This is a genomic window from Virgibacillus ndiopensis (assembly GCF_900187325.1).
Lineage (GTDB): Bacteria > Bacillota > Bacilli > Bacillales > Amphibacillaceae > Virgibacillus_E > Virgibacillus_E ndiopensis.
Genome location: NZ_FZMZ01000003.1, coordinates 1 through 57671, shown reverse-complemented (window position 1 = coordinate 57671; position 57671 = coordinate 1). Strand labels below are relative to the sequence as shown.

The window sequence follows — 57671 nt, the reverse complement described above, 5'->3', positions numbered from 1 at the left end:
TGATAAGGAAAGTAATTTTCGTACAAATTTAGGACCATGGGGATGGGTAACGCTCATCTTGGGTGGTGCTTTAACTATTTTTCAACTCTATACTGCATATATGGGTGCGTATGTTTCGTTGATTCAAGGGGCTATTCATCTTGGTGCAGCACTTTGCTTGGTATATCTACTTTATCCAATCAAGTCATCGTTAACGAAAAAAAAGGGTGTACCCTGGTATGATGCGTTATTAGCTCTTGCGGCGTTATTTACCAACTTTTACATTATATATAGTTATGAGCGTTTAATTAACGAAGCAATCATATTTGGTTTTACAGCATTTGATCAAATTGTAGCAACAGCAGGTATATTGCTGTTATTAGAAGCAACAAGACGAGTTGTTGGCCTTCCAATTGTGGTAATTGCCATTGTGGCATTGCTTTATGGACTGTTTGGTCAATATATTCCAATTATTGGACACGCTGGGTATGATTGGCCATCACTAGCGACAGAAATGTTTTTTAGTTCAAGTTCTATATTTGGTATACCGATACAGATTTCATCAACGTATATCTATTTATTCTTATTTTTTGGCGTGATATTAGTAAAAACAAATATTGGCCAGTTTTTTAATGATATCGCCTTACGCTTAACAGGTAGATATACAGGTGGAACAGCTAAAGCTGCTGTAGCAGCGAGTGGTCTTCAAGGAATGGTAAGTGGCAGCTCTGTAGCGAACACTGTTGGCTCCGGTTCATTTACAATTCCAATGATGAAAAATGCAGGATTTAAACCTCACTTTGCTGCCGCAACGGAAGCATCTGCCTCAACTGGTGGACAAATTATGCCACCAATTATGGGAGCCGCAGCATTTATTATGGCGCAATATACAGGGATTCCATATAATGAAATCATTGTAATTGCAATTATTCCAGCCATTTTGTATTTTTCTGGTGTATTTTTAGGTACACATTTTGAAGCAAGGAAGCTAGGTATTTTAGGTTTGGCAGCTGACCAACTTCCTAAAATAAAAAATCTAGTAAAACGGTTAGATTTATTTCTTCCACTTGTGATCATCATTGGCTTCCTTCTTGCTGGTTACACCCCGACATTTGCAGCGTTATTTGCTATAGGTACAGCGTTTGTAATTAGTTTCTTTAGAAAAGATACGAGAATGTCACTAAAAGGAATTATTAAAATTCTAGAGGAAGGTGCAAGAACCGCATTGCCAGTAATTGCTGCCTGTGCGACTGCAGGTATTATCGCTGGTACGGTAACAACCACAGGACTAGGGCCGAAAATTGCTGGTGGAATTATCGATCTTGCACAAGGACAATTTTTCCTCGTTATGTTCTTTACGATGATTGCATGTATTATTTTAGGAATGGGTCTACCTACAACAGCAAACTATGTAGTTACAGCAACAATGGCAGCACCTGCATTATTAGCATTTGATGTTCCAGTTATTGCAGTTCATATGTTTGTATTTTATTTCGGTATTGTAGCTGATATTACGCCACCTGTTTGTTTAGCAGCTTATGCTGGCGCAGGGATCGCTAGAGCTAATCCGATGAAAGCAGGTGTAACTGCAGTTAAACTTGCTATCGCAGCGTTTATTATTCCGTATATGTTTGTTTCGAATCCAATTCTTCTATTACAAGGGGATGCTAACGTAGCAAACGTATCAATTGCTGTTATCACCGCATTACTTGGTATGGCAAGTATTAGTGCAAGTATGATCGGATACTTTATTAGCGAAGTAAGTTGGATAGAGCGATTTATCTTATTTGCAGGAGGGATATTACTTGTTTATCCTGATCCGATTTTCTCGGTAATTGGATTTGTACTTGCAGGTGCAATTGCAACAATTCAGTTTATACAAAATAAGTCAAACAAAGTTAAACAACAAGCTTCTTAATAAAGGGGACAGGTGAGAGAAAATTTTCTTATCTGTCTCTTTTTAATAAGACTCTTCGCATAGTTTTTACAGAACACGTACGTTGCATTTTTTATCAACTATGACATAAGCTTCACCATTTGAAAAAGCAACATTCTTCTAGAAATAGCCTTTTATAAAATAAAAAGACGACCCTTAGCAGGTCGTCAATATGTTATGCTTCTTGCTTTAAATTTTCGCCAAGTAGCTCAAGTCTATGCTGAATTTCTTCTTGTGATAAGTCATGTTCTTTTACGTACATGTTTCGTGGACTTACGCGACATTCATGTGTACATCCACGCATATATTTGTGTTCGTTCTCTTCAGAACATAGTATTTGTTTATTACATTCAGGGTTTGCACAATTTACATAGCGTTCACAAGGCTGACCATCAAAGTAGTCAACACCTACGATAACGTGTTCTTTGCGATTAACTGGAACAGAAATACGTTCATCAAATACATAACATTGGCCGTCCCATAGTTCCCCTTGAACCTCGGGATCCTTACCATAAGTTACAATTCCGCCGTGTAACTGTCCTACTTCTTCAAAGCCTTCTTTTACCAACCATCCAGAAAACTTCTCACAACGAATACCACCAGTACAGTAGGTTAGTACACGTTTACCTTCAATTAAATGTTTATTCTCCTCAACCCAATCAGGTAATTCCCGAAATGTTTCAATGTCAGGGCGGATTGCTCCACGAAAATGACCTAAATCGTATTCATAGTCATTACGAGCATCTAAAACAATGGTATCTTCATCCTGCATTGCTTCAAAAAACTCTTTTGGCGTCAGATAGTTTCCGGTCGTCTCATGTGGATCAATATCATCCTCTAGACGAAGGGTGACTAACTCTGGACGCGGACGAACATGCATTTTTTTAAATGCATGACCATCATGCTTGTCAATTTTAAATAACATTTCAGCAAAGCGTGGATCGTTATGCATCGCTTCCATATATTTTTCTGTTTGTTCAATGGTCCCGGAAACAGTTCCGTTGATACCTTCTTCCGCTACAAGGACTCTTCCTTTTAGCTCTAAATCCTTACAAAATTGCAGATGTTCTGCTGCAAATTCTTCAGGATCGTCAATGTGTACATAGTTATAGTACAATAACACCTGATAATCCGTCGTATTGTTCATAATGTTTACCACCTATCATTCATATTTGCAAGATATAAATGTTTGGTAGTCCATATTTTTTTATAATCTTGCAAGAAACTATTTTAACAATGTTTAACTATAATTTCAACTACAAAAACGCTCTGGGAATAGGATATGCATGTCCTTTTCAATTGAATGAATATTATGCAATTTTTATAGGTTAAATTGAGCATTTTATTAAATTCACTTGCTTTATTTAACTTAAAAGGGTAAACTTAAAGGTGCAAAAGGAAATTGGAGTTTGAATAATACTTTACGATCTCTTTATCAAAGTGGTGTAAAAGTATTTATGATTCAATTACTTTGCACGATATTTGTATAAGGAGGTCATTTTAATGACTGGTAAAGTAAAATGGTTTAATGCAGAAAAAGGCTTCGGTTTCATCGAGCGCGAAGACGGAGACGATGTATTCGTACATTTCTCAGCTATCCAAGCTGAAGGTTTCAAAACTCTTGAAGAAGGTCAAGATGTTGAATTTGAAATCGTTGAAGGTAACCGCGGACCACAAGCAGCTAACGTAACACGTCTATAATATATATATAATCCAAAAAGGTTTATCTCGTTCGGTGAGATAAGCCTTTTTTTTTGATGATAAAAACTATGTAAAGCTTTCCAACTATATAAAAATCCTCTATCATAAAAGTTAATAAGAGGGGTGACATAAATGACGAACTTTGACTGGCAAGAAGAGGCAAAGACACAGTGGAATAACCGAGCTGACTTTTGGAATAAAAGAAGCGTAAATATGTGGGATAACGGAAGCAGGAAAGATATTATTCCTTTCATAGAAAAACATATTACTAAAGGCAGTAAAATTTATGATATTGGTTGTGGTGATGGATATGGGTCATATAAATTACATCGATCAGGGTATGATGTCTTAGGGGTAGATCTTTCAGCTGAAATGATAACCCGTGCCAAGGAGCGTTTACATAGCGAAGAAATTATGTTTCTGCAAGGAGATATAAATCATTTGCCATTGGAGGATGCAAGCTGCGATGGGATTATGTCTGTGAATGTTCTAGAATGGACCGAGTCCCCGATTGATGCATTGAACGAGCTGAGGCGGATTTTGAAGAAAAACGGTTTTCTATGTGTTGGTATATTAGGTCCAACGGCAGGTCCACGTATAAATAGTTATCCGCGACTACATGGGGAAAAGGTGATTTGTAACACGATGATGCCGTGGGAATTTCAGCAATTAACAATTGAAAATAATTTTGAATATATAGATGGATTTGGCGTCTACAAAGATGGGGTAAACGAAAAGCACTATCTCGATCTTCCAATTGAATTAAAACAGGCTCTAACGTTTATGTGGGTGTATATGCTGCGAAAGGTTGGTGAATAACGATGGATAAAAAAGATGTAGAGAAACAAGTAATTGATAGCTACCAAAACGATGAAAAAATGATGATTCTTATTTATGCACAATGGTGTATTAATAACGATCTTGATCCAAGGGAAATATATGAAAAAGCTTACCCTGCCCAAATGAAAAATCCTGCCTTAAACGAGGCATTAGGATTGACGGTACCAAAGGAAGAATCCGATGAGATTCCAGATCAAACCGTGATAAATGTGCTACAGCTTTTTGGTAATGATGACTTAGCATTCCTTGTTCAAGCAGAAATTGATAAACGAGCAGGGTAAAAGCAAAAATGGGCTTGTTAAGTAATGAACAGCGGATAGATTTACTGAAAAAGCTTTATCAACGCTTGAGTACCGCTATCGTTTTCACCTTTTTCAGCCAGTTCTTTATATAAATTTAATGAAAGTGATAATCCGGGTGTTGATAATCCAAGTTCCTGAGCTGATTCAAGCGCAATCGTCATATCTTTTATAAAATGTTTAACAAAGAATCCTGGTGCATAATCCTCGTTAATCATCCTTGGTGCTAAATTCGATAGTGACCAACTTCCAGCTGCACCTGTCGTAATACTTTCAAGAACGCTTATAGGATCAAGTCCAGCTTTTTTAGCATAAACGATTGCCTCCGATACGCCAATCATATTTGATGCGATTGTAATTTGGTTACATAGCTTGGTATGTTGCCCCGCACCAGCATCTCCCTGTAAAATAATTTGTCCCCCCATAATCTCTAGGATTGGGAAAACCGCTTTAAATGCAGCCTCGTCGCCACCTACCATAATCGCAAGCGTTCCATTTTTTGCGCCAATATCGCCACCAGAAACAGGGGCATCTAATGCAATAATGTCTTTGGTGGCAGCTTGTTTATATATTTCTTCTGCTAACGATGGTTTTGAGGTCGTCATATCAATAACGTATGTTCCTGATTTTGCGTGTTCAAGTATGCCGCTTTCACCAAAATAAATCTCCTCAACATCGTTTGGATAGCCTACCATTGTTATGATTACCTGAGAGGCTTCCGCTAATTCCGCGATTGAACTTTTCCATTGAGCACCATTATCTAAGAGACCTTGTGCCTTTTCTTTTGTTCGTGTGTAAATGGCTAAGCTATATCCTGCCTTTTGTAAATTTGCTGCCATGCTTTTTCCCATTACTCCAGTTCCGACAAAGCCTATTGTACTATTCTTTGTTATCATGATATCGCTACTCCTTTTTTGTCAGTGATATTAATCATTTCGACAAAAACGAGCTAAAATCCTTTTCTAATATGATATAGTAGTAAAAAAGTAAAAGGATGGGTTGGTCTCATGCATTGGTATATTAAATCGTTTCAGGAATTTTCAGCTGAGGAATTGTATCAAATTATAAAAGTGCGTGTAGATGTTTTTGTTGTTGAACAAGCATGTGCCTATGATGAATTAGACAACTATGACCAGAGTTCAATTCATTACTATTTAAAAGTTGACAATGAGATTGCAGCTTATGTTCGAATTGTACCAAAAGGATCAAAATATCCAGAGGTATCAATCGGACGAGTATTGGTTACTGAAAAATTCCGTGGGCATGGCTTTGCAAAGCAAATTATGCAGCATGCAATTGATTACATTGTTGATGAATGGAATGAATATAAAATTAAAATTCAGGCACAAGAATATTTAAAGAAATTTTATGCTTCGTTTGGCTTTAAACAAATTAGTGAATCATATTTGGAGGACGATATACCTCATATTGACATGATTTGGGAGAAGAAATAAAGAATCAACTTACTGCTTTTACACATAGTATAATTAGCAATCCCTTTCTTATGAATGGAGGCTAGTTACAATGATTACAAACAATCAAATAAATAAATGTAAAGCGGCATTAGAGGAACGGCAGAATGAACTAATTGAACATGTACAGGATCACTTTGGTTTAAAATTTGAATTTGCGCAGGAATCGATTGGGGAGCTATCTAATTATGATAATCATCCTGCAGAGCATGGAACTGCACTTTATGATCGTGAAAAGGATGTAGCATTAAATGAGCATGCTGAGGAGGAGCTTGAAGAAATAAATGAAGCACTCCACGCGATAGATGAAGGTACGTATGGAATTTGTACAAAATGCGGCAGAGATATACCTTTTGAACGTTTAGAAGCAATACCAACTACGGATGTTTGTATTGAACATGCCTCGAACGATACATTTGAGCGAAATCGTCCAGTTGAAGAAGAAGTATTTAGTCCAAATATAAATCCTAATGATCCTGGTGATGAAGTTGAGACAGGATATGATGCAGAAGATGCATGGCAAGATGTAAGTCGCTACGGTACATCCAATACACCTTCAGATATATATGGTGATCAGGAAGACTATGATGAAATGTATGCAAACAGTGATGAAAATGTAGGAGCAGTAGAAGATGTGGAACAATTTTTGTCTGCTGATATTGATGGAAAGTTTACAGGTGTTACGCCCAATCATAATAAATACGAAAACGAGGACTAAAATGAACGCACAAGCCAATACCTGACTTGTGCGTTTTTTTCAGATTCTAGTTTGAAATATGAAGATCATTTTTCGGAAAATTGTTGAAACACGGAGACTCCTGCGAGAACTGTGATTAGAATAAGCCCTTGTAACGAGTCCGAATGAGGGGGATTGGGTAGTGGGAAGCGAATTGTAATTCAATTGCGGTAGCATTAGTAACCATATAAAAAAGTGAAACAAATGTAACAATTAGTTCGTAATACATCTAAAGGAGTGAAGAATAATGGAAGAATCTAAAGGATGTATTAAATGTGGAAGTACAGATGCTGACAAAAAAGAGGTTGCTATGACTGGGACAGGTCTATCTAAAATGTTTGATGTACAAAATAATCAGTTTATTGTAGTATACTGCAAGAACTGCGGATACTCTGAGTTTTACAACAAAAGAAGCTCATCAGGAAGTAATATTCTTGACTTTTTCTTTGGATAAACAAAAAAGGGGATGTCTCCCATCGGAATATCCCCTTTAATTTGTTAAATTGACTTAAAATCCGCCGAATAATCCGCCACCCATAAAATTACTAAGAATGTTCTGGATGAATGATTGAATGAAAAATCCAAGTACTAATAAGGATACAATATAAATTCCAATTAATGTATAAACTCGGTCAAATCCGTTAGCCGGTTGTTCGAGCAGGATTAGTGTTGGTGCAATTAGTAATGTACCTAATACACTTACTAAAATAATCAAGCCAGAAAATGAAGAAAGCCCAACTAATGCAAGTAAAAACCCAATTACATACAAAACTAGGAATGGTGTTAAATACCCACCATATTTTGCTAGAACATCTGTAAATGACAATGCTTGACCTGTTATTTTTACTCCACCAAATGTTAATGCTGCTGCAATAAGAAACATGATGATAAATTCAATAAATGGTAAAATAAAGCTATCAAAAAATGAAAAGGACGGTCCACCAAAAAATCCTGTTGACATAGAATTGAGTGATAGATGATACCCAAAAGCAATCAATAATGAAAAAATAACAATTGTAATGGATGCGGAGATAAGATCATTTCCGTTTGCTTTTTTTGCTTCGCTAGGATTTTTAAGAAGTGTTACAAAGAAATGACCGAAATTTGACCCTGCTGATTTCAATTTTTCAACCACTTCATTTGGCTGTTGTGCACTTCCCGTTTGTTCTTGTTGGTTTGTTGATTGGTGTACTTGTGGTACTGTGTTTACAGTTGGATCTGCAGTGGCAGCATATTCCTCATTTGGTAACTGTGCACCGCAGCTAGTACAAAATTTCCCTTCCTCTGTTTGTTGACCACAGGTTGGACAATGCATGCTACATCACTTCCTTTATAATATTTAGTAATAAGTTCATGGATATGTAGTATCCGACTCTTTACTATTACTTTCGACAGAGTTCTTAAAAATCCTTCTTTTCATAATAGGTTATCTAGTTAAGTATCGAAAGTAATACACTTTAAATTATATCGATAAGGTATAAAAAAAAGAAGGGATTTTTCCCTTCTTTTTCCTTTATTAAATTTTTTTAGCTTTCTTTTCGTTCTGATAAGGTTAGATCAACAGTTTGTTTTTTACCATCTCGATAGAACTCAATTTGAATTTTGTCACCAATAGAGGTTTTTGAGTACATATATTTTCTTAAATCTAAAAGGGATGTTATTTTTTGCCCGTTAATTTTTGTAATAACATCGAATTGTTTTAGTCCAGCTTCTTCTCCAGGTGAGCCAGCTTCAACAGCAGCTATCACCATGCCGCCGCCAACTTTTTCTGGGATTTGAATTCGATTCTGATATTGTCTTGGAACCTGATCTATTGCTGCTGTACTAATCCCAATAAATGGGCGTGCTATTTCACCGTCAGATTCTAATTGCTCCATAATTGGAAGTGCAGAATCAATTGGGATAGCCAGGCCAATACCTTCAACTGTTTCTTGAGCAATTTTCATGGAGTTTATTCCAATAACTTCACCATCGGAATTTACTAATGCACCACCGCTGTTACCAGGGTTAATGGCCGCATCTGTTTGAATTACTTCTGTTACCCAATCTGGTCTGTTATCTCCATTTGTATCGATATCAATGGAGCGTTCAAGCCCACTAATAATTCCTTTCGTAACAGAACCAGAAAACGTCATTCCTAAAGGATTACCAATTGCAATAACTGTTTCTCCAACTTTTAAATCACCTGATGAGCCGAGTTTAGCAACTGTTTTTATTTTACTACCATCGATTTCTAGAACAGCAAGGTCAGTTAGAGCATCCGAACCTAAAACTTTCGCTTTGATATGCTTTTCATTATTTAATACGACTTCTACTTCCTGTGCCCCTTCAACCACATGATTGTTAGTCACCACATACGCTTTTCCATTTTCTTTTTTGTAAATGATTCCTGATCCAGAACCAGCTTCTTGTCCTTGTTCCCAAATATTTTGTTGTTGTAAATTTAATACGGCAACGACCGCTTCAGATGCTTCATCAATATTGGTAGCGACATCAGCATTGTCAGAGGCAATCGTTTTTGTTATTTCTGGGTCTGTACCATTTTTTTCTGCTGAAGCAGTACCCGTATCAGTATCACTTCCATCTGAGTTGATTGGGATAATGTTGTTTGTAAATAAGAGAGCGACAATAACCGCTGAAATTAATCCGCCGATTATCCCACTTAAAAATGTGCGGGAACCAGAGCTAGATTTAGATTTTTTCCGCTTATTTTGTTTCACGGAACTTGCTAAGCCGTGATTTTTTTCTATTTGATTTTGTGTGTTTTCAGTAGAATAGTTTTCTTCTTGTTGATTTGGGATATTGTCTACTAATTGTTCGGATGAATTTTTATTCATTTGTTCTTGTTGATTTTCATCACGTTCCATCTAATCACCCTTCGTAATAGTTATTATATTTTTATTGTACGAAGAGCATTTGGGATGATTTTGGTAAAGATGTAGAAAAAGTGTGTAATTTGCTTTTCCGTGTGCACATTGAATAACTTGTGTACAATAGAACTAAGATTAATTGGAATGATAGGGGGCTAGATAAATGCAATACCACATAGGAGTTGTAGAAGATGATACAAATATCCAAAATATCGTAAATGCCTATTTGAAAAAAGAAGGCTTTGCCGTGAGTGTGCTAGGATCAGCAGAAGAAGGATGGGAATTATGGGAGAAACAGCCCCCAGATATGTGGATATTGGATATCATGCTTCCAGGTATGGATGGATATGATTTTTGTAAAAAAATAAGGCAGGAAAGTGACGTGCCGATAATTATTATTTCTGCAAAAGATGATGAGATTGATAAAATACTTGGCTTAGAACTTGGTGGAGATGATTATTTAACGAAGCCATTTAGTCCAAGAGAGTTAATAGCTAGGGTTAAAAGGCTATTTAAACGCTCCCGCCCTGCAAATGATCCTACTGATGCGCAGGATAAAGTGAAAGTTGACCATTTATTAATTTACAAAAGCGATCGTCGTATTTTCTGGGAGGGAATAGAGCAAGAGGTGACAACGAAGGAATTTGATATGCTTCTATTATTTGCAGAGAATGTTAACCGAGCGTTTTCCAGAGAAGAATTATTGCTTCAGGTGTGGGGAGAAGATTATTTTGGAAGTGATCGCGCGGTAGATGATCTAGTAAAACGTATACGTAAAAAACTGGACGGAATTCTGCTTGAAACGGTATGGGGCTATGGATACCGGTTTCGAAGTGAAGAGGAATAACGATGAAACTTCATTATCAACTGAATGCTGCATTTACAACATTACTGCTTGTGATTTTATCTGTAACAGGTTTTGTTATTTACTCTTTGATTCTTAATTTATTAGTTCAGGATGAGCAGCGACAATTGAAACAAAACGGAGAATTAATTGTTACGTTTTTGAACGAAGAATTTGGTACAATACAAAACTTTCAGCAGTTTAGTGATTTTATAGAGGAGCAAGATTTGCAGCTATTTGTATATGACAAACAATTAAATCGAATACTTGATTCAACGATGGCAAATAATGTGGAAAAAGGATTTTTTCTAAATAATGATTTTGCTGATGAAAATGAATCATTGTGGGAGTATGGCAATGATAAATACGTAACGTCTAGAATTTCTTTTTATCCCGAAAGCAGGGGGCTTCAGCTTATTTTGCTGACTCCGTTAAATGATCTCCAGGCAGTACAGCACAACTTTTTTGTTAGGATGTTAATTGTGTTTATTGTTGGAGCGGGCGCAGCTGTTTTGCTTAGTTATTTCTTAACAAACAAGTTAGTAACACCCCTTTCAAGACTAAAATCACAGCTGAAAAAGATTGAAAAGCGGCAATTTGATCAGATTGAACGAATCAATGCCACCGGTGAAATAAAAGAGGTTGAGCAAAGTGTTTTTGAAATGGCCGAAGAACTCCAACGATACATGAAATCGCAGCAGACTTTTTTTCAAAATGCAAGTCACGAGTTAAAAACCCCTTTAATGACTATTCAGGGTTATGCAGAGGGTATTCGGGATCACATTTTTGATCAGGAGGATGAAGAAAAAGGTCTAGAAGTAATGGTTACAGAAGTAAAACGGTTAAAAACAATTATTAATGAAATGATACTATTAGCTAAACTAGACAGTGAGCAAGCAGCGTATCAACCTAAAGAGATTGTTGTTTCCGAATTAGTCGATCAGGTTATTGATCGTGCATTACCATTAGTTAATGAGAAAGGAATCTCTTTAACTCATGATGTAGAGGGGGATTTAACATTACACGCTGATCAGGAAAAGCTACTGCGAGCATTGTTAAATATCACATTTAATGGTATTCGTCATGCCAGGTCTCATGTGAAAATAAAAGCCACAAAGATAAATCATATGGTTACAATTACAATAACTGATGATGGGGAAGGTGTTCCAGAGGATTTGGTTCAACATATCTTCCACCGTTTCGTAAAAGGTAAAAATGGGGAAACAGGTTTAGGACTAGCAATTGCCCGGGCTATTGTTGAACAATCAGGCGGAAAGATTTCCGTTGAACAAGCGGAACATGGTGGAGCTAAATTCGTACTAAGATTTTTCGGGGAGATTGACAAAAAGTGACACTGTTAATGTCACGTCAGACGCAACTCCTAGAAGCTACCGTCATAGCAACAATGAACACTTTAAGTAAAAAAGTTCATTGTGCTTTAGAATTTCTTGCTGATGCGCCTGCTTCTGAATTGTGCCCTACGTTTTAATGTTTAAGTTTACGTTTTTATACAAAAAATATAATGTAATGTCGATTTATATGATATAATAGTATAGTTTGAGTTATTCGTAACTAAAGAGGAGCGTACTTATATGCAATTAAGAGAAGATATTCGAAATATCGCGATTATCGCCCACGTTGACCATGGGAAAACAACACTTGTGGATCAACTGTTAAAGTATTCAGGGACTTTTCGTGACAATGAGCATGTTGATGAACGTGCAATGGATTCAAATGATATTGAACGTGAACGCGGAATTACGATTCTTGCGAAAAACACGGCAATTAAATATAACGATACAACAATCAACATTTTAGATACGCCTGGCCACGCTGACTTCGGTGGTGAGGTAGAACGTATCATGAAAATGGTTGACGGTGTACTTTTAGTTGTGGACGCATATGAAGGCTGTATGCCACAGACACGTTTTGTGTTAAAAAAAGCATTAGAACAAAAACTGACACCAGCAGTTGTTTTAAATAAAATTGACCGTCCTGGTGCACGTCCAAATGAAGTTATCGATGAAGTATTAGACTTATTTATCGAACTTGGTGCTGATGATGAACAATTAGAATTTCCTGTTGTATATGCATCTGCCTTAAATGGTACATCTGGAGAGGAGCCTGAAGATCAGCAAGAAACAATGGACCCTATTTTTAAAACAATTATGGATCATATTCCAGCACCAGTTGATTCTGCTGATGAGCCGTTACAATTTCAAGTAACATTACTTGATTATAATGATTATGTCGGAAGAATTGGTATTGGCCGTGTATTCCGTGGAAAAATTAGTGTAGGTCAACAAGTTGTTGTGATGAAGAAAGATGGTTCTCAAAAATCATTCCGTATTACAAAACTATTTGGTTTTATCGGTTTGAAGCGGATTGAAATTGAGGAAGCAAAGGCCGGAGATATTGTAGCAATTGCCGGGATGGAAGACATTAATATTGGGGAAACAATTTGCCCAATAGACCACCCTGATGCATTACCAATGCTTCGTATCGATGAACCGACGCTACAAATGACGTTTCTTGTAAACAATAGTCCGTTTGCCGGTAAAGAAGGTAAGTATATAACATCAAGAAGAATTGAAGAACGGTTAATGAAGCAGCTTGAAACAGATGTTAGTCTTCGTGTAGATCCAACTGAATCACCAGATGCATGGATAGTTTCTGGTCGTGGTGAGCTGCACTTGTCCATTTTAATTGAAAATATGCGAAGAGAAGGCTATGAGTTACAGCTTTCTAAGCCACAAGTTATCATTAAAGAAATCGATGGTCAACAATGTGAGCCGTATGAACGTGTTCAAGTTGATGTCCCTGAAGAGTATACTGGTGGTGTTATGGAATCACTTGGTGCTCGTAAAGGGGAAATGATTGATATGGTGAATCATGGTAATGGTCAAGTTCGTATTGAATTTAAAGTGCCTTCACGTGGACTAATTGGATATACAACCGAATTCATGTCCCAAACACGTGGCTATGGAATTTTGAATCACACCTTTGATGCGTATGAGCCACTATTTAAAGGGCAAGTTGGTGGAAGAACGAAAGGCGTTCTAGTTGGACTTGAAAATGGTAAAGCATCCACTTATGGTATTATGCAGCTTGAAGATCGTGGTGTGATTTTTGTTGAACCAGGTACTGAAATTTATGCTGGTATGATAGTTGGCGAACATAATCGCGACAATGACCTTACCGTCAACATTACAAAAGAAAAGCATTTAACTAACGTTCGTTCAGCAACCAAAGACCAAACAGCAACAATTAGAAAAACTAGAAGCATGTCTTTAGAAGAAGCGATTGAATATTTAGGTGATGACGAGTATTGTGAAGTAACACCAGAATCCATTCGTTTACGTAAAAAGATCTTGAACAAAAATGAACGTGAAAAAGCAGCTAAGCGAACTAATTTAGGATAAAGGGTATCCAGTAAGAGTGTGTCTTGAACACACTTTTACTGGATTTTTTAATAGGAAGCGTGTTAAATATAGTAAATAATACTAATTGGAGGGGATTCGGATCCGTACCTTATTTCTATGTATCGTTTTGCTAGTATTTTTTAATGGTTGCTCAAATGAAGAAGGAGAGCCTCGAAAACAAACTGAACCGGAAGCATCTCATGAAACTCAAACTCCAGAACACCAGGAAGTAACGAACAAAACTGAACCTCAACTAGTGGCCGAAAATCTTCAAACACCTTGGGAAATCGTCTTATATGACAATGTATTTTATGTAAGTGAACGAACTGGTACGATTGTCACAATTAAAGATGGAAATCAAATCAGAAAGAAAGTTCAACTTTCAAAGGACTTAGCAAATCAGCCTGAAGCAGGTTTATTAGGTATTGCTTTTCCAGACAATTTTGCTGAAACCAAAACAGCATTTGCTTATTATTCCTATCAGGAAAATAATGATGTTTATCAGCGTGTGGTAACGATTCAACAAATGGACAACCATTGGAAAGAAGTAGAGGTATTAATTGATCATATCCCTGGTGGGCAGTTTCACCAGGGTGGACGTCTTGAAATTGGACCGGATAATAAATTGTATATTACAACAGGTGATGCAACTAATCCAGAGCTAGCCCAGGATTTAGATAGTCTTGCCGGGAAGGTGTTACGTATGAATCTGGATGGGTCCATGCCAAATGATAATCCTTTTAAAAATTCCTTTGTCTTTACCTATGGACATCGAAATCCACAAGGCCTTGCTTGGGATAATGCAGGCAATTTGTACGCAACTGAACACGGTTCGGATGCTTATGATGAAATTAACCGATTACAAAGAGGGCATAACTATGGTTGGCCAGTCACACGTGGTGATAAAACGGCAGAAGGGATGGAGACACCAGTTGTTCATTCGGGGGAAAATACATGGGCGCCGTCTGGGATGACTTATTTGGATGGTGATTTTTACTTTGCTTCATTACGCGGTGAAGGTTTGCGGAAATTTAACCCCAACACGAACACGGTGGAGCTTATAGTTGATAATGTTGGCCGTGTTCGTGATACGTTAGCAACAGGGAAAGGTATTTACATTATTACCAATAATACGGATGGAAGAGGATCTCCGACTGACAATGATGATCGATTATTATTTCTTCCGTTACGCAAAAGTCAATCATAGGAGCAAAACGGAAACACGCGTTAAGCCACGTGTGGACTGTATCTGTGCAAAGCGGGGAGTTCGAGTGTTGGACAATTCTATTACAAACCTTAAAGAGCAAAAAATTTATACTCGCTCGTGGATAGTGAACTATAATCGGAATCGAAATAAACAATCACAAAAATGAGCCTATTTAAAAAAGCTGTTTGCATCTATTATAGCGCAAACAGCTTTTTATAACTTATTAAGATTGTTTCTTTCCTTTTTTTTCATTTGGAATATACTTTGTGTAATACGCTGCGAATATTAAACATATAAATGACAATCCCCAAGAAGCAATGCCACTCCATTGATAGTCAAATCGCAAACCAACAATTATAATCAAAGCACTAAGAATAAGAAACATTGTAGAAAGATATCGTTTCATTTCCACACCTCGATCAGAAAAGGCATAATTAAATTTATTTCCCTATTATTTATAACATATGCTTTTGTGTATTACAATGTCATTCGACTGGTTATCTTATTGGCCCGCAACATCGCGTTTTGTGAAAAACAGCCAAGTGACAACAAGGAAAATAATATAATAGACCGCTAATACTGTGATTGAAAAACCTACTGACATCCCTTCTATAATAGGTTCACCAAATTCATATTGTTCAAGGTTAGTGTTGGCAAATAAAATGAACTTAGCCCAACTGTGGTCTGCGAAAAAGGCAACAATTGAGTTTCCTGCAAACATTAGAAAAATTGCTATACCAATTGCTAATGAACTTTGACGAAAAGCAGAAGAGATCATAAATGCGAACGTTGCCATCATTAATAAAGTTACTAATTGATAACCGTATCCTTTTAAGATTTCCCCGTAAATAGAAACATGTGCATAACTTCCAAGTTGATTTTGAACAAAAGAAGCGTCTCCATTGACACCGAAGAATAGTGCCCCAACTATCAATGAAATCAGTAAGACAAAAAGTAGGGTTAAAAAGGCGAAAATAAGAACGGATATATATTTGGATAACAAAATTTTAGTACGAGATAAAGGTCTGATAAGTAGTAATTTTATAGTACCCCATCTGAATTCATTTGCGATTATTCCTGCTGCTACAATAATTGTAAATAATGTAACTAACGAAAGCAGAAATACATTCTCCATGACAAATTGCCACGCATCATATGCTCTTGGTTGAATATCATTTTCTAGATAGAAATTGTTTTTAGTAAGCTGACCAGACTGTTCGTTTTCCTGCAAATGTTCATTAATCTCGTTATTTTCCTCCTGTAAAACATCTCGCCAATTATCCTGCTGGTATTTTTCATTAAGGTCGCCATATGAATTTGTGACCACGGCTAACGTTATAATAATTCCAGCTAATAGGAGGTACATGACCCAGGTCGACTTTCGTATATATATTTTAAATTGCTCATTGTACAGAAGCTTGAAAAAGTTACTCAATTGTATTCTCTCCAATCAAATCGAAAAATTTATCTTCTAAGGATGCTTTAGTTACACTTACTTGATATACGGAAATATCATGTTCAACTAGTGTTTTAATTAGTTGTGGTATGGATTCTTTATCATTTTGAATAACTAATGCGCCATTATTGACGGTAGACTCTATATCATGCTGTGTTTTTAATAGTTCAACTGCTTTTTTGACAGGTGTTACTTCCATCAGTATTTGATTTACCTGTTTTTCAACTGATGTGTCATGTACATTCTGTGTGGCAATAAGTTCACCATTTTTAATTATTCCTATTCGATCACACATTTGCTCTACTTCGGAAAGCAAGTGACTGGAAATGATAATTGCGACGTTATCCTTCTCAGCTAAGCTTCGTATGTATGTACGAATTTCTCTTATTCCTGCAGGATCAAGTCCATTTGTAGGCTCGTCTAATATTAGTACAGATGGTTTATGTAATAACGCTTGGGCAATTCCAAGGCGCTGGCGCATCCCTAATGAATATTTGCCGACCTTATCATTGATAGGTTTTTCTAGTCCAACAAGTGAAATAACCTCGTTCACACGTTCTTTGGTAATGCCGGGGATCATCCTGGCATAATGTAATAAATTTTGTTTGCCACTCATAAATGGATACATTTCAGGGTTTTCAACAATTGCCCCGACTTCGCGCGCTGCTTGTTTATAATCGGATTTAATACTGTTACCCATAATACGAATGTCACCATCAGAAAGGTTCATTAATCCAACCATCATGCGGATCGTTGTTGTTTTACCAGCGCCATTTGGCCCAATAAATCCAAAAACTTCACCCCGATTTATTGTGAAAGAAATCCCTTTAATAATTTGTTTGTTGCCGATGTTTTTCTTTACATCGAGCAGTTGCATTGCAGGTTCTGCCATTGTATATTACCTCCATTATTGTTTCTCTAATTATTGTTACGATGAAGCGGCCAAAAAGGTTTCACAATAAATATAATAGGTCCTCCCTTTTTAAGGAGGACCTGTTTAATAGATTCATTTTATTAAATTAGGATTTTCGCGTTTAGCATCTTTTACCTGTGGCTTACGGTAACCACCTGCAATATCAGCACGTTTGAATTCTTTTGTGTAGTGAACTTCTTGTGCGTCTGATAGTTGAATATGCTTGGTTGGTTGATATTGTGAATTTCTCATTATCGCCTATCCTTTCACTGTAAAAATTAATGTTCTGTTTTGGGTTTTCCCGTTTGAAATAAAATAAAACATAAAGGAGAATCACGGCACTACGATTATTGGGATTTTATATTTGAAAAGTCAAGATTTTCTGTAAATAACTTTATCGCTTTTTCACATCAAGGTATACTGTATATAGGTATAATTTATGAATGGGGTGGAGTTATGAAGGAAGTTGTGATTGTAGAAGGTTGTCGTACAGCTGTAGGTAGACGTAAGGGGAAATTTGCAAATTATCGTCCGGATGAGCTTGCAGCGGTAGTTCTAAATGAATTAATGGAGCGTACAAATGTGAGTAAACAGGATGTGGAAGATGTTATTTTAGGCTGTGTAACACAAGTTAATGAGCAAGGTGGAAACATAGCACGGACCGCAGCATTAATAGCTGGATTCCCAACTCATGTTCCTGGTGTAACGATTGATAGACAATGTGGTTCAAGTCAACAAGCGGTCCATTTTGGAGCACAGGCAATTGCTTCAGGGGATATGGACATTGTCATTGCTGGTGGCGTAGAAAGTATGACACGTGCTCCGATGTTTTCAAATATGCAGGGAACGAACCCAAGTGAAAAATTAACAGCTTCCTATGAAATCGTAAATCAAGGAATTTCTGCTGAAAAAATTGCCGACAAATGGGAATTTACTAGAGAACAATTGGATGAGTATTCATTACAAAGCCATCAACGTGCATTAGCGGCAATTTCAAGTGGGAAATATGAAAAAGAAATTGTTCCAGTTGAAGTGCAGCAAGATGATGGATTGAGCGAGACATTCAAAATTGATGAAGGTCCACGTGAGGACACCACGTTTGATATATTAGCAGGTTTAAAAACAGTTTTTAAGGAAAACGGCAAAATCACAGCCGGGAATGCCAGTCAAATGAGTGATGGAGCATCGGCTGTTTTGTTGATGTCTGCAGACAAAGCTGCTGCACTGGGGTTAAAGCCAAAAGCTCGTATTGTTGCGCGTGTAGTTGTTGGTTCTGATCCAACGCTTATGTTGACAGGACCTATTGCGGCAACAGAGAAGGTATTAAAAAAAGCAAACCTAACCTTAGATGATATGGATAGGTATGAAGTAAATGAAGCCTTTGCACCTGTACCACTTGCATGGCTTAACGATACCGGGGGCAGTATGGAAAAACTTAATGTAAATGGTGGTGCTATAGCACTTGGTCATCCACTGGGAGCTACTGGAACGAAATTATTAGTATCTTTAGTACATGAGTTAGAACGAATAGAAGGACGATATGGGCTTCTTGCAATTTGTGAAGGTATGGGAATGGCAAATGCTACCATTATTGAGCGTTATCTCCATTAATGAGTAGTAACAAGCCCCATTGAATGACATTTCACATAATTGGAGAAGGATTGGTATGGAGTTGGATGATATGCAAGCGATGGTAACAGACGGTGCTATAGGTTTAGAGGATACCACTATCAGGCACATGGAAAAAAATAGCGGTAAGACTACCATTTTTTGATGATGCTAATTGCTAATCGACTAATTGAAGGACTGGGCAATGATCATGTCTACTATATGAAAACGGATGTTACGAATGACGTACAGGGTAAAAGAAAATCTGGCTTCATACATCATTCGGATGTAGCCAAAATAGGAGGGACCACGATGGGAAAGTATCGATTTGAAACGGAAGATCATGAGTTATTCCGGAAGTCATTACGAAAATTTTTGCAAAAAGAAGTGGAGCCAAGCTATGACAATTGGGAAGAAGATCGTATCATTCCTATCGACATATGGCGGAAAATGGGTGAGATGGGGTTCCTTTGCCCACATGTAGCAGAAGCATATGGTGGTTTGGGTCTTGATTTTAGTTATTCCGTTATTATTCTAGAAGAGCTAGAACGAGTTGGAACGAGCTTAACTGGTTTCGGACTGCATTCCGATATTGTTGTACCATATATTGAATCATATGGTACAGAAGCACAGAAAAAGCATTGGTTACCTGGGTGTGTGACAGGAGACCATATCACTGCAGTTGCGATGACGGAGCCAGGAACGGGGTCTGATTTAGCAAATATTGCTACAACCGCGATTCGTGATGGAAATGACTACATTGTCAATGGGCAAAAGACGTTTATTACAAATGGAATCAATGCTGATCTTGTTTTAGTTGTTGTCAAAACGGATCCAAAAAAAGAGCCAAAGCACAACGGAATTAGTCTATTAATTGTTGAAGACGGAATGGCAGGATTTTCCCGTGGTCGAAAGCTGAACAAGGTTGGCATGCATGCACAGGATACAGCTGAATTATATTTTGAAAATTGTCGTGTGCCAGAGGAAAATTTGATAGGGGATGAAGGTAAGGGATTTCGTTACTTGATGGAAAAGTTACAACAAGAGCGGTTAGTAGTGGCGATTGCTGGCCAAGTGGCGTCAGAAGATATGGTTGAAATGACATTGGAACATGTTAAGTCACGAAAAGCGTTTGGGAAACCTATCGGATCATTTCAAAATACACAATTTAAATTAGCTGAAATAGTGACAAAAGTAGAGATTGGTAAAACATTTTTAGAGTCGTTGATTGAAGATCATATTGCAGGCAAAGAGATTGTAACCAAAGTTTCGATGGCGAAATACTGGTTAACAGAAACTGCAAAAGAAATTGCCTCCGAGTGTATGCAGCTGCATGGAGGATATGGATATATGGAAGAATACAAGATTGCTAGAAGGTATCGAGATACACCTGTAGCGGCTATCTATGCAGGGACCAATGAAATAATGAAAACGATTATAGCTAAAAATTTAGGATTGTGAAGAAGAATGAAAATAGTAAAGAGCATAACTACTTACTGGATATGCCATTTGGAAGACATGATTTGAATAATCTGACATAACAAAATCTTAAAGCAGGTAATGTTGGAATTTGTCAAAACGTGTTATGATTGTAGCAAAAGGCTTAAGGGGTATCAGCAATGAGAAGGAAACATATATTATTTTTACTTACGATCTTTATGTTGTTATTAGTTACGGCTTGTTCTAATGACAAAGAAAATACAAAAACAACAGATGATACAATTGAAGAACCACAATCAAAAACGGAAAAAGAGAAAGAGGAAGAGAAAGAAGAACCAGAGAGAATTGAAAAAGAAATAACGATTTCAGCGATTGGCGATATGCTTATTCATTCACAAGTGTATAAAGATGCAAAAGAAGCGAAGGGTTATGACTTTACACCAATGCTGGATGCAGTAAAGCCGTTTTTAAATAACTCAACAATTTCGATTGCTAATCAGGAAACAATGATAGGTGGCGAATCTATTGGACTATCATCCTATCCAAGATTTAACAGTCCAGTAGAAGTTGGTGATGCATTGAAGAACGTTGGTGTTGACGTTGTGTCCATCGCTAATAATCATACCTTGGACCATGGGGAAGATGCTATTAAACAGGCTATTGAACATTGGGAAACAATTGATATGATGTACACGGGTGCATATAAAAATAAGGCAGACAGCAATGATGTTCGTGTGTATGAAACAAACGAAGGGATATCTGTTGCCTTTTTAGCCTACACATATGGGACGAACGGTATTCCTGTGCCTGATGGAAAAGACTATTTAGTCAATTTAATTGATAAGGAAAACATGGCAAGCGCTATTGAAGAAGCTGAATCAAAAGCAGACGTAACCATTTTATGCCTTCATTTTGGAAATGAATATGAACGCCTTCCAAGTGAGGGGCAGAAAGATTTAGTACAATTTGCTGCTGATCATGGAGTTGAAGTTGTTTTAGGTCATCATCCACATGTGCTGCAGCCAGTTGATTGGGTAGAAGGAAAAGCTGGTAATAAGATGCTTGTTGCTTATTCTTTAGGAAACTTTTTATCTGGACAGGATGAATTTTATCGTCGGATTGGCGGAATCATGCAGTTTACGATTCATAAATCAATTGTTGGTGAAGAGGAGACAGTAGAAGTAACATCTCCAAAATTTGTTCCCACATTTGTAACTTATCACAACTGGGCAGACTTCAAGGTTATACCGATGTATCAGTTAACGAATGAACAATTACCAAATGCACAGAAGCATTATGAAGAAATGAAAGCACACATGTCTCAATGGATGCCAGAGCTTGAGTTTGTTGAAAAATAATATTAGAAAAACCGTGCAGCCAATAACGTGATGCATGGTTTTTTCATCAGATATCAGCTTTTTACATAAATTAACTTCATAGTTTCAGTGAAATGCGACGTAAGTTATCTTATGTAGCTGTTATTCCCACAGCCAGTATACACTACGATTTCAGGAGCAGCTGCTATCCTTGCTCTCCTGCCGATATCCTCGTTCTCCTGCCGATATACACGCTCTCTTGCCGATGTTCACGCTCTTCTGCCGATATTCCTGCTCTCCTGCCGATGTTCACGCTTTCCTGCTGATATCCTCGTTCTCCTGCCGATATTCACGCTCTTCTGCCGATATTCCTGCTCTCCTGCCGATGTTCACGCTTTCCTGCTGATATCCTCGTTCTCCTGCCGATATTCACGCTCTCCTGCCGATGTTCACGCTTTCCTGCTGATATCCTCGTTCTCCTGCCGATGTTCCTGCTCTCCTGCCGATATTCACGTTCTCCTGCCGATGTTCACACTTTCCTGCTGAGTATTATCTCCCCAGGATGCTTCTATTTTTCTGTCTCCTCGGCTTATGTCGCAGTTTACGTATTTTGTGTCAAAAACAACATTTTTTAGAAGATAGGTTTTTGCATTTATTTAGTAATACGCATCTTTTTATTCATAACAAAAGATATTACATACAATATAATACCAACACAAGCAATTAAAAGTGTTGGAATGGTAATAACAGTTCCGAAACTAGGCATGAAAAATGGTACACTAACAAATAAACCAATAGTACCAGTACTGATACTCCATAGCTGTAAAAACTCTACCCATTTTTTTGTTTTTTTCTCCTGAAATGCAGAACGCTTTATCCATTTTAAAACGAGTGTAATAAATAACCAAAGCAACAAAAGAAAAATGATTACGTTTACAGTCCCTGAACCCAACGAAAACTGTAATGTTTTAGTGCCCAGGTCAAAAAAGTAATGTAAACCAAATCCTATAAAACCATGGACAAGACTAATAATCGCTAAAAATTGGAGACCAATATATGTGATAAATAACAGTTGGTGAGAATTGTTTTCCTTTGGGATTTCTCCAATTAATTCCCTGCAGTATGTTTTAGGATCATTACCAAAAATGTCCTCTGCGGTACGACCTTCTTCCTGTGCCTGCAATAAATGCTCAAGAATTTCTAATAATACTTCTTCTGTTTGTTGTTCTGATTTATTATATTGTAGACGAATATAGATAAGCATGTCTTCATAATAGGCTAGGTTTTTCTCATTCAACTGTTCACGTTTTTCATTATTTAATGTAATGATTTCCTTTGCATTCACAATATTTTTCCCCCTTTGTCAATAATTCGCTCGACTGGTTGTTTAATCGTTTCCCAGTGATAAATGAACTCTTTTAATGCTTCCTGACCTTCAGAAGTTAAATGATAATATTTTCGCTTTGGTCCAGCTTCTGATTTTTTCATTTCACCTTTGATCAAATTTTCTCTTTGTAATCGAAGTAAAATTGGATAAATTGATCCTTCGCTCACATCCGACAGACCAAAATCCTGTAACCTTACTGAAAGCTCATAGCCATATGTTGGCTGGTGCTGAATAATTGAAAGGATGCATCCTTCAAGTATCCCTTTTAGTAACTGACTTCTTAATGTCATTGTTCTCACCTACCTTGTAATACAAGATACCGAATAATTTTAGAGCTACCTTGCATTACAAAGTAGCTTATGTTTATTATAAAACTTTTTATGTAAAATGCAACCCTTTTTTGATATGATTACGATATGTATTTATTAACCGGAAAATAAAGGGGATAATAATAAATGGAATGGAAAAATATTTATCGGGGAATGCTCATGGGAGCGAGCGATGTAATTCCTGGTGTTAGCGGTGGAACGATTGCTGTTCTACTTGGAATATATGATCGATTAATTGCCGCTATAAACGGAATACTAAGTAAAGAATGGAAAAAACATATAGGATTTTTAATTCCGCTTGGTATAGGTATAGGAGCTGCAATTTTATTATTAAGCCGTGTCATTGAATGGTTGTTTGCACACTATCCAGGCCCAACACAATTTTTCTTTTTAGGACTAATTATCGGGATATTACCATATTTATTTCATCAGGCGGATGCAAAAAATACTTTTGGTTTAAAGCATTTTGTTTTATTGATAATTGGTGCAATTATTGTTGGTTCCATGGCTTTTTTGCAGGCAGATGAACCTGCGGTGATAGAAAATATAACAAGTTCTACATATATTTTGTTATTTTTTGCAGGCGTTCTTGCCAGTAGTGCTATGATTCTGCCAGGTATTAGCGGTTCATTTATGCTTCTGCTTATCGGTGTCTATCCAACTATTATCAGTGCAATCAGTAATCTTCAGCTCGATATAATTGCAGTAACTGGCGTAGGAATCGTTATCGGAATTTTGGTGATGAGTAAAATTATTAACTTCTTCTTGAATAGATATCGTTATATGACTTTTGCGCTCATTATCGGATTAGTTATCGGATCAGTTATTGTTGTTTTTCCAGGCTGGCCGGAATCAACTTCATTGCTACTTCTAAGTATAGGAACGTTTGCAGTTGGCTTATTTGCTGCATATATACTTGGGCGAGTAGAATATATAGACTAAGCAAACTAAAAGACAATATGGAACATAATCGATAAAATAGATGTAGGAACATAAAAGGGGTGTTAAAGGAATGGAATATATAAAGACAGAAGATAAATTTAATGAAGTTATTCAGGGTGAGGAACCTGTCATAATTAAATTTTTTGCTGATTGGTGCCCAGACTGTAAACGAATGGATATGTTCATTGGCGATATTCTAGAGGAATTTAATAATTATGATTGGTATGAGATAAATACGGATGAGGTAAAAGGTATTGCTGAAAAATATGAGGTGATGGGAATCCCTAGCATTTTAATTTTCCAAAACGGCGAAAAACTTGCTCATCAGCATAGTGCATATACAAAAACACCAGAATCAGTAACAGAATTTTTACATGAACAACTAGGTTAAACTAGACATTGATCCACCTTCAATTCATTGGAGGTGGTTATTTTTAGTAGTAAGGAAAGTATAAAAGTTGGTTCTATTTAGCTAACGACATGGTAAGCCACATCCACACAAGCGCTCAACGACTGATGGACTTCCCTCACCTCAGTACGATAAGGTCAACATCGATTCGCTACTCACCCGAGTTTCCTTTATCTCCTGCGTAGGCATGTTCGACTAAAACCACCGCTTTGCGAGGCAACGCCGAACCACCCTGCTTGGCAGGGCGCAGTCCACACGTCGCTAAACGGGCTCTTGCGCTTTTGTACTGCTTTTTTTGAGAATGTGTGTATTGGGGAGGATTTTATGAAGAAACTATTTTCGCAGTTATCAAACGAACAGGATGGATTGGAAAATGGCATAATAAAAGAAGGATACGCTAGGTGCGTAATCCTTCTTGGGATAAGACTAGACCAAATCAAAATGTAACTTCTCATTGTTATTAAAATTTATTTTACAATTTTGTAATGATAGTAGGCTCTTATTGAGTTTTCTTGGTTTTAATTGATAAATATGTGCAAATTTATCTCGATCTATACCACTATAGTTAATTTTTGTTATGGTTTGTACGTTTAACAAACTTGTGTCTGGATACGCATCTTTTGGATTCTCCCACTCAATTAAAAATGGAAGAAGCTCTTTTTCATGATTGTACTCTGGAAATAGCATTCGCCATTTTAGGACAGTACCATCTGGTTTCTCCCGTTGAGCGGTAAAAGGACCCTTGAAGGGAATGTTTTGTTCCTTAAAATGATATATATAATCATCCATTTCATTTGTCCTGAGGGCAAATTGAAATGGACCAGGTATCTTATTGTCCAATACATAAACCAAATGCTGGATTAATGGGTTTTCGGCATTTTTTGTTCTGAATTCATCGGTCACACCAAGCCACTCTATATAACTATCATTTGAGAAATAAGATAAATAGTTATACGTACCCCAGTCCTCATGTTCACCACCTTTTACAGCTTTAATTGTAAATTTATTTCCGTATTTTGCACTTGATTCCTCGGCATCGATTGCTGCAACCACGATATGATCTAGCGCTAACATAATAATCACTCCCCATAATAAACTCTTTTTCTATCAAATTCCTACTTACGTACAGACCATCTAATAGATTTTGACTATAAAATTGTAGGGTAAAGCTTAATATTTTCTACAATATCTTATCCCCGCAATAGAACTTGCAATTTATTTACTTTGGTTTCATGAATTGTCTTTGTATAATCCCTTTTTTAACAGATTTATTTCTAACGTAAAATTTTCTACTGATTCTTCATAAGATATTTCCTTTGCATAGCTTTGTACAAGATTATGGAACGTAACTGCCATAATTATTTTGATAGCATGAAATAATTCGTTATCGTTGTTAATATTTAATTTAGAAGTATTGATTAAGTTGCAGACCTTCTTAAAATTTTGATTGAAGTGACTTTCACTAAACTCTTTTGTATAAATCTTCTCTATCTTGTAATTCATATTTAAAAAGGCGTTTCTGAAAAAATCACAGTTTTCCTGTTTTTGTGATTTTTCTAGCATTGATTTATATAATTCAGTTACTGTGTCAAATATATCTCCATTAGTCTTTTTTAGTAAGTAAAGAAACTTTTTCTGTCTTTCTTTTGCGTGTTCGTTTAATAAAAAGAAGAATAGATCTTCCTTATTATCAAAATATTGATAAAAACTTCCTCTGGGTATTCCAGAAGTCTTAATAATATTTGAGATGCATGCATCATATAATGAGACCCTTGAAAACTCTTTTTTGGCTGCTTCGATTAAAATTTCTTTTTTTTCTTCAGGTAAATTTAAAAAGGTTTGCTTCGGCATCTTTTCGCCCCCATTAGTAAACTAAACAAAAGTGACAACATGTCATGTTGGGTGTTGATTAATTATAAGTGACACAATGTCATATGTCAATTTAAATATGACATAGTGTCATTTTTAAATCAAGAAATCCATAATAATGTTAACTATAAAAGATATGTAAAGCAGGTGTGGGTATGGATAAACCAACTGTTTTAATTGTTGAAGGCAAGAAGAAATAAGTAGGATATGACAATTAGAATTAGGATATGAAAATGATTAGACGAAAATTACCAATAATGGAAAAGATGTACTCTAGTTAATGGAACAAAAGCGTGGGATTTGGTTTTGTTAGATATCATTTAGTTGATCGCAAAGGATAAAAAACTTTGCGATCATATTGTATTTAGTATAACACTTTAAAGTTGTTTGTAATGGTGGCCATCACTGTAGGAAAGCGTGCAAAATAGGCGCTTATGATTTCAACAGTGTCTTTCTGAATTTCTTTAACGATAGGTTTATTTTTAAACATATCGTAGTTCCCACCACCGTTTGCCCGGTAATTATTTAGAACAACATGGTAAGTCTCATTTGGATCAATTGGCTTACCTTTGTATGTGACATTTTCTATTCGTGAACCAATTGGCTGTTTAACATTTATTGTATAGTTAATTCCTTCCCACATGTCGTAATTGTAATGCTGGGGTTTTGGTTCAATATATGTTGGATTTACTCCAATTTTACCGGCTTCATCTAATGTAAAATACGCTGCAGATTTCTCAAGCGCTGCAATGATATCGTTGCCAGTAAGACGAAGTACAACCAATGTATTTGGATACATATAATTTGATACAATATCACGCATTGTTACGACAGAACTGAAGCCGCGTGAGTTGTTATTTAATAGAGAAGTGACCGAGATATCTACACCTGCTGCATCCATTTGTACTTGATGAATGAACTCAATGAAAGAATGCTTGGTTAATCTGGCTTGAAACGGGTCTCTAATTACCATGTCACCCTCAATATACCCGATTGGTTGATCTAGCCACTGCTGTGTAGATGACTCGATCTTATTCATATAGTTAACGATAGCTGTATCTGATTCCACTCCATCTAATGTTTGGATACTAGCATGTTTGCTGCATATCGACCACTTGTCTGAACTATTCTTTAGGTCGATCGTTATTTCTCCATAGGATTGTCCATTAAATCCTGGTTGGACAACCAACACATCATGAATGCTGCCAGTTAATTTGCGGTGTTGATGACCTGTTAACAAAACATCAATACCATTAATTTGTTCACACATTTGATATCCCTGATTCTCCCCGGTTAATGCTTCAGTTGGTTCAACTGATTCAATATCACGTTCAAGTCCTCCATGATAGGAAGCAATCAATACATCAGGTTGTTCTGTTTGGTGAATATATTCAACCCATTTTTTTAAAGTGATACAAGCGTCGGTAAAACGAATTCCCTCTATGTGATCTGGAGATTCCCAATTTGGAATATAATGTGTCGTTACACCAACAATAGCAATTTTTATGTCATTTTCCAGTTGTATTATTTTATATGGTGGGCCGAAGTAAGGTTCTGCCGTTTTCTCATCTAGGCAATTTGCAGAAAGCCATGGGAATGTAGATTGGGTAATGGCATCTGTAAGAATTTTTTTCCCAAAATTAAATTCATGATTCCCAACTACACCAGCCTCGATTCCGATTTTGTTCATAATTCCAACCATTGGATTTTCTTCATTAGCATGTTCCTTAACATAGTGAGTCATTAACGGTGTACCTTGGATTAAGTCACCATTATCAAGGACAATGACATGATCATGTTTGGACCTCGCTTGCTTAACGACTGTCGCGTATTTAGCCAATCCTATATCAGCTGGCATGTTGTTTCCATACAATATCGGCAGTGCATTCCCGTGTACATCACTTGTGTATAGAAGGGTAATTGTTGCTGTATTATCTTGCATTGTCGGTCATCCTTTCTATAAATATGAAAAAGAAATCGGCTAACGTGCCGATTTCTGATCTCTGGAATTTAGAAAAATAATGGTTTAGCCTGAGTTTATGATCTTATACAATTTTTCTTCTAATTCTTGCTGAAATAAAGTCGATAACTGTAACGACAATGATAATTGCTAATAAAATCATTCCCATTTCGCTCCAGTTCCGGTTATTTGCAGCGAATATTATCATTGTACCAATACCACCCGCACCAACTATACCAAGAATGGATGATGCGCGGATATCAATTTCAAATCGATAGATCGCATACGATAAAAATTCTGGTATGATTTGTGGAATAACACCATAAAATAGTGCCTGGATTTTATTAGCACCATTTGCTTCCATAGCTTCGACGACCTGCATATCGATCGACTCGACAACTTCTGAATAAAGCTTTCCAAGCATTCCAGTTGATCCAATTGCAATCGCAAGCACCCCTGCAAAGGCATTTGGACCAACGGCAACAACAAACAAAATTGCTAAGATAATATCCGGGAATGCGCGGATAGCTGATAAAATCCACTTACCGATTGCCGATAATAATCTACCACGTGACATATTTTTAGCTGCTAAAAATCCTAATGGAATTGCAAGTATAGCAGCCATAAATGAACCAGCAAAAGCGATAAAAATAGTTTCAAGTATTTTTTCCGAAACTTCTCCCGCTGCTGCCCAATCCGGATTGAACAGCTTAGGAATTACCCTGTGAAAGTTACTTGTTGCCCGTTCAATAGCTCTTGCCCAATCAATATCTATTCCAATAAAGGTCCAAACATATACAGCAATAACAGCGAGAAAAATAATTCCCTTTTTAATCTTTTTAAATGGGGATTTCTCTTTTTTTGGAGGTAATGAATAGGTTACCATTATATCAATGCCTCCCTTAGTTTATTACTTATGTATTCAATGATAAGTACAACGACAAAAATAAGAACAATGATTGCCATCGCATTTGGATAATTGTAAAAGCCTAATTGTTGATCAAGAACAAGTCCAATACCACCTGCACCAACTAACCCTAATACGACAGATGCTCGAATATTTATCTCAAATACGTATAAAACAAACGAAACAAACTGTGGTAAAACCTGTGGTACTAAACCGTGAAAAATAACTTGTAATATATTTCCTCCAGAAGCACGCATCGCTTCAAGTGGATTCATATCGACTGATTCGATTGTTTCGCTTATTAACTTTGCTAGAATCCCCAGTGAAAAAATGATTAATGCAATAATACCCGGAAAAAGTCCAATCCCAAATAAACCAACAAATACAACTGCTAATACTAAATCAGGAATCGTACGTAAAATATTCAGTAATGTTCGTGTTAAATAATAAAGTGGTTTGAACGTTGTAATATTTTGCGCTGATAATAATGCTAAAGGGACCGTTAAAATTGCTGCAACGGTTGTAGCAATGATCGCCATTTGAATCGTTTGTGCCATTGGATCCCAAATAGCTGGCAGAATACTTAAATTAGGCGGGAAAAACTTTTCGATAACGACTGCCATATTTCCAAGCGCATTTCCAAATCCGCCGACCATTTGCTGCTGCGTCCAGAACATACTAAAAAGATAAATACCTATTACAACGAAAAAGATTACCGTAATTTGTATTTTTGTTTTTACCGGAAAAATGGGTGGTGTCGTACCTTGAGATAATGAGTTTGATTGTTTTGTCACGATTCGTTTGCCCCCCCACGCAAGTCATCCTCACGTATTGTACGGCCGTAAATTTCCTCAAACGTTTTCTCCGATACTTCTGAAACAGGACCATCAAAAACAACTTCCCCAGCCCGCATACCTATAATACGGTCCGCATATTCCATAGCCATATCGATAAAGTGGAGGTTGACAATTGTTGTGATATTATCCTCTTTGTTAATTTTTTTCAAATAAGTCATAACCTGGTGTGATGTTGGTGGATCAAGTGATGCAACTGGTTCATCCGCTAAAATATAGTTTGGCTTCTGCGTTAAAACACGAGCAATACTTACACGTTGCTGTTGTCCACCACTTAGTTCATCTGCACGATTATAAATTTTTTCATCGATGTTCACTCGCTTTAAGCTTTCATAAGCAAGTCCAACATCTTCTTTTTTATATAAATTTAATATAGAACGAAAAGTACCCGTATGTCCTAGCCGCCCTGCAAGTACATTTTTCAATACGTTTGAACGTTTTACTAGATTATAATTTTGGAAAATCATGCCAATTTTTGTACGAAGTTTACGTAAATTAGTTCCACGGTAGGGTAGAATGTCTTCATCATCAATTAGAAGAGAACCAGATGTTGGTGTAACTAAGCGGTTAATACTACGAATAAAAGTGGATTTTCCTGCACCAGATAGACCGACAATAACAACAAATTCTCCATCATTAATTGTTACATTTATGTTTTTTAAACCTTCTGTACCATTTGGATACACAAGGCCAACGTCTTTAAATTCAATCATAATATGCTATTTCCTCCATTACAGAATCAGGGTTATTTACATGTCGTAAGTTAGAAAGTATAAATTAAAACAACGTATAGCTGAATGTTTGGCTAAAATGCCACTTTATTTGTGTGTGTTTGTTTTTGTTCCTAAACTTAGAAAAAGGGGGAGATTAAATAACTCCCCCACCTCAAAGTATTCTTATTGCTATTAAGCTATAAAATTCTAAACTATTAAAGTTCAATGTTGTCTTTGAACTTTTGATACGTATCTTTTACTACTTTATATTCCTCATCAGATGCTTCAATGATAGCATCCCAGTTGTATACCTCGTTCATAATTTTAATCATGTCTTCATTTTCATTAAAACCTAGGAAAGCATCTTTAATTTTTTGTACTAATTCATCATCTAATTCTTTTGTCACGGAGATAGTATCATTTGGAATTTCTTCTGTATAGCCAATTATTTTTAATTTATCCATAACATCTGGATACTCACCTTTAAGTTCTGTTCGGACATCGTCAAAGGTTGTCGCTACATCAGCATCACCTTCATATACAGCGATTGCAGCTGAGTCGTGTCCGCCAGCTTGCAAAGTATTAGAGAAGAAGTCTGTTTCTAATGCTGTTGCAGAATCATAGTCGAATTTCTTCATTAATTGGTTTGCTGGGAATAGATAGCCGGAAGTTGATCCCTTATCCGCATACGCCCATCTTTTACCCTTTAAATCTTCTAGGTCTTCAATACCTGAATCAGCACGAACAACGTATTGTGCCTTATATGTACCTGATCCGTAACGCTCTGATTTAAGAATTACTTCAACTCCGTATTGCTCGTTTGCTAATACATAACCAAAAGCTGGAATAAACCCAATTTGTACTTGGTTAGCTCCCATTGCCTCTACTAAAGAATTGTAGTCTACCATAACTTTTCCTTCTACCGGCTTACCTAATACCTCAGATAGCTCATCTGCCAAAGGTTTTACCGTATCAGCGATTGTGTCAGAGTCCTGTGATGGAACAAATCCCATAACAATAGTATCTGGTGATTCGCTTCCTTCTTCTTTCTTTTCAGCTGAATCCCCTTCATCAGAACTGCCACAAGCTGCAAGTACCAGAGCTAAGCCTAACACGAGCAATAGACTGTAAAGTTTTTTCATCTTGACCCTCCTGTGTATTGTCAAAAATTTATAAATCCTTCACTATTATTAAATAACATTTAGGTCAAAAATGCTAGACTATTTTTAAAAATTTACATCAGATTTACGTTTTTTATTTAAAATACTATTAAAAAGTATAACTTTATACTCAATTGTGTTATCTGAGGGGATTTTTCAAAAGTATATTTAGGTTTTGGGAAGATAAAAAAGGCAATTACATAGAGTAACAGATTAATTTTGATGGAGGTTACGCATGTGAAATACGAAAAAGCGTTATTCCTATTCAACGGAAATGCTGGAAATAAAGATTTAAAACAAAAACTAGCCCAAACATTACCAATACTAACGCAATCAATTAAAAAATTAATAATCATGCAGACGGAAACACTAGAGGAGGTAAAAAATTGTTGTATAGAATATGCAAGTGATGTTGACATTATCATCATTATGGGTGGTGATGGGACGGTTCACGAATGCATGAACAGTATAGCTAATCTTGAAATTAGACCGGTCATCGCTATTTTACCAGCAGGGACCTGTAATGACTTTGGTCGGATGTTACAGATGCCTCAAAATCTAAATCAAGCAGCGGAGGCCATTATTAACGGTGAAATTATACCTGTTGACCTTGGTAAAACAGATGAACGGTATTTTTTAAACTTTTGGGGAATTGGATTAGTATCAGATACTTCTTTAAATATTGACGAAACTCAAAAGAAATCACTTGGAGTACTTAGTTACTTTATGAGTACAATTAAAACAGTAAACCAAACTGAACCATTTTCATACAAAATTAAAACTGTTGAGGAGACGTATGAAGGGGAAGCGGTAATGATATTAGTATTAAACGGAAGATATATTGGTACTAAGCAGCTTCCGATTCCATCAATCAATCCAAACGATGGGTTGCTTGATGTATTAATTGTAAAAAACTCATCATTAGCATCGTTTAAAGAGTTACTAACATTAGACCGCCCAAATAACCGTTTGGACCCGCTAACCGAATTAAATTATTTTCAAGTGAAAGAACTGACTATCGCAACGACTGCAAACAAAGCAATCGATATGGACGGAGAAATAAATGGCACGACCCCATCCGAAATAACAATCCTTCCTAGCCATATTCGGATGGTAAAAAAGAATACGGGCTTGTGAGTTCATGGTATAATTAAATAAATGTTGTAGGACGAAAGTAGGGTGACATATAGTTGGTAACTAAAGAAAATAGTACTTTGTTAGCGAAAAAACAGGACACTTCATTAAAACTTTTTGTTGTATTATCAAAAGCATATCGCGTTATTATGCAGAAAGTAGAGGAGGATATTCAATCAAGAGGGTTGAATCTAACCGATTTTGCAGTACTAGAACTTTTGTATCATAAAGGTGATCAACCTTTGCAAAAAATTGGTGAGAAGATTTTACTTGCTAGTGGAAGTATTACATATGTCGTAGATAAATTGGAAAAAAGAGATTATTTAGTACGGAAATCTTCTCCACGAGACCGAAGAATTACCTTTGCATCAATTTCAGAAAAGGGACGGGAGCTATTAGACATAATTTTCCCGGATCATTGGCAACGCATTGAGGAATTAATGAGTGGATTAAATCAAGAAGAGAGAGAGCAGGCGGTTGTTTTGTTAAAGAAATTAGGATTATCGTTACGAAAAATTTAATTTAAAATGGTTTAAAAAATTTCTTTTAGCTGTGATTTATGTCATAGCAAGGGATGAAAAAAGTAGTTATGATAATAAAGGGATATGGGATGTCTCTGCTCTACAACTATATGCATAAGCTATTCGGTAGGCTTATGCCCTTTTGAGGAGGGAAACCTCACAGAAGAGCAAAATGCTTTGTCTATTTTAGATAAAGTGTTTTGCTTTTTGTAATGGTTATAGTAAAGAGTGAATAAAGGTATGTAAATACGCGTGTGCTAGTTATAGGTGCTAACGGACAAGTTGGGAAACAAATTATTAAAAAACTAATGGAAGCAGAACACGAACCTGTAGCTGGTACGTAATACAGAACAGTTACCATTTTTTGAACAAATGGGTGCAAAAACAGTGCTTGCGGATTTAGAAGGGATTCGGTTCAATCCCTCGTGAAGATGTGGCTGCAGTACTAGTCTATTTATTAACAGTTCCTAGAGCTGAGAATAAATGCTTTGAATTAATAGAAGGTCCCACTCCTATTGATAAAATTTTTCTCTAGTAATTAAAAGTAAAAACACAGTTCCGCTTGCTTAAATAACAATAAAGAAACTGTTATTTGGCAGCGGAATTTTTATTTTAACATATCGTAACAAAATTGTAATATTCATGTTTAATCTGTTACATTGCTGGGTAATTATTAGGTATAAATCTCCTTAGGAGGAAAACATCAATGAGCAAAAAAGAAGTTTTAATTTATATAGGTGGAAACAGTAAGCGTAATAAAAAGCTATTGGAACAATTGGATGATTGGGAAATAGATTATAAGAAGAAAAATGTTATCGAAAACCCTAAATTTATGAAAGAATTGCAAGATAAAGGGATATTCGCTACACCAGCAACATTTATAGATGGAGATCCAATCCTGGGCTTACAACTAAATAAAATTAAACATGCGTTAGAAATCAGAAACACTGGTTTTGGGAATAATGATTAAATTTCATAAAACACACTAGAGGGTATAGTTGCATATTGTAAATATAAGAAAGTGCAAAAGAGGTGTATTGCTATGTTTAATAGGCCTTACTATTATAATGATCCCTTTCAGTACAATACTTATCATGGTAATTTTTATATGCATCCACAACAAGGAAATTATTCGCAGTATCAACCTCAAAATCCACCAATTTATAAAACGCCCTTTGAACATTTTGCTAAACCAAAACAACCAAATGATTGGTACGTCAATATGCAGCCAAATCTAACGCCATATCCACCACAAAAGACAAATGGTCTTTTTTCTTATTTCCAAGATAAAAATGGACAAATGGATCTTGATAAAATGTTCTCAACTGTTGGAAAACTGGCCAATACAGTTCAACAAGTATCACCAGTAGTAAAACAATTTGGCTCAATTATGAAAAACATGTAAAACTATTACTTAAATATGCTGATGGCGGAGTAAATGCTTATCAGCTATTTAAGTAATTTCTGTTGGGGAAAATCTCCAATGATGGTAACTGATTAACAATGAATAAGTTATTGCAGGTAATATTCCTTGTAAAAAACGGGTAAAAGAAGGTAAAAGAACATTAGAAGATGTTCAAAAGGTCGCCCAATGATTAGCAACGAATCTCTCGTATGCTTGTAACTAATTTGGCAACCTTTTGACCTTACGATTAAGGAGAATTTATATGATTGCATGTTTAATTTTACATGGCTATACTGGGGGACCTTATGAAGTTGAACCTTTATCAACTTACCTGGGAGAACATACTAATTGGCATATAGAGGTACCTACACTTCCCGGTCATGGAAGAAGGCTTGCACTTGAAAATGTCTCCCATAAAAAGTGGATTACAGCGGCAGAAGATTCACTCAAAAAGCTAAATGAAAAATATGACGAGGTGTACCTTATTGGGTTTTCAATGGGCGGTATGATTGCTTCCTATTTAGCTGCAAAATATAAGGTGGATAAATTAGTGCTTCTTTCAACTTCAGGAAAATATTTATCGTTTAAACAAATTTGTCGTGATATTGGAGAAGTTGTCGCTGATGGCTTTAAGGGGAAATTAGGAAAAAATAAATTGTATTTGCATTACAAAAGGAAGCTGGGTACAGTACCTTTCAAAGCAAATCTGGAGTTTTTAAAACTGGTAAAATTCACGAAACCTTACTTAAAAAATGTGGAATCACCTGTAATGATTGCTCAGGGACAACAGGATGGGATGGTTCCGTACAAAACCGCTTACTTTCTCGATAAGGAAATTATATCAAAGCGGAAGGAAGTCGTTTTTTTCGAGCGATCAAGACACTTGATATGTTTAGGGAATGATAAGGATACATTGAATACTCTGGTTTATCAGTTTTTAACAAAAGAAAAGGAGTAGTAAACCCTCCATTTACTACTCCTTTAATGATCTTTAAAAAATGATATCACTAGTCCACCTTCACCAGCATAGGTTGATATTAATGGACCCATTTCTGAGATATAAGCATCCTTAAAAGCATATTTAGTTCGTATTTCTGCCAGAACCTTTTTCGCACGTTCTTCAGCATTACAATGTGTCAAGGTAATCACTTTATCTTCAACATTTTTAGTATATTCACCAATCTGTTCAATAAAACGCCGAATAGATTTTTTGTCACCTCTAACTTTTTCGGAAACTTCAATGGTTCCTTCTTCACTGCCACGCATTAATAATTTAATGTTGAGTGTTTTGGCAATTGCTCCTTTTACTTTATCTAGACGCCCGCCACGAATTAAATTGTCTAGTGATTTTAAAACGAATAATGTTGTGATATGATCAACACATTCATAGAGATGATTGATAAGCTCTTCAAATGAATAATTTTCATTTATTTTTTTTCTTGCCTCATGAAGTAAAAGAGCTTGCCCGCCAGAAGCTGTCTTCGTATTTATTACTTCGATTTGACGGTTAGGTTGTTCTTCAAGCAACATATTTTTACCGCTAACCGCGTTTTCATAAGTAGTGCTTAGACCCTTGGTTAGGCTTAGCATAATAATTGGTTTGTTTGGATCCACCTGTTTATACGCCTCATAAAAATCATTTGGGCTAGGTGCGGAAGACCTAGGAAGATCGCTTTCCTTTTTAATTTTTTGATAAAAACTCGGTAAATCTATATCTACACCACTTTTATATTGTTCCTCTTGAAAATGCAAATAAAGTGGTACAACAATAAGGTTTAATGATTCGGATAATTTTTTCGGTACATCGGCCCCACCATCTGTCATTAGTTGGATACGCATGACCTCACCTACTTTATAATAATATAGTTTTAGTATATCAGTTTTGGAGCAATGTTTGTAAATTTTTTTAATATAATATAGTCGCTTATTATTTCTGGGATATTGTTACTTTTCGTTTACGCGAAGTGCTCATGATAAATAAAAATAATCCTGATAATACAATTGTCCCACCCAACCATTGGGACCCAGTTATTTGTTCATCAAGGATAAAGTAAGCAAGGATTGATGCGCCAATCGGTTCAAACACAATACCCATTGATATAGTGGAGGTGCTCACCCATTTAATTGCCCAATTGAATAAGGTATGTCCGAAAAACGTTGGAATAATTGCAAGGGCAAGGAAAGCCCACCAATTATCGGCGGGATACCCGAAAAATGGATTCTGTAAAATTATATTGTATAGAATTAATGTAATGGAGCTTATTCCATATACTACAAAGGTATATGTCATTAAAGATAGCCGTTTTCTGACGTTTTGCCCCAATAAAAAGTATGCAGTTACAGTAACCGCACCAAGTAAAGCCAAAATATCACCAAATAAAGCCATTCCGCTTATCTGGAAATCTCCCCAGCTGATGATGACACTACCTAACAAGGCGATGACCATACTAATGACAGCACCAGGAGAAAAACGTTCTTTAAAGAACAAATAGGTTCCTAAAAAAGCGAAGATAGGCTGTAATGTAACAAGGACAACTGAGCTTGCTACAGATGTATAATTTAACGATTCAAACCAGAGAATAAAATGACATGCCAAAAATATTCCGGCAAGTATGCAAAGAACCCAATCTCTTTTCTGAATCAAACGAAATTCATGGCGATTCTTGATGAAAATATACGGTGCCATAATAATAACGGCAAATAATAGACGATAATTTGCAATAATAGGAGCTGGTGAACTGTCTGCTAATTTAACTAGAACTGCTGATGAAGATACAGCAATTACACCAATTACAACCGCTATGTATGGATTAAACGGAGGAATACGCATAAAAAAACCTCCCTTGAAGATCTTGCTTATATTTATTTTACCATTCAACCGATAAAAAATCATTTGACGAAGTAGTAGATATCGTTATGGTATGTATGTTATGATAAGATAACCGGTATTTAAAGCATGAATTTTCAAGAGAGGCCCCCTTTCTAAGAAAGAAGGATGCCTTTTTTTATGGTAAAAATATATAATACGCAAAATAAGCTATAAGCTTTTGGTTCATGCGAATAAATTTTCAAGGAAAAAAGGAGTAGACTATTAAGGTGACTACATTTTATGATTTAGGTGTTTCTCAACCTATAATGAAAGCTTTAGAAAAGATGGGTTTTGAGGAAGCGACACCGATTCAAGCACAGACAATTCCACTTGCTATGCAAGGGAAAGATGTAATAGGACAAGCACAAACTGGAACTGGGAAAACCGCTGCATTTGGTATCCCAATGATCGAAAAGATTGATAAAACTGTCCGCAAAATTCAAGGGCTAGTTGTTGCCCCTACACGTGAACTAGCAATTCAGGTTGCAGAAGAAATAAATCGTTTAGGTAAATTTAAGGGATTACGTACATTGCCAGTTTATGGTGGGCAGCATATGGAAAGACAAATTCGTGCATTAAAGGATGGTCCACATATTGTCGTGGCAACGCCAGGTCGCTTACTTGACCATATGCGAAGAAAAACAATTCGTATAGATAATGTACAGACTGCTGTATTAGATGAAGCCGATGAAATGTTAAATATGGGTTTTATTGACGACATTCGCGACATACTAAAAGGAATTCCAGAAGAAAGACAAACATTGTTATTTTCAGCAACAATGCCTAAAGAAATTCGTGAAATCGCAAATACCTTGATGAAAAGCCCAGATGAAATCAAAGTTAAAGCGAAAGAAATGACTGTTGAAAATATTGATCAATACTTTGTGGAAGTTCCGGAAAAGTATAAGTTTGATACGTTAAATAATCATTTGGATATTCACGCGCCGGCGTTGGCAATTATTTTTGCAAGAACTAAAAAACGTGTGGATGAAATAACAGAAGGATTACAAGTTCGCGGCTTTCGTGCAGAAGGTATACATGGAGACCTTACACAAGGTAAACGTATGTCTGTATTAAATAAATTTAAAAATGGACGCGTAGAAGTGCTAGTTGCAACAGATGTTGCGGCCCGTGGTCTAGACATTTCAGGTGTAACGCATGTATACAACTTTGATATCCCTCAAGATCCAGAAAGCTATGTACACCGAATTGGTCGTACAGGCCGTGCAGGACGTACTGGAGAAGCTATATCATTTATTACGCCTAGAGAAATTGCACACTTACATTTGATTGAAAAAGTAACAAAAAGTAAAATGAAACGTCTTATGCCACCAACAAATCAAGAAGCACAGCGTGGCCAGCAACAAGTAACGGTTGATAAAATTATAAAGACAATTGAAATGAAAGATTTAAATTCATATCATCAAACTGCAAGCGAATTGCTTCAAGAAAATGATTCAGTTACTATTATCGCTGCTGCGCTTAAGCTATTAACGAAAGAACGAAGAAACACACCTGTTCAAATTTCTTCTGTACAGCCAATTAGTGTGAAAAAGGCTAAAAGTAGCAAAGATAATAATCGTCGTGGTGGCAATAAGCGAAATTATTATGGTAAAGGAAAAGGACGTGGTGGCCAAGGTGGACGTTCTCAAGGTGGACGAAATCAAGGCGGTCGCAATCGAAAAGGTAATTTTCAAAAACGCAGAAATCGCGACTAATATAAACAACAAAAGCTCCTAAGCCGCACAGGAGCTTTTTTTATTTGGATTATATAATGAGAGTTATATCCACAATAGGAACATTAAGAGTCAGGAAACCTTTCCAATAGTAAGATCGTATGACATGATAGTGGTAAACGGTTCATCGAATGGAGGGGTATATATGAGACAACCGCCAAAAAATACAATTGCTGAAGATGCTGTGAAGGCATGGAAAATTTCCGAAGCAATTTTTATGGGCATCATATGGTTAATTGTTATTGCTGGCTTCATTATTTCTTTACTACTTGATTTTTCGCTTTGGTATGCTGGTGCAGCAATAATAATATGTGGTATAAGTACATATTTGTTTGTGTTTATGGTTCCAAAGATTCGCTTTAGAAGGTGGAGATATGAGGTATTTGATCAGGAAATTTATATTCAACATGGAATCTTTATTGTATCACGCACCCTGGTGCCAATGATCAGAGTACAACATGTTGATACAAAGCAAGGACCGATTTTAAAAAAGTTCCAGCTTGCTAGTGTTACCATTTCAACAGCTGCAACTACACATGAAGTCCCTGCTTTATATGAAGAAGACGCGTCTCAGCTACGGGATAAAATATCAGCTCTAGCAAGGGTGGATGAAGAAGATGTTTGAGGAAAAGCGACTTCATCCAACAGTGATTTTTTTCAATTTTATAAAGGCATTAAAAGAAGCTATATTTCCGATTGGTGCCGGATTCTTTGCTTTTAAAGATGATACTTTTATTTATTTTGTCCTAGTTACGGCAGTATTTTTAATAGGTTTAATTATATTTAGTATTCTGTCATGGTATCGTTATACTTATCGAATTGAAGATGGAGAACTAAGAATTGAATATGGCGTTTTTGTTCGAAAGAAGCGTTATATTCCAAAAAACCGTGTTCAATCGATTGATTTAACAGAAGGGGTTATTCATCGCCTGTTTAAGCTTGTAAGCGTAAAAATTGAAACTGCAAGTAGCGGAACCGGGGCTGAGGGATCCCTAAAAGCAGTAAAATTAAGCGAAGGCGTAAAGCTTAGAGAAGAATTAAAAGAAATTTCGAAACAAGAATCAATGTCTGTTGAAGAAACAAAAGAAGAAATAAGCAAGCCCACATCCAAGCTAGCGCTTAAACAGTTATTTTTAGCTGGAACAACATCTGGTAGTGTAGGTATTATTTTCGCTATAATCGCGTTATTTTTTTCGGAAATGGAGCAATTTATTCCGGATGACTTTTACGATAGTACGTATCAAATGATTATAAAACTAAGTATTACGGTCATTATCGTACTTGCTGTCGCTATACTATTACTGATATGGCTACTTGGAATTGCGGGTACAATGATAAAATACGGGAATTTTACGATTACAAGAAACAATGGTGAACTCTTTATAACGAGAGGATTACTTGAGAAAAAACAGCTTACCATTCCGCTAAAACGAATTCAGGCAATTGGGATTGATGAAAGCATTATAAGACAACCTCTTGGATATGCAACCCTATACGCAGAGGTGGCGGGGGGCTCCTTAGAAAAGGGGGAAGACTTTTCTTCCGTACTTTTCCCAATTATAAAAACTACTGAGATAGATGCGTTTTTGCAAAAGTTTCTTCCAGAGTACGTATCAAATAGAGATGAATTAATCGAGTTACCAAAACAAGCGAAGAAATTTTATTTTTTACGATCAATGTATCTATTTATCTTTCTAATAGCGGGTGTAGTATATTGGTTGCTACAGTTTAGCTGGGTTCCACTTTTACTGTTAATTGCCAGTATGTACCTTGGATATTTACGATTCCAGGATGGTGGATTTCGCCTTGATGATGAACAATTAACTATTCGATATCGACGGTTTAACCGTAAGACGGTTGTCGTTTTTCACAAAAGGGTGCAAGCTTTTGAGAAAAATCAGCATTGGGTTCAAAGAGGTCAAAAACTTGCAACACCTAAATTATCGATTGTTTCCGATTTAGGTGGTAGACATTATAAATTAAAAGATATTGATGATGAGGATGTAAACCGTTTGGCAGTTTGGTATTCTTATCGATAAAAAGGAGCCTAGTAAAATCAAGTTTGACACGTACTTGATTCTCTAGGCTCCTTTTATAATATTCTACTCATAAGACCCAACAGTACAAGAATTCCTAATACAATCCATATTATTGTCTTGCCTAGACCTCTGGGTAATATACGTCTCTTTTTCCAGCGATTCGGGTTGAATTGAACTGTACTGCCATCTCGTCTGTTCGGTTGATTACGCCAGGGAGAAAATGGCTTTACACGTGATAATAGTAATCGTGCCAGTGCAAAACCTCCGATAAATCCGAAAATATGTGCGTAAATGTTTATACCGGGACGTAAGAATGTCATAATTAGGCCGATAATTGAAATAACTAATACAATTTGCGCATTGGCTTGATCAATTAAATCTTTTCTAAACAATACCATATAAACATAGATTCCAAATAAACCAAATATAGCACCAGATGCACCGATATGGGAATAAAAGGCGGTTGGTTCAATAAGATAGGTTGCAAGGTTGCCAACGATCCCCGCTGCAAAATAGGCTATGAGGAACTTGGCTTTTCCTAGCATTTGTTCTAATGCAGGACCGAATAATACGAGAGAAAATGAATTGAATAGTGCATGCATAAAATCACCATGCAGAATAATCGGTGTCACTAATCGCCAATATTCCCCATTATGAATGCCTAAATTATATCCTGCACCCCACTGAAAAAACTGTAGACCGATTGGTAATTGCAAAAAGTTTATTAAAAACCATAACACTAGATGAATAATCACAAGGGTGGACACAATAGGGTAAAAACGAATGAAATCTTTGATACTTTTTTCCGTACGAATGAACATAGTTATTCCCCTCTATATAAAATTGTTATTATTAGTGTAATCAGTATTATTTCATAGTATGACCATTATTAGAGTACTAAAAAACGGAAAGGTAATACAATAATAAGCTTATTAAAAAATAATAGTAATATTCCAGAGAAAGGTTGTTTATACAAATGATACAGGGAATAGGAATAGATTTAATTGAATTGAATCGCATACAAAAAAATATAAACCATAATGAGCAGCGATTTATAGATCGAATTTTAACTGTTAATGAACGAGAAGTATACAATAGTTTAACCGGTGAGATGCGGAAGGTAGAATTTCTTGCAGGAAGGTTTGCTGCTAAAGAAGCATATGCCAAGGCTATAGGAACTGGAATTGGAAAGCTGAGCTTCCAACATATTGAAATTTTACCGAATGATCTAGGTGCCCCAATGATGATGGTGCAAAGTTCTACTGAATATAAAATTTTTATTTCCATCACACATAGTAAGGAATATGCCGTAGCTCAAGTCGTGATAGAAGATAAATAACTAATAGGGTATTTTGCATATTTGCTAAGGTTGTCTCATATATTTTAGTGCGGGTAGGAGGGAACAAGCATGTAGTTTCACCACAAGGATATGTATGATTTTAGACCGTAACAGTGTGTATGAAAACCGGTATGGAAGGGATAACATTTTAGATGTAAAAGCAAGGGGGGAAGAATGTGAAGTAGTAAAAACGGTACTAGCCATACTTAAAAGCATACTATGTTTGCGTATGCATGCCTGTTTAGAAAGGTATTCGAGCGGTCAATTGTGCATTTAATGGTAGTGATGGTGGAGGTTCCCTTTGTCCTAGTTTAAGGAATTTTGTACGTGAGCAAGTGGATAATTTTAATCCGCTTTTTAGTTCGGGCGTTTAGCGTCTGTTCTTTAGTTCCGGAAATGAGACAAGGGAGATATGTCCATGAAAAAAACATTTGGTATCTGGATAGCAGTTGTCTTTTGCCTGATCCTATTACTAGCTGCCTGTGGTGAGAAATCCCAGGAAGATGTTGTGAAAAAATTAGAAGATAAGCTAGAAAATATGAACGGGTATAAGGCAGAGGCAGAAATGAAAATGAACACTGGACCAGAAAGTCTGAAATACCAGCTTGATATTTGGCATAAGAAAAAAGACTTTTACCGGGTAGCATTAAAAAATAACCAGGATGAAAAAGGGAGTCAAATTATATTAAAAAATGAAGACGGTGTTTTTGTTTTGACTCCTGCACTAAATAAAAGCTTTAAGTTCCAGCGAGACTGGCCAGAAAAAACAAGTCAGCCGTATTTGTTCCAGTCACTTGTGCAAGATATTGTAAAGGATAAAGATGCAGAATTTGAAGTAAGTGATTCAGCCTATATTTTCCGAACTAAAACAAATTATCAAAGTAATAATAATTTGCCATATCAAGAAATTCATATTGACAAAAAGTCATATACACCAAAATTAGTTAAAGTATTAGATAAAGACAAAAATGCGCTTGTTGAAGTGAAGTTTAAAAACTTTGATACAAATTCTAGTTTTAAAGATGATGATTTTGCTTTAGAGAAAAATATGACAACCGGCACAGCAGAAACAACTGCATCGACTAATGAAAACATGGGTGCGTTTACAGTGGTGCTTCCAACTGAAACATCGGGTAGTGAAATAACCGAGAAGAAGCAGATAGACTTGGAAAATGGACAACGCGTCGTTATGACCTTTGAAGGTGAGAAGAATTTTACATTAATTGAAGAGAAGCAAGAAGTAGTACCAACTCTCTCCTCTCCACAAGAGGTAAATGGAGAAATTGTGAACCTTGGACATACAATTGGTGCAATTTCTGATAATTCCATTGAATGGAGCAGCAATGGAATGGATTTTTATTTAGCAAGTAAAGACTTAACAAAAGAAGAATTAATCGAAGTTGCGAAATCTGTTCAAGGAAAAGCAGTGAAATAAATTGTGGCTTTCCAAGCAGACTCTTAAGGAGAGGGGGTCTGCTTTTTATTTATTCATTGGCTGAAATACGTTGATTGATAGGGTATAATCTTAACAAATGAAGCAAAAACTACCATCAAGTAAATTTTTTTAACGATAAATTGCATAATATTTATATCCTAAAATAAATATATATACCACAGTGAAGTTAATTTAAAACGAGAAAAACAAGATATTTATTAAAAAATTTCTTTCCAAGCCTTTGCAAAGCGTAGTTTACAATGATATGATAAAAGATGAATTTTATATCGGTCGTTCAACAGTTGGCGGAGGTGTATGGTTTTGTCAGAGAGCATACAGGAAATCTTAGTAAGGTTACCAAAAAACCTGTTAAATGAGGTGGATGGATTAATGAAGTATGAAAATACAGATTTGAGTGACTTCATATGTCAAGCAACGAGAAACTATTTAGAATCTAAAAAAGATGAGCATATCCAACAATTTCGTGAATCGATGCAAAAGGGATACACGGAAATGGCTAGAATTAATCTAACTATCGCTTCGGAGGCTTTTCAAGCTGAAGAGGAGGCAGAAAAAAACACCTTAGAGCGCTCTGTGATCGGGGTGTAATAATTTGATCGTTCAAAGAGGCGAAGTATATTTCGCTGACCTTTCCCCTGTGGTTGGATCAGAGCAGGGGGGCATACGCCCGGTGCTGATCTTACAGAATGATATTGGAAATCGATTTAGTCCTACCGTGATTGTTGCAGCTATTACTGCTCAGATTCAAAAGGCGAAACTCCCAACTCATGTGGAGATTAACGCAAAACGCTATGGATTTGATCGTAATTCAGTCATATTGTTAGAACAAATTAGAACGTTAGATAAGCAAAGGCTGACAGATAAAATTACAAAGTTAGACAATGAAATGATGGATAAAATTGATCATGCATTAGAAATAAGTCTTGGACTTAAAGAAATGTACGGACAATAAGCAAACCCCTTGTTATTTACAGCGAACGGGGGTTTTTTTATGTTCAATTTTTTATCCTGCCGTAATAGTTAGTACAATGTTCCCCTCTAATGTAATCATATTTTATGGTATAATAAGGCAAGAATAAATTCGCGCAATATTCGATACCATATGACAATAATAATAAATTTTATATATTTTGGGGGCTAAACAATGGATGGGAAATTCAAAAAAATAGTAATAGATAATAGCGATACAATTGTACATATGTGGCTAGATGAAATTGATTCATTAAAGGATGGAAATTACACTTCATCCATTACTGATGAACTTTTTGAAAATACAAATAGAGAATTTGTTAATGTTATTTTTTCAAGCATTCAAAAGCAAGGTATTTCTATTTCATTAGAGGAGTTTTCTGAGAAGCTAATAAATTTGGGTTGGCCGCTCAGTTATATTACGGATGGTCTTCAGGTTTTTAGAAGAGTAACAGTTGATTATATCCTCAGTCAGTCTGAACAAGTTGATTCAACCTACATTTCTGATGTTCTAAGAAGTGTTGATTTATGGGTGGAACCTATTATTCGTCAACTGGTTAATGAGTATTCAGGAAGCTGGGAGCATATCGTATCATTACAAAGAGTAGCGCTACAAGAGTTATCTGCACCTCTTATCCCAGTGATGGATAGTATTACGATAATGCCTTTAATTGGGACAATTGATACAGAACGTGCGAAGTTGATTATGGAGAATTTACTTGAAGGTGTAATCAGACATAATGCTGAGGTAGTTCTAATTGATATTACAGGTGTTCCTGTTGTTGACACGATGGTTGCTCATCATATCATCCAAGCAGCAGAGGCTGTTCGATTGGTTGGATCAACTTGCATTCTCGTAGGTATTCGACCCGAGATTGCACAAACTATTGTAAATTTAGGTATTGATCTTGGGAAATTCCCAACAAAAAGCTCGCTTCGAAAAGGATTTACAGCGGCATTGGAAATTACGAATCGAAAAATAGTTGATTTAGAAGGAAAAGAGGAAAGCATCGAGAAAATGTTAGATTCATTAAATGGGGAGTGAAAACGATGAGAATACCTATCTTGAAATTACACAATTACTTACTTATTTCTATTCAAACAGAAATAGATGATAATACTGCTATACAATTCCAAGAAGATTTATTAAGTAAAATTCATCAAAGCGGTTCATCCGGAGTAGTGATCGACTTAACATCCGTAGAAATTATAGATTCCTTTATTGCAAAGGTTTTGGGCGATGTTGTTACTATGTCAGATCTCATGGGGGCGAAGGTAGTATTAACAGGCATCCAACCAGCAGTTGCCATGACATTAATTGATTTGGGAATTCATCTGAAAAATGTACCAACTGCGTTAGATCTAGAACAAGGCCTAATTAAACTACATCAGGAATTGGGGGAATAGATATGGGTCTCCAATCCTGCATTAACATCAACAAAGAATGGGATATCGTCGGAGCACGGCAAATGGGGCGTGATATAGCAAAAAAAATTGGTTTTGGCACTGTTGACCAGGCACGTATTGCAACTGCTATATCAGAACTAGCTCGTAACATTTATTTATATGCTGAAACAGGGCAAATCTGTTTTGAAGTAATTGACACTATTAATCAAAAAGGGATAAGCATGATAGCGGTTGATTCAGGACCCGGAATCAGAGATATTAGCCAAGTTATGGAAGATGGCTACTCAACGTCTGGTGGCCTAGGAGCTGGACTTCCTGGTGTGAAACGACTAATGGATGAATTTGATATTAAATCAGAAGAAGGAAAAGGTACAGAAGTTAGATCGATAAAATATGTAAGATAGAACTACTATTTTTTTATTGACCAATTTTAATAGTTAGATAGAAGGGGCTGTCTGTTACGTAAAGGTTCATATTGACGGACTGCCTTTAATGAATAGTTATAAACAATAATAAATCAACTCCATAATAAGGGGAATGTCAATGGATGTCGTAAATTTAGATGCAGCTAATTATAAAGATTTGTTAAAACGTTATATTGATACACGTGATGAACAATCTTTATATGGTGCTGAACAGATCAGTAAATCATTTATAAAAAATAATGTTCCGCCTGAGGAAATTGTGAATCTGCACATACAGGCATTAGCAGAGTTGTATCCTAACTTATCTGAAAAAACAGGACATTCCATGAATTTTCTTTTAGAAACAATGATTTCGTATGGTATGGCACATCAAGAATATCAAACACTAAGAGAAAAACAGTTGGAATTAAAAACAGAGATATCTGTGGCCGCAGGAATGCAAGAAACTTTACTTGCGACTACAAAACCAAAAATAGAGGGCTTAGATATTGGTGTAGTAAGCGTACCTGCCCATCAAATGAATGGAGATTATCATCACTTTATTAAAGGTCGTGATGGATCACTTGGAGTTGCCATAGCCGATGTCGTTGGTAAAGGAGTACCTGCAGCATTATGTATGTCAATGATTAAATATTCGATGGATAGTTTTCCGGAAGAATCAATGAGTCCAAAGGCTATATTGGAAAATTTAAATCGGGTTGTCGAACGTAATGTTGATCCAAGCATGTTTATAACAATGTTTTATGCACAATATATGCCGTCTGAACACAAACTACGCTATTCCTCCGCCGGTCATGAACCTGGATTTTATTACCACAAAAAAGAAGATGCTTTTAAAGAAATTGAGGCAAATGGACTTGTCTTAGGAGTTTCATCAGAATCTAATTACGAACGTTATGAACGATATGTAGAAAAAGGTGATATGGTCATTTTATTGACCGATGGTGTAACGGAGTGTAGAGATGGAGATCGCTTTATAGAGAGTGAAGAAGTACTAGAGGTAATTAAAAGCTATGCACATTTACCCGTCCAGAAAATTGTCGATCACGTCTATAAACACTTTGAACGATTGCAAAATTTTCAATTACGGGATGATTTTACACTAATAATTTTGCGTAGAGAAGTTTAACATTTTTCGAAGCAGGGTATATAAATTTCATAATAGTATTTTGAAAATGCAATGTTTACTATAGATGGATACGTTCGTAGATTTCGAATAATGGAGGATGGTTAGATGGATTTAGCAATCGAGGTTAAGGAAGAAAATAAAAAGTCGAAAGTTATTCTAACAGGTGAAATTGACGCGTATACAGCACCGCAATTAAAGGATGTCTTACTACCATTGACAAAGATAGAAGCTCAAATCGTTGAGGTTGATCTTGAAGATGTTAATTACATGGATAGTACAGGTCTAGGAATTTTTATTAGTGCTTTGAAATCATCAAAAGAAAATAATAGCCAGTTAAAATTAATCAATTTACAGGATCGTGTTTATCGTTTGTTCAAAATTACAGGACTAAATGAAATTATAGATATTAATGCTGCGATAAAAGGTGGAAGTGAGTAATGGAAACATTTGACTTTATCGAAATGAAGGTTCCCGCAAAAGCGGAATATGTTGGTGTAATTCGGTTAAGTATTTCCGGGGTTGCAAATAGAATGGGGTTTTCTTATGAAGAAATTGAAGATTTAAAAGTTGCCATCTCTGAAGCGATTACAAATGCAGTTACGCATGCTTACAAAGATGAAGATGAGGGTGAAGTTACAATTGGATTTGGGGTATATGATAATCGTCTTGAAATAATGGTGGCAGATCATGGTGGAAGCTTTGATTTGAATGAAGTCAAAGGAGGAATCGGTCCTTATAACCATACAGAATCCGTTGAAAATCTTCGAGAAGGGGGCTTCGGACTTTTCTTAATTAATACCTTGATGGACAAGGTAGAGATTAACAATAACCATGGTGTTATTGTTTTAATGACGAAGTACCTTCAAGAAACCGAGGTGGACTTTGATGACGACCAAATCTCAACCACACAATAAGGGAAGAGACGAGGTTTACCAATGGATAGAACATTTACAAAGCGATCCGACTGATGAAGTAATACAAGAGAAAATTGTACTTACCTACAAAGACCTTGTAGAATCAATTGCTAGGAAATATTCAAAGAATAGCAGTATTCATGAGGATTTGGTTCAAGTTGGTATGATAGGCTTGCTGGCGGCGATCAGACGTTATGACGCGACATACGGTAAATCTTTTGAATCCTTTGCGATACCAACAATAATTGGTGAAATAAAACGTTTTATCCGTGATAAAACATGGAGTGTCCATGTACCACGACGTATTAAAGAATTAGGGCCGAAAATAAAAAAAGCTGTCGATGAATTGACCACATCCAATCAAAAGTCACCTACTGTAATGGAAATTGCTGCATATCTAGAAGTTTCTGAGGAAGATGTATTGGAAACAATGGAGATGGGTAAAAGCTATAAAGCACTTTCTGTTGATCGGAAAATTGAAGCTGACTCTGACGGAAGTACAGTAGCTATATTGGATCTTGTTGGGAAGGAAGAAAACGGCTATGAAAATATTGATCAAAAAATGCTATTAGAGAAGATTATGCCAATCCTTTCTGAACGGGAACAACAAATTCTGCAACATACCTATTTTGACAACAGAAGCCAAAAGGAGACCGGGGAATTATTAGGTATTTCACAAATGCATGTTTCCAGATTGCAGCGTCGTGCACTAAGGAAGCTACGTGAAACAATTCAATCCGAGAGCGCGGAGGTTTTGGATTGAAAATGGAAAACGTTCAGGTAGCTGTTTACCAAAAGGCTAAAAAAGGAAATTATCATTGTGGTGATAGCTACTTTTATTCAGAAACCGAAAATGAATTTATCTGCGCTTTAGCAGATGGATTAGGCAGTGGAGAATTTGCAAAAGAATCGTCTCAAATAGTGGTTGATATAATAAAAGATAATGTAAACGTATCGGTCGAACAGTTAATAAAAAAGAGTAACGAAAAACTTATTGGGAAACGCGGTGTTGTATTAGGGATTTTAAAGATAAACTATCAATCCAATCGTTATTCATTTTCCTCAATTGGAAATATTGGTGTAATGACAATAACGGCGGATGGGAATAAGAAACGCAATATTCCTAATGTAGGATATCTAGCAGGTTATCATCGACCGTTTAAAATAGTTACTGAAAAAATAGAGCCTAATATGAATTTCATCATGTTTTCAGATGGCGTATTAGATTCAGATTTGTCACAGAAGTATTTTTTAAATAAAGAGGTAAATGAAATCACAAAAACCTTTGAACAAGTGAACAGTGAACCAAGAAATGATGATACAACATTAATTGCAATAAGATACGTAGGGTAAGGAGGCTGACATGACGATGTCGGCCTCCTTACATTATGGTCTTATTGGGAAAACATCGATTACTTTGGTAAACTGAATATGTATGTAAAGGAGGCAACAACCGTGGCAGTAGAATTAGAACAAAATCTAACTGGGTGGGTAGCAAAAGAAACCCAGGTAAAAACAAGTATTGTGAAGACAGTTATTGGATTAATGGACGAGGGAAATACAGTACCATTTATTGCCCGATATAGAAAGGAACAAACAGGAGGACTTGATGAAGTACAAATCAAGTTGATCCAGGATAAATGGCATTATGCTGTTAATTTAGCAGAACGCAAACAAGAAGTTATTCGTTTAATTGATGAACAAGGTAAATTAACGGAGGAACTTGAAAAAGAAATTACAGATGCAACACAATTGCAACGGGTAGAGGACTTATATCGTCCATACAAGCAAAAACGTAGAACAAAAGCAACGATTGCCAAAGAAAAAGGATTGGAACCTTTGGCTGAACTAGTATGGAATCAAGAAGCTATTAACATCTCTACTGAATCAGAGAAATATTTTTCTGAAGAGCATGAATTACATACGATGGAAGATGTTCTAAGTGGTGTAAATGATATAATTGCTGAATGGATTTCTGATGACCCTGAGTATCGTGACTATATTCGGGAAGAAACCTTTAAACGTGGAACGGTTCATTCTAATGTAAAAACTGCTGAACTAGACGAAAAAGCCGTTTACGAGATGTATTATGATTACAATGAGGCTGTAAGGTCAATGGTATCTCATCGTATCCTTGCTCTAAACCGTGGGGAAAAGGAAGATATATTGAAGGTTTCCATCGAACCACCAATGGAGCGGATTGTTCAATTTTTAAAGAAAAAAATTCTTAAATCAAATACCGAACAAAGTTTAGTAGATATATTAGATGCGGCTATTGAGGATAGTTATAAACGCTTGATTCAGCCTTCAATTGAACGTGAAATACGTAATAGTTTAACGGAAAAAGCAGAAGAACAAGCAATTGATGTTTTCTCGAAGAACCTGAAAAATTTATTGCTACAACCACCTTTGAAAGGAAAAACAGTATTAGGTGTCGATCCTGCTTTCAGAACGGGATGTAAACTCGCTGTTGTTGATGAAACAGGTAAAGTACATTCTGTAAGTGTGATGTATCCTACTGCACCTAAGCACGATACAGCTGGTGCAGAAAAGATAGTTATGGAATTCATAAATACGTATAAAGTGGAGTTAATCGCGATTGGAAATGGTACAGCTTCGCGTGAATCAGAACGATTTATTGCTGATCTGATTTCAAAGCATAAGTTGGATGTGCCTTATATTATTGTTAATGAAGCGGGTGCTAGTGTTTACTCTGCATCTAAATTAGCACGTGAGGAATTCCCGGATTTACAAGTTGAAGAAAGAAGTGCTGCTTCTATTGCTAGGCGTGTACAAGATCCTCTAGCCGAACTCGTGAAAATTGATCCAAAATCAATTGGTGTTGGACAATATCAGCATGATGTTAGTCAAAAAGCATTAAATGAATCGTTATCATTTGTAGTCGAGACAGCTGTTAACCAAGTTGGTGTAAATGTTAATACAGCGTCATCTTCCTTACTACAATATGTCTCGGGATTAAGTAAAACAGTAGCGAACAATATTGTAAACAAGCGTAATGAAGAAGGTAAATTTACGAATCGCAAGCAATTGAAAAAAATACCAAGACTAGGTGCAAAAACGTATGAGCAAAGTATAGGATTTTTACGAATTGTTGATGGTGAACATCCATTGGATCGTACCCCGATTCATCCAGAGAGTTACGCACAAGTAGCGGAGCTTTTAAAAATGCTTGGCTGCGAATTAAATGATATCGGTTCAGATGTTTTACAGGAAAAATTAAAGACGTTAGATAAAAAAGAAATTGCAGAAAAGCTTGATATTGGTGAACCAACACTAATTGACATTATGAGTGCATTAAGTCGTCCTGAACGGGATCCACGTGACGATTTACCAAAACCATTGTTAAAACAAAACGTTCTTACAATGGAAGACCTACAACCTGGAATGGAAATGCAGGGTACTGTAAGAAATGTAGTGGACTTCGGTGTCTTTGTGGATATCGGTGTAAAACAGGATGGCCTCGTTCATATTTCAAAAATGTCCAATCAGTTTGTTAAGCATCCTATGGATATTGCAGCTGTTGGGGATGTGGTAACTGTTTGGGTAGAGCAAATTGATACAACAAAAGGCAGGATTGCTTTATCGATGGTTAAAAGTGAAAAGTAAAGTAAAGGCTGGTTATCTTTTAAGATAGCTGGTCTTTTTTTATGAAGGTTGTTTTTTCAAATGCTACATCTTATCTAATAGTTGAAACAAACTACGATCGTAATTCGCCGCTTCCAATTGCTACGGAAATACACTACGCGCACCAAGGGCTCTCCAGTCTCCAAGGATGCGCAAAGTGTTAACAGGCTGCGTGGCAGAAAGCTACAAAAAATGTGAAATCAACACGCCGCTTATATCGCATTTTCTATAACTACCAATAAACTATGTGAAAAGTGCTTTTATAAAAAAAGAATAGTGCGGATTCGCACTATTCTTTAGTATTGTTAATTATTCTATTTTACGCTTTCAGGAACAGCTAAGCCTAAACCTTGAGCAATTCTTTCGCCCCATTCAGGATCTGCTTTATAGAAATGTTCAATTTGGCGTAGTTTGATTTCATCACTTTCAACTGGCTTCATATGATTAACAAAGTTTTCGATAAGACGGTCTCTCTCATCTACACTCATTAATCTGTAAAGGTCACCTGGTTGAGTATAGTGATCTTCACTATCGTATGCAACACTGTCGGCCACACCATGAACTTCGAAAGGATTTCCTTTTGAAGTGATATCCTCAGCCGGTCCATTTAAGCTATTCGGTTCATAAACTGGAGTGTTTCCGCCATTTCCGTCTACACGCATAGCACCATCTCGTTGATAGTTCTTTACCTCATTGACTGGGCGGTTAATTGGTATTTGTTGATTGTTAGCACCAAGACGATAACGGTGTGCATCACCATAACTAAATATACGACCTTGAAGCATTTTGTCTGGAGAAGCTTCAATCCCTGGAACAAGATTACCTGGTGTGAACGCAGATTGCTCAACTTCTGCAAAATAGTTCTCAGGATTACGGTTTAGTACCATACGACCAACCTCGATACGTGGGTAGTCTTTTTGTGATACTGTTTTTGTAACATCGAATAAATCCCATTTATACGTTTTATAATCTTCATATGGTATGATTTGAACATACAATTTCCATGCAGGGAAATCACCTTGATCAATTGCATTATAAAGATCTTCTGTATGATAATCAGGATTTTCTCCTGCAAGTTTATCTGCTAAATCAACGTCAAGACCTTTCACACCTTGTTCACTAATGAAGTGATATTTCACCCAGAAGGCTTCTCCTTGGTCATTAACCCATTTATATGTGTGACTACCATACCCATTCATATGACGAAGTGTTGCTGGCAGTCCGCGATCACCATGCAAATAAGTAATTTGATGCAATGATTCCGGTGATAGTGACCAGAAATCCCAAACCATGTTTACATCTTTTAAATGTGTTTGTGGATGACGTTTTTGTGTATGAATGAAGTCAGGGAACTTGATTGCGTCACGAATGAAGAAAATTGGTGTATTGTTACCAACTAGATCATAGTTTCCTTCTTCTGTATAAAATTTCACTGCGAATCCACGTGGGTCGCGAACAGTGTCAGCAGAGCCAAGCTCACCTGCAACTGTTGAAAAGCGAATAAACATATCTGTTCGCTTGCCAGCTTCGCTTAGAAAATCAGCTTTAGTATATTTAGAAATTTCGTCATTTGTTACTTCGAAGTAACCATGTGCACCTGCACCTTTTGCGTGAACAACACGCTCTGGAATGCGTTCTCTATTAAAATGAGCTAGCTTTTCTAGTAAATGAAAATCTTGAATTAATACCGGTCCATTAGAACCTGCAGTTACTGAATTTTGATTATCTCCAACTGGAATCCCGGATGCAGTAGTAAGTCTGTTTTTATTATTACTCAATGTAAATCCCCTCTCCTTATTTAAATTAAATCTCTCAACTCCAATTATAATATAATCTAATTAAAAATCAATATTTAATTATAATAACTTTAATTAATGGAGTTTTAGAACAAAAGCATCTATGTTTTTAATATGCTAGAATAAAAGAAATTATTACCGATAAGGATGTTTCAAATGAATCTCTTAAATGATACAGAGCTGTTTAATTTAGTTAATCATCTTTCAATAGAATACTTTGATAAACCATTTATCCACGATGTGAAATTTAACACGCGTTTACGAACAACTGGCGGTCGTTATGTTCCTGCGAAGAAGAGGATAGAATTAAACCCTAAGTATATAAAGGAGATGGAAGAAGAATTTATTGGAATCATAAAACACGAGCTTTGCCATTATCACCTTCATATAGAGGGGAAAGGATTTAAACATAGTGATGTTGAGTTTAAAACATTATTAAAAGCAACAGGTTCACCGAGACATTGTAAACCTCTTCCTTCTTCTAAAAGGGAATATAAACATTTATATAAATGTAAGGAATGTGGTCATATTTATAGACGGATGAGAAGAATTGATGTCAGAAAGTATAGATGTGGGAAATGCAGGGGAAAATTAGTTGCGGAAAGAAAATAACTTCATATAAAATAGATGTAGTTAAAAAATTGCCCTTGGTAGCAAAAAAACTATTAATATCCATTGACGAATGATTGCTTCCATGTTAAATTAAATAAGCCCTTTAAAAAGAGGTTGGACATAGCAAATATAATTTATTATTTTTGTTGAAAAGTAATTGACAATGGACTGGAAATATTGTATTATATTTTTCGTCGCGATAATAATATTGATACTTAACTGTAACTTATTGTTTACTTAGATTATTCCACAGTAGCTCAGTGGTAGAGCTATCGGCTGTTAACCGATCGGTCGTAGGTTCGAATCCTACCTGTGGAGCCATATGGAGAAGTACTCAAGTGGCTGAAGAGGCGCCCCTGCTAAGGGTGTAGGTCGTGTAAGCGGCGCGAGGGTTCAAATCCCTCCTTCTCCGCCATTTTAATGGCCCGTTGGTCAAGCGGTTAAGACACCGCCCTTTCACGGCGGTAACACGGGTTCGAATCCCGTACGGGTCATCTTTTATAATAAATGAATGATACGGTTGGGTCCGGTAGTTCAGTTGGTTAGAATGCCTGCCTGTCACGCAGGAGGTCGCGGGTTCGAGTCCCGTCCGGACCGCCATTAGTTGGGCTATAGCCAAGCGGTAAGGCAGCGGGTTTTGATCCCGTCATTCCCAGGTTCGAATCCTGGTAGCCCAGCCATTTTTATTTATAAGGAAGAATTTATTATACTGACAAAGCTCGTTATTCGATGGGCGCAACTAATAGATCAGTTATAACATCATGAGCCATTAGCTCAGTCGGTAGAGCATCTGACTTTTAATCAGAGGGTCGAAGGTTCGAATCCTTCATGGCTCATCACATTTGAACATTAAATCTGCTGTGAGTAACCACGGCATTTTATTTTTGCCAAGCTTACGCGGTCGTGGCGGAATGGCAGACGCGCTAGGTTGAGGGCCTAGTGGGGGCGACCCCGTGGAGGTTCAAGTCCTCTCGACCGCATCGAAAATGATACTTGCAATAAATGTTTGTATGTGTTACATTAGAATATGTCGCTTCTGAGGCGCCCGTAGCTCAATTGGATAGAGCGTTTGACTACGGATCAAGAGGTTAGGGGTTCGACTCCTCTCGGGCGCGCCATATTATCGGGAAGTAGCTCAGCTTGGTAGAGCACATGGTTTGGGACCATGGGGTCGCAGGTTCAAATCCTGTCTTCCCGACCAGCGAAGTTGCTAAGATAAGTATTTTTATAGATCATGCGGGTGTAGTTTAGTGGTAAAACCTCAGCCTTCCAAGCTGATGATGTGAGTTCGATTCTCATCACCCGCTCCATTATAATTTATTATGTTGGGCCTGTAGCTCAGCTGGTTAGAGCGCACGCCTGATAAGCGTGAGGTCGGTGGTTCGAGTCCACTCAGGCCCATTTTGCTCCTTGAAAACTGAACAAAACAACCAGTATGTCAAGAAAAACATGAACTGTTTTTCGAATAAAACAGGTTAAAAGATAACGATAGATTTTATCTGTTATGTATCTTTTAAACCCTGATTTCAATTTAGCTAAGACTAACAATAAGATTGACGTAAGTCATCTTATTTCAAACTTTTTTGGAGAGTTTGATCTTGGCTCAGGACGAACGCTGGCGGCGTGCCTAATACATGCAAGTCGAGCGCGGGAAGCAAACTCTGCCCTTCGGGGCGTGAGTTTGTGGAACGAGCGGCGGACGGGTG

The 57671-nt window shown here is 36.5% G+C and carries 60 protein-coding genes, 11 tRNA genes and 1 rRNA gene (1 of these 72 running past the window's edge); 51 read left to right on the top strand and 21 right to left on the bottom strand.

The window, feature by feature from the left end; genetic code table 11:
- A protein-coding gene (locus tag CS937_RS00375) for a TRAP transporter permease (RefSeq protein WP_099156516.1) crosses the window boundary here: on the top strand, nt 1-1897 show its 3' portion. Its footprint begins 53 nt before the window's first position; 1897 of the gene's 1950 nt are visible here — the last part of the coding sequence; the start codon falls outside the window, past its left edge; its stop codon occupies nt 1895-1897.
- A 193-nt stretch (nt 1898-2090) separates the two neighbouring features.
- Here CS937_RS00375 and trhO read toward each other — a convergent pair whose 3' ends face one another.
- The gene (gene trhO / locus CS937_RS00370; protein WP_099156515.1) at nt 2091-3062 is read right to left on the bottom strand and encodes an oxygen-dependent tRNA uridine(34) hydroxylase TrhO; all 972 of its coding nucleotides are present in this window, start codon (nt 3060-3062) and stop codon (nt 2091-2093) included.
- Between the two features lie 356 nt (nt 3063-3418).
- Between trhO and CS937_RS00365 the strand changes: the two genes are divergently transcribed.
- The 3 genes from CS937_RS00365 to CS937_RS00355 all read left to right on the top strand — a co-directional run bounded on the left by CS937_RS00365 (nt 3419) and on the right by CS937_RS00355 (nt 4737).
- A complete protein-coding gene (locus tag CS937_RS00365) occupies nt 3419-3616 on the top strand; it encodes a cold shock domain-containing protein (RefSeq protein WP_021288643.1) in 198 nt (65 codons plus the stop codon).
- A gap of 132 nt (nt 3617-3748) precedes the next feature.
- Nucleotides 3749-4435, top strand: coding sequence for a class I SAM-dependent methyltransferase (locus tag CS937_RS00360; RefSeq protein WP_099156514.1), 687 nt, complete (start codon nt 3749-3751; stop codon nt 4433-4435).
- A 2-nt stretch (nt 4436-4437) separates the two neighbouring features.
- Entirely contained in the window at nt 4438-4737 is a 300-nt protein-coding gene (locus CS937_RS00355) for a hypothetical protein (protein WP_099156513.1), read from the top strand.
- Nucleotides 4738-4778: 41 nt separating this feature from the next.
- Here the strand turns inward: CS937_RS00355 and CS937_RS00350 are convergent, their stop codons facing one another.
- On the bottom strand, nt 4779-5651 hold the full coding sequence (locus tag CS937_RS00350) for an NAD(P)-dependent oxidoreductase (protein WP_099156512.1): 873 nt from the start codon (nt 5649-5651) through the stop codon (nt 4779-4781).
- A 111-nt stretch (nt 5652-5762) separates the two neighbouring features.
- Between CS937_RS00350 and CS937_RS00345 the strand changes: the two genes are divergently transcribed.
- From CS937_RS00345 to CS937_RS00335, 3 genes are all read left to right on the top strand, one after another.
- A complete protein-coding gene (locus CS937_RS00345; RefSeq protein ID WP_099156511.1) occupies nt 5763-6209 on the top strand; it encodes a GNAT family N-acetyltransferase in 447 nt (148 codons plus the stop codon).
- Between the two features lie 70 nt (nt 6210-6279).
- Nucleotides 6280-6945: a TraR/DksA C4-type zinc finger protein gene (locus CS937_RS00340; RefSeq protein WP_099156510.1), complete on the top strand. Its 666-nt coding sequence runs from the start codon at nt 6280-6282 to the stop codon at nt 6943-6945.
- Between the two features lie 265 nt (nt 6946-7210).
- Nucleotides 7211-7417 (top strand): zinc ribbon domain-containing protein, encoded by a 207-nt coding sequence (locus tag CS937_RS00335; RefSeq protein WP_099156509.1) that lies wholly within the window; start codon nt 7211-7213, stop codon nt 7415-7417.
- A gap of 54 nt (nt 7418-7471) precedes the next feature.
- Here CS937_RS00335 and CS937_RS00330 read toward each other — a convergent pair whose 3' ends face one another.
- Nucleotides 7472-8278: a DUF6574 domain-containing protein gene (locus CS937_RS00330; RefSeq protein ID WP_099156508.1), complete on the bottom strand. Its 807-nt coding sequence runs from the start codon at nt 8276-8278 to the stop codon at nt 7472-7474.
- A 211-nt stretch (nt 8279-8489) separates the two neighbouring features.
- Nucleotides 8490-9830: a S1C family serine protease gene (locus CS937_RS00325; protein WP_245835662.1), complete on the bottom strand. Its 1341-nt coding sequence runs from the start codon at nt 9828-9830 to the stop codon at nt 8490-8492.
- Between the two features lie 166 nt (nt 9831-9996).
- Between CS937_RS00325 and CS937_RS00320 the strand changes: the two genes are divergently transcribed.
- The 4 genes from CS937_RS00320 to CS937_RS00305 all read left to right on the top strand — a co-directional run bounded on the left by CS937_RS00320 (nt 9997) and on the right by CS937_RS00305 (nt 15306).
- On the top strand, nt 9997-10680 hold the full coding sequence (locus CS937_RS00320; RefSeq protein WP_099156507.1) for a response regulator transcription factor: 684 nt from the start codon (nt 9997-9999) through the stop codon (nt 10678-10680).
- Between the two features lie 2 nt (nt 10681-10682).
- Nucleotides 10683-12029 (top strand): sensor histidine kinase, encoded by a 1347-nt coding sequence (locus CS937_RS00315; RefSeq protein WP_099156506.1) that lies wholly within the window; start codon nt 10683-10685, stop codon nt 12027-12029.
- Nucleotides 12030-12269: 240 nt separating this feature from the next.
- A complete protein-coding gene (gene typA / locus CS937_RS00310) occupies nt 12270-14099 on the top strand; it encodes a translational GTPase TypA (protein ID WP_099156505.1) in 1830 nt (609 codons plus the stop codon).
- A gap of 127 nt (nt 14100-14226) precedes the next feature.
- Complete coding sequence (locus CS937_RS00305; protein WP_245835661.1) at nt 14227-15306, top strand: PQQ-dependent sugar dehydrogenase; 1080 nt, start codon at nt 14227-14229, stop codon at nt 15304-15306.
- Between the two features lie 223 nt (nt 15307-15529).
- On the opposite strand, the gene CS937_RS00300 is transcribed toward CS937_RS00305, so the two are convergent.
- The 4 genes from CS937_RS00300 to CS937_RS00285 form a co-directional block, all read right to left on the bottom strand.
- Nucleotides 15530-15712, bottom strand: coding sequence for a hypothetical protein (locus CS937_RS00300; protein WP_099156504.1), 183 nt, complete (start codon nt 15710-15712; stop codon nt 15530-15532).
- 96 nt (nt 15713-15808) lie between these two features.
- On the bottom strand, nt 15809-16741 hold the full coding sequence (locus CS937_RS00295) for an ABC transporter permease (RefSeq protein WP_099156503.1): 933 nt from the start codon (nt 16739-16741) through the stop codon (nt 15809-15811).
- Nucleotides 16734-17654: an ABC transporter ATP-binding protein gene (locus tag CS937_RS00290; protein WP_099156502.1), complete on the bottom strand. Its 921-nt coding sequence runs from the start codon at nt 17652-17654 to the stop codon at nt 16734-16736. Before CS937_RS00290 ends, CS937_RS00295 begins: the two co-directional genes overlap by 8 nt.
- A gap of 114 nt (nt 17655-17768) precedes the next feature.
- Nucleotides 17769-17927 (bottom strand): YfhE family protein, encoded by a 159-nt coding sequence (locus tag CS937_RS00285; RefSeq protein ID WP_099156501.1) that lies wholly within the window; start codon nt 17925-17927, stop codon nt 17769-17771.
- Between the two features lie 204 nt (nt 17928-18131).
- Here CS937_RS00285 and CS937_RS00280 point away from each other — a divergent pair, with 204 nt between their 5' ends.
- From CS937_RS00280 to CS937_RS00270, 3 genes are all read left to right on the top strand, one after another.
- The gene (locus CS937_RS00280) at nt 18132-19286 is read left to right on the top strand and encodes a thiolase family protein (protein ID WP_099156500.1); all 1155 of its coding nucleotides are present in this window, start codon (nt 18132-18134) and stop codon (nt 19284-19286) included.
- 309 nt (nt 19287-19595) lie between these two features.
- The gene (locus tag CS937_RS00275; RefSeq protein WP_099156499.1) at nt 19596-20744 is read left to right on the top strand and encodes an acyl-CoA dehydrogenase family protein; all 1149 of its coding nucleotides are present in this window, start codon (nt 19596-19598) and stop codon (nt 20742-20744) included.
- 158 nt (nt 20745-20902) lie between these two features.
- A complete protein-coding gene (locus CS937_RS00270) occupies nt 20903-22081 on the top strand; it encodes a CapA family protein (RefSeq protein WP_099156498.1) in 1179 nt (392 codons plus the stop codon).
- Nucleotides 22082-22691: 610 nt separating this feature from the next.
- Here the strand turns inward: CS937_RS00270 and CS937_RS00265 are convergent.
- Both CS937_RS00265 and CS937_RS00260 read right to left on the bottom strand, forming a co-directional pair.
- Nucleotides 22692-23384, bottom strand: coding sequence for a DUF1129 family protein (locus tag CS937_RS00265; protein WP_245835660.1), 693 nt, complete (start codon nt 23382-23384; stop codon nt 22692-22694).
- Entirely contained in the window at nt 23381-23716 is a 336-nt protein-coding gene (locus tag CS937_RS00260) for a PadR family transcriptional regulator (RefSeq protein WP_099156496.1), read from the bottom strand. The genes CS937_RS00265 and CS937_RS00260 overlap by 4 nt, the downstream gene beginning before the upstream one ends.
- A 165-nt stretch (nt 23717-23881) precedes the next feature.
- On the opposite strand from CS937_RS00260, the gene CS937_RS00255 reads away from it, so the two are divergent.
- The 3 genes from CS937_RS00255 (at nt 23882) to CS937_RS19775 (ending at nt 25553) form a co-directional block, all read left to right on the top strand.
- Nucleotides 23882-24697 carry a DUF368 domain-containing protein gene (locus CS937_RS00255; protein WP_099156495.1) on the top strand — a complete coding sequence of 272 codons (816 nt, stop codon included), beginning with the start codon at nt 23882-23884 and terminating at the stop codon, nt 24695-24697.
- A 70-nt stretch (nt 24698-24767) separates the two neighbouring features.
- Nucleotides 24768-25088: a thioredoxin family protein gene (locus CS937_RS00250; protein ID WP_099156494.1), complete on the top strand. Its 321-nt coding sequence runs from the start codon at nt 24768-24770 to the stop codon at nt 25086-25088.
- A 342-nt stretch (nt 25089-25430) separates the two neighbouring features.
- The gene (locus CS937_RS19775; RefSeq protein WP_281251850.1) at nt 25431-25553 is read left to right on the top strand and encodes a hypothetical protein; all 123 of its coding nucleotides are present in this window, start codon (nt 25431-25433) and stop codon (nt 25551-25553) included.
- On the opposite strand, the gene CS937_RS00245 is transcribed toward CS937_RS19775, so the two are convergent.
- The 7 genes from CS937_RS00245 to CS937_RS00215 all read right to left on the bottom strand — a co-directional run bounded on the left by CS937_RS00245 (nt 25533) and on the right by CS937_RS00215 (nt 32551).
- A complete protein-coding gene (locus CS937_RS00245) occupies nt 25533-26180 on the bottom strand; it encodes a VOC family protein (protein ID WP_099156493.1) in 648 nt (215 codons plus the stop codon). The two genes, CS937_RS19775 and CS937_RS00245, sit on opposite strands and share 21 nt — an antisense overlap.
- Nucleotides 26181-26336: 156 nt before the next feature.
- A complete protein-coding gene (locus CS937_RS00240; RefSeq protein ID WP_099156492.1) occupies nt 26337-26957 on the bottom strand; it encodes a TetR/AcrR family transcriptional regulator in 621 nt (206 codons plus the stop codon).
- 382 nt (nt 26958-27339) lie between these two features.
- The gene (locus tag CS937_RS00235) at nt 27340-28917 is read right to left on the bottom strand and encodes a bifunctional metallophosphatase/5'-nucleotidase (RefSeq protein WP_099156491.1); all 1578 of its coding nucleotides are present in this window, start codon (nt 28915-28917) and stop codon (nt 27340-27342) included.
- A 103-nt stretch (nt 28918-29020) separates the two neighbouring features.
- Nucleotides 29021-29821: a phosphonate ABC transporter, permease protein PhnE gene (phnE, locus tag CS937_RS00230; RefSeq protein WP_099156490.1), complete on the bottom strand. Its 801-nt coding sequence runs from the start codon at nt 29819-29821 to the stop codon at nt 29021-29023.
- On the bottom strand, nt 29821-30636 hold the full coding sequence (gene phnE, locus CS937_RS00225; protein ID WP_099156489.1) for a phosphonate ABC transporter, permease protein PhnE: 816 nt from the start codon (nt 30634-30636) through the stop codon (nt 29821-29823). Before phnE (CS937_RS00225) ends, phnE (CS937_RS00230) begins: the two co-directional genes overlap by 1 nt.
- Nucleotides 30633-31409, bottom strand: coding sequence for a phosphonate ABC transporter ATP-binding protein (phnC, locus tag CS937_RS00220; RefSeq protein ID WP_099156488.1), 777 nt, complete (start codon nt 31407-31409; stop codon nt 30633-30635). Before phnC ends, phnE (CS937_RS00225) begins: the two co-directional genes overlap by 4 nt.
- A 215-nt stretch (nt 31410-31624) precedes the next feature.
- Nucleotides 31625-32551, bottom strand: a complete 927-nt coding sequence (locus CS937_RS00215; protein ID WP_099156487.1) for a phosphate/phosphite/phosphonate ABC transporter substrate-binding protein — start codon at nt 32549-32551, stop codon at nt 31625-31627.
- A 255-nt stretch (nt 32552-32806) separates the two neighbouring features.
- On the opposite strand from CS937_RS00215, the gene CS937_RS00210 reads away from it, so the two are divergent.
- The 5 genes from CS937_RS00210 to CS937_RS00185 all read left to right on the top strand — a co-directional run bounded on the left by CS937_RS00210 (nt 32807) and on the right by CS937_RS00185 (nt 36587).
- Entirely contained in the window at nt 32807-33706 is a 900-nt protein-coding gene (locus tag CS937_RS00210; RefSeq protein WP_245835659.1) for a YegS/Rv2252/BmrU family lipid kinase, read from the top strand.
- A gap of 53 nt (nt 33707-33759) precedes the next feature.
- Complete coding sequence (locus CS937_RS00205) at nt 33760-34224, top strand: MarR family winged helix-turn-helix transcriptional regulator (RefSeq protein ID WP_281251849.1); 465 nt, start codon at nt 33760-33762, stop codon at nt 34222-34224.
- A 706-nt stretch (nt 34225-34930) separates the two neighbouring features.
- A complete protein-coding gene (locus CS937_RS00195; RefSeq protein WP_099156485.1) occupies nt 34931-35194 on the top strand; it encodes a thioredoxin domain-containing protein in 264 nt (87 codons plus the stop codon).
- Between the two features lie 72 nt (nt 35195-35266).
- Nucleotides 35267-35629, top strand: coding sequence for a YppG family protein (locus tag CS937_RS00190; protein ID WP_099156484.1), 363 nt, complete (start codon nt 35267-35269; stop codon nt 35627-35629).
- Nucleotides 35630-35891: 262 nt separating this feature from the next.
- Nucleotides 35892-36587, top strand: a complete 696-nt coding sequence (locus CS937_RS00185) for an alpha/beta hydrolase (RefSeq protein WP_099156483.1) — start codon at nt 35892-35894, stop codon at nt 36585-36587.
- A gap of 23 nt (nt 36588-36610) precedes the next feature.
- On the opposite strand, the gene CS937_RS00180 is transcribed toward CS937_RS00185, so the two are convergent.
- The gene (locus CS937_RS00180) at nt 36611-37468 is read right to left on the bottom strand and encodes a DegV family protein (protein WP_099156482.1); all 858 of its coding nucleotides are present in this window, start codon (nt 37466-37468) and stop codon (nt 36611-36613) included.
- 88 nt (nt 37469-37556) lie between these two features.
- Complete coding sequence (locus CS937_RS00175) at nt 37557-38459, bottom strand: DMT family transporter (protein ID WP_099156481.1); 903 nt, start codon at nt 38457-38459, stop codon at nt 37557-37559.
- Nucleotides 38460-38725: 266 nt separating this feature from the next.
- Between CS937_RS00175 and cshA the strand changes: the two genes are divergently transcribed.
- The 3 genes from cshA (at nt 38726) to CS937_RS00160 (ending at nt 42273) form a co-directional block, all read left to right on the top strand.
- The gene (cshA, locus tag CS937_RS00170; RefSeq protein ID WP_099156480.1) at nt 38726-40216 is read left to right on the top strand and encodes a degradosome RNA helicase CshA; all 1491 of its coding nucleotides are present in this window, start codon (nt 38726-38728) and stop codon (nt 40214-40216) included.
- A gap of 163 nt (nt 40217-40379) precedes the next feature.
- Nucleotides 40380-40859 (top strand): PH domain-containing protein, encoded by a 480-nt coding sequence (locus CS937_RS00165; protein ID WP_099156479.1) that lies wholly within the window; start codon nt 40380-40382, stop codon nt 40857-40859.
- A complete protein-coding gene (locus CS937_RS00160; RefSeq protein WP_099156478.1) occupies nt 40852-42273 on the top strand; it encodes a PH domain-containing protein in 1422 nt (473 codons plus the stop codon). Before CS937_RS00165 ends, CS937_RS00160 begins: the two co-directional genes overlap by 8 nt.
- Nucleotides 42274-42326: 53 nt before the next feature.
- Here CS937_RS00160 and CS937_RS00155 read toward each other — a convergent pair whose 3' ends face one another.
- Nucleotides 42327-43094 (bottom strand): rhomboid family intramembrane serine protease, encoded by a 768-nt coding sequence (locus tag CS937_RS00155; protein ID WP_099156477.1) that lies wholly within the window; start codon nt 43092-43094, stop codon nt 42327-42329.
- A gap of 155 nt (nt 43095-43249) precedes the next feature.
- On the opposite strand from CS937_RS00155, the gene acpS reads away from it, so the two are divergent.
- The 13 genes from acpS to CS937_RS00090 all read left to right on the top strand — a co-directional run bounded on the left by acpS (nt 43250) and on the right by CS937_RS00090 (nt 53539).
- On the top strand, nt 43250-43612 hold the full coding sequence (acpS, locus tag CS937_RS00150; RefSeq protein WP_099156476.1) for a holo-ACP synthase: 363 nt from the start codon (nt 43250-43252) through the stop codon (nt 43610-43612).
- A 418-nt stretch (nt 43613-44030) separates the two neighbouring features.
- Nucleotides 44031-45047, top strand: coding sequence for a LolA family protein (locus CS937_RS00145; RefSeq protein ID WP_099156475.1), 1017 nt, complete (start codon nt 44031-44033; stop codon nt 45045-45047).
- Between the two features lie 321 nt (nt 45048-45368).
- Nucleotides 45369-45656 carry a CopG family ribbon-helix-helix protein gene (locus CS937_RS00140; RefSeq protein WP_099156474.1) on the top strand — a complete coding sequence of 96 codons (288 nt, stop codon included), beginning with the start codon at nt 45369-45371 and terminating at the stop codon, nt 45654-45656.
- A gap of 4 nt (nt 45657-45660) precedes the next feature.
- Nucleotides 45661-46020 (top strand): type II toxin-antitoxin system PemK/MazF family toxin, encoded by a 360-nt coding sequence (locus CS937_RS00135; protein WP_099156473.1) that lies wholly within the window; start codon nt 45661-45663, stop codon nt 46018-46020.
- A gap of 192 nt (nt 46021-46212) precedes the next feature.
- A complete protein-coding gene (locus CS937_RS00130) occupies nt 46213-47082 on the top strand; it encodes an RsbT co-antagonist protein RsbRA (protein WP_099156472.1) in 870 nt (289 codons plus the stop codon).
- A gap of 5 nt (nt 47083-47087) precedes the next feature.
- A complete protein-coding gene (locus tag CS937_RS00125; RefSeq protein ID WP_099156471.1) occupies nt 47088-47444 on the top strand; it encodes an STAS domain-containing protein in 357 nt (118 codons plus the stop codon).
- Between the two features lie 2 nt (nt 47445-47446).
- Nucleotides 47447-47848, top strand: a complete 402-nt coding sequence (locus CS937_RS00120) for an anti-sigma regulatory factor (protein ID WP_099156470.1) — start codon at nt 47447-47449, stop codon at nt 47846-47848.
- A gap of 139 nt (nt 47849-47987) precedes the next feature.
- Nucleotides 47988-48998: a PP2C family protein-serine/threonine phosphatase gene (locus tag CS937_RS00115; protein WP_099156469.1), complete on the top strand. Its 1011-nt coding sequence runs from the start codon at nt 47988-47990 to the stop codon at nt 48996-48998.
- 105 nt (nt 48999-49103) lie between these two features.
- Nucleotides 49104-49436, top strand: coding sequence for an STAS domain-containing protein (locus CS937_RS00110; protein WP_099156468.1), 333 nt, complete (start codon nt 49104-49106; stop codon nt 49434-49436).
- Entirely contained in the window at nt 49436-49912 is a 477-nt protein-coding gene (rsbW, locus tag CS937_RS00105) for an anti-sigma B factor RsbW (RefSeq protein WP_099156467.1), read from the top strand. Before CS937_RS00110 ends, rsbW begins: the two co-directional genes overlap by 1 nt.
- Nucleotides 49884-50675 carry an RNA polymerase sigma factor SigB gene (gene sigB, locus CS937_RS00100; protein WP_099156466.1) on the top strand — a complete coding sequence of 264 codons (792 nt, stop codon included), beginning with the start codon at nt 49884-49886 and terminating at the stop codon, nt 50673-50675. The genes rsbW and sigB overlap by 29 nt, the downstream gene beginning before the upstream one ends.
- A gap of 2 nt (nt 50676-50677) precedes the next feature.
- On the top strand, nt 50678-51265 hold the full coding sequence (locus CS937_RS00095) for a SpoIIE family protein phosphatase (protein WP_099156826.1): 588 nt from the start codon (nt 50678-50680) through the stop codon (nt 51263-51265).
- 78 nt (nt 51266-51343) lie between these two features.
- Entirely contained in the window at nt 51344-53539 is a 2196-nt protein-coding gene (locus tag CS937_RS00090; RefSeq protein WP_099156465.1) for a Tex family protein, read from the top strand.
- Nucleotides 53540-53871: 332 nt separating this feature from the next.
- Here CS937_RS00090 and CS937_RS00085 read toward each other — a convergent pair whose 3' ends face one another.
- Nucleotides 53872-55335, bottom strand: a complete 1464-nt coding sequence (locus CS937_RS00085) for a catalase (RefSeq protein WP_099156464.1) — start codon at nt 55333-55335, stop codon at nt 53872-53874.
- A 174-nt stretch (nt 55336-55509) separates the two neighbouring features.
- Between CS937_RS00085 and CS937_RS00080 the strand changes: the two genes are divergently transcribed.
- The 13 genes from CS937_RS00080 to CS937_RS00020 all read left to right on the top strand — a co-directional run.
- Nucleotides 55510-55965, top strand: coding sequence for a SprT family protein (locus tag CS937_RS00080; RefSeq protein ID WP_099156463.1), 456 nt, complete (start codon nt 55510-55512; stop codon nt 55963-55965).
- Between the two features lie 246 nt (nt 55966-56211).
- A tRNA-Asn gene (locus tag CS937_RS00075) sits at nt 56212-56286 on the top strand.
- 3 nt (nt 56287-56289) lie between these two features.
- A tRNA-Ser gene (locus CS937_RS00070) sits at nt 56290-56380 on the top strand.
- A gap of 7 nt (nt 56381-56387) precedes the next feature.
- Nucleotides 56388-56459, top strand: a tRNA-Glu gene (locus CS937_RS00065).
- A gap of 29 nt (nt 56460-56488) precedes the next feature.
- Nucleotides 56489-56565, top strand: a tRNA-Asp gene (locus tag CS937_RS00060).
- Between the two features lie 5 nt (nt 56566-56570).
- Nucleotides 56571-56645, top strand: a tRNA-Gln gene (locus CS937_RS00055).
- A gap of 83 nt (nt 56646-56728) precedes the next feature.
- Nucleotides 56729-56801: transfer RNA gene (locus tag CS937_RS00050), tRNA-Lys, on the top strand.
- A gap of 61 nt (nt 56802-56862) precedes the next feature.
- Nucleotides 56863-56945, top strand: a tRNA-Leu gene (locus tag CS937_RS00045).
- A 61-nt stretch (nt 56946-57006) separates the two neighbouring features.
- Nucleotides 57007-57083: transfer RNA gene (locus tag CS937_RS00040), tRNA-Arg, on the top strand.
- Between the two features lie 6 nt (nt 57084-57089).
- Nucleotides 57090-57166: transfer RNA gene (locus CS937_RS00035), tRNA-Pro, on the top strand.
- Between the two features lie 35 nt (nt 57167-57201).
- A tRNA-Gly gene (locus tag CS937_RS00030) sits at nt 57202-57275 on the top strand.
- 17 nt (nt 57276-57292) lie between these two features.
- Nucleotides 57293-57366: transfer RNA gene (locus tag CS937_RS00025), tRNA-Ile, on the top strand.
- A 179-nt stretch (nt 57367-57545) separates the two neighbouring features.
- A 16S ribosomal RNA gene (locus CS937_RS00020) occupies nt 57546-57671 on the top strand; the annotation flags it as partial.

Coding starts and splice junctions, on each gene's coding strand:
- CS937_RS00145 (WP_099156475.1), top strand. CDS start 44,031: ATGAAAAAAACATTTGGTATCTGGATAGCAGTTGTCTTTTGCCTGATC.
- CS937_RS00350 (WP_099156512.1), bottom strand. CDS start 5,651: ATGATAACAAAGAATAGTACAATAGGCTTTGTCGGAACTGGAGTAATG.
- CS937_RS00190 (WP_099156484.1), top strand. CDS start 35,267: ATGTTTAATAGGCCTTACTATTATAATGATCCCTTTCAGTACAATACT.
- CS937_RS00270 (WP_099156498.1), top strand. CDS start 20,903: ATGAGAAGGAAACATATATTATTTTTACTTACGATCTTTATGTTGTTA.
- CS937_RS00165 (WP_099156479.1), top strand. CDS start 40,380: ATGAGACAACCGCCAAAAAATACAATTGCTGAAGATGCTGTGAAGGCA.
- sigB (WP_099156466.1), top strand. CDS start 49,884: ATGACGACCAAATCTCAACCACACAATAAGGGAAGAGACGAGGTTTAC.
- CS937_RS00195 (WP_099156485.1), top strand. CDS start 34,931: ATGAGCAAAAAAGAAGTTTTAATTTATATAGGTGGAAACAGTAAGCGT.
- CS937_RS00275 (WP_099156499.1), top strand. CDS start 19,596: ATGGGAAAGTATCGATTTGAAACGGAAGATCATGAGTTATTCCGGAAG.
- CS937_RS00240 (WP_099156492.1), bottom strand. CDS start 26,957: ATGCCGAAGCAAACCTTTTTAAATTTACCTGAAGAAAAAAAAGAAATT.
- CS937_RS00245 (WP_099156493.1), bottom strand. CDS start 26,180: ATGTTAGCGCTAGATCATATCGTGGTTGCAGCAATCGATGCCGAGGAA.
- CS937_RS00125 (WP_099156471.1), top strand. CDS start 47,088: ATGAGAATACCTATCTTGAAATTACACAATTACTTACTTATTTCTATT.
- phnE (WP_099156490.1), bottom strand. CDS start 29,821: ATGGTAACCTATTCATTACCTCCAAAAAAAGAGAAATCCCCATTTAAA.
- acpS (WP_099156476.1), top strand. CDS start 43,250: ATGATACAGGGAATAGGAATAGATTTAATTGAATTGAATCGCATACAA.
- CS937_RS00120 (WP_099156470.1), top strand. CDS start 47,447: ATGGGTCTCCAATCCTGCATTAACATCAACAAAGAATGGGATATCGTC.
- CS937_RS00110 (WP_099156468.1), top strand. CDS start 49,104: ATGGATTTAGCAATCGAGGTTAAGGAAGAAAATAAAAAGTCGAAAGTT.
- CS937_RS00235 (WP_099156491.1), bottom strand. CDS start 28,917: ATGCAAGATAATACAGCAACAATTACCCTTCTATACACAAGTGATGTA.
- CS937_RS00180 (WP_099156482.1), bottom strand. CDS start 37,468: ATGCGTATCCAACTAATGACAGATGGTGGGGCCGATGTACCGAAAAAA.
- CS937_RS00280 (WP_099156500.1), top strand. CDS start 18,132: ATGAAGGAAGTTGTGATTGTAGAAGGTTGTCGTACAGCTGTAGGTAGA.
- CS937_RS00320 (WP_099156507.1), top strand. CDS start 9,997: ATGCAATACCACATAGGAGTTGTAGAAGATGATACAAATATCCAAAAT.
- CS937_RS00095 (WP_099156826.1), top strand. CDS start 50,678: ATGGAAAACGTTCAGGTAGCTGTTTACCAAAAGGCTAAAAAAGGAAAT.
- CS937_RS00285 (WP_099156501.1), bottom strand. CDS start 17,927: ATGAGAAATTCACAATATCAACCAACCAAGCATATTCAACTATCAGAC.
- CS937_RS00345 (WP_099156511.1), top strand. CDS start 5,763: ATGCATTGGTATATTAAATCGTTTCAGGAATTTTCAGCTGAGGAATTG.
- CS937_RS00300 (WP_099156504.1), bottom strand. CDS start 15,712: ATGAAACGATATCTTTCTACAATGTTTCTTATTCTTAGTGCTTTGATT.
- CS937_RS00115 (WP_099156469.1), top strand. CDS start 47,988: ATGGATGTCGTAAATTTAGATGCAGCTAATTATAAAGATTTGTTAAAA.
- CS937_RS00340 (WP_099156510.1), top strand. CDS start 6,280: ATGATTACAAACAATCAAATAAATAAATGTAAAGCGGCATTAGAGGAA.
- CS937_RS00255 (WP_099156495.1), top strand. CDS start 23,882: ATGGAATGGAAAAATATTTATCGGGGAATGCTCATGGGAGCGAGCGAT.
- CS937_RS19775 (WP_281251850.1), top strand. CDS start 25,431: ATGAAGAAACTATTTTCGCAGTTATCAAACGAACAGGATGGATTGGAA.
- CS937_RS00250 (WP_099156494.1), top strand. CDS start 24,768: ATGGAATATATAAAGACAGAAGATAAATTTAATGAAGTTATTCAGGGT.
- phnC (WP_099156488.1), bottom strand. CDS start 31,409: ATGATTGAATTTAAAGACGTTGGCCTTGTGTATCCAAATGGTACAGAA.
- CS937_RS00155 (WP_099156477.1), bottom strand. CDS start 43,094: ATGTTCATTCGTACGGAAAAAAGTATCAAAGATTTCATTCGTTTTTAC.
- CS937_RS00355 (WP_099156513.1), top strand. CDS start 4,438: ATGGATAAAAAAGATGTAGAGAAACAAGTAATTGATAGCTACCAAAAC.
- CS937_RS00175 (WP_099156481.1), bottom strand. CDS start 38,459: ATGCGTATTCCTCCGTTTAATCCATACATAGCGGTTGTAATTGGTGTA.
- CS937_RS00215 (WP_099156487.1), bottom strand. CDS start 32,551: ATGAAAAAACTTTACAGTCTATTGCTCGTGTTAGGCTTAGCTCTGGTA.
- CS937_RS00090 (WP_099156465.1), top strand. CDS start 51,344: ATGTATGTAAAGGAGGCAACAACCGTGGCAGTAGAATTAGAACAAAAT.
- CS937_RS00290 (WP_099156502.1), bottom strand. CDS start 17,654: ATGGCAGAACCTGCAATGCAACTGCTCGATGTAAAGAAAAACATCGGC.
- CS937_RS00335 (WP_099156509.1), top strand. CDS start 7,211: ATGGAAGAATCTAAAGGATGTATTAAATGTGGAAGTACAGATGCTGAC.
- rsbW (WP_099156467.1), top strand. CDS start 49,436: ATGGAAACATTTGACTTTATCGAAATGAAGGTTCCCGCAAAAGCGGAA.
- typA (WP_099156505.1), top strand. CDS start 12,270: ATGCAATTAAGAGAAGATATTCGAAATATCGCGATTATCGCCCACGTT.
- CS937_RS00080 (WP_099156463.1), top strand. CDS start 55,510: ATGAATCTCTTAAATGATACAGAGCTGTTTAATTTAGTTAATCATCTT.
- trhO (WP_099156515.1), bottom strand. CDS start 3,062: ATGAACAATACGACGGATTATCAGGTGTTATTGTACTATAACTATGTA.
- CS937_RS00365 (WP_021288643.1), top strand. CDS start 3,419: ATGACTGGTAAAGTAAAATGGTTTAATGCAGAAAAAGGCTTCGGTTTC.
- CS937_RS00330 (WP_099156508.1), bottom strand. CDS start 8,278: ATGCATTGTCCAACCTGTGGTCAACAAACAGAGGAAGGGAAATTTTGT.
- CS937_RS00315 (WP_099156506.1), top strand. CDS start 10,683: ATGAAACTTCATTATCAACTGAATGCTGCATTTACAACATTACTGCTT.
- CS937_RS00160 (WP_099156478.1), top strand. CDS start 40,852: ATGTTTGAGGAAAAGCGACTTCATCCAACAGTGATTTTTTTCAATTTT.
- CS937_RS00325 (WP_245835662.1), bottom strand. CDS start 9,830: ATGGAACGTGATGAAAATCAACAAGAACAAATGAATAAAAATTCATCC.
- CS937_RS00260 (WP_099156496.1), bottom strand. CDS start 23,716: ATGACATTAAGAAGTCAGTTACTAAAAGGGATACTTGAAGGATGCATC.
- CS937_RS00360 (WP_099156514.1), top strand. CDS start 3,749: ATGACGAACTTTGACTGGCAAGAAGAGGCAAAGACACAGTGGAATAAC.
- CS937_RS00185 (WP_099156483.1), top strand. CDS start 35,892: ATGATTGCATGTTTAATTTTACATGGCTATACTGGGGGACCTTATGAA.
- CS937_RS00130 (WP_099156472.1), top strand. CDS start 46,213: ATGGATGGGAAATTCAAAAAAATAGTAATAGATAATAGCGATACAATT.